Source organism: Paenacidovorax caeni, assembly GCF_001298675.1.
GTDB classification, from domain to species: Bacteria; Pseudomonadota; Gammaproteobacteria; order Burkholderiales; family Burkholderiaceae_C; genus Paenacidovorax; species Paenacidovorax caeni.
On record NZ_CYIG01000005.1, the window covers coordinates 112664 to 167568 of the forward strand.

The 54905-nt window shown below is 67.9% G+C and carries 54 protein-coding genes (2 of these 54 running past the window's edge); 34 read left to right on the forward strand and 20 right to left on the reverse strand.

The genetic code is table 11. From position 1 onward, the window contains the following. Together BN2503_RS03140 and BN2503_RS03145 are read right to left on the reverse strand one after the other, a co-directional pair. Positions 1 to 170: the beginning of a biotin--[acetyl-CoA-carboxylase] ligase gene (locus tag BN2503_RS03140; protein WP_054255186.1), read on the reverse strand. 625 nt of this gene lie to the left of the window's left edge; 170 of the gene's 795 nt are visible here — the first part of the coding sequence; its start codon is at positions 168 to 170; the stop codon falls past the left edge of the window. Continuing rightward, positions 167 to 673 carry an SET domain-containing protein gene (locus tag BN2503_RS03145; RefSeq protein ID WP_054255187.1) on the reverse strand — a complete coding sequence of 169 codons (507 nt, stop codon included), beginning with the start codon at positions 671 to 673 and terminating at the stop codon, positions 167 to 169. The genes BN2503_RS03140 and BN2503_RS03145 overlap by 4 nt, the downstream gene beginning before the upstream one ends. Before the next feature lie 103 nt (positions 674 to 776). On the opposite strand from BN2503_RS03145, the gene BN2503_RS03150 reads away from it, so the two are divergent. From BN2503_RS03150 to BN2503_RS03175, 6 genes are all read left to right on the forward strand, one after another. After that, the gene (locus BN2503_RS03150; protein WP_054255188.1) at positions 777 to 3665 is read left to right on the forward strand and encodes a DNA topoisomerase III; all 2889 of its coding nucleotides are present in this window, start codon (positions 777 to 779) and stop codon (positions 3663 to 3665) included. A 77-nt stretch (positions 3666 to 3742) separates the two neighbouring features. Next, positions 3743 to 4084: a DUF4124 domain-containing protein gene (locus tag BN2503_RS03155; RefSeq protein ID WP_054255276.1), complete on the forward strand. Its 342-nt coding sequence runs from the start codon at positions 3743 to 3745 to the stop codon at positions 4082 to 4084. Positions 4085 to 4263: 179 nt separating this feature from the next. Further along, complete coding sequence (locus BN2503_RS03160) at positions 4264 to 5052, forward strand: tyrosine-protein phosphatase (protein ID WP_054255189.1); 789 nt, start codon at positions 4264 to 4266, stop codon at positions 5050 to 5052. A gap of 226 nt (positions 5053 to 5278) precedes the next feature. Next, positions 5279 to 5677, forward strand: coding sequence for a VOC family protein (locus BN2503_RS03165; RefSeq protein ID WP_054255190.1), 399 nt, complete (start codon positions 5279 to 5281; stop codon positions 5675 to 5677). Between the two features lie 73 nt (positions 5678 to 5750). Then, positions 5751 to 6512, forward strand: a complete 762-nt coding sequence (locus BN2503_RS03170) for a 3-oxoacyl-ACP reductase (RefSeq protein WP_054255191.1) — start codon at positions 5751 to 5753, stop codon at positions 6510 to 6512. A 16-nt stretch (positions 6513 to 6528) separates the two neighbouring features. Next, positions 6529 to 7224: a glutathione S-transferase N-terminal domain-containing protein gene (locus tag BN2503_RS03175; protein WP_054255192.1), complete on the forward strand. Its 696-nt coding sequence runs from the start codon at positions 6529 to 6531 to the stop codon at positions 7222 to 7224. Positions 7225 to 7416: 192 nt separating this feature from the next. Here BN2503_RS03175 and BN2503_RS19245 read toward each other — a convergent pair whose 3' ends face one another. Both BN2503_RS19245 and BN2503_RS21285 read right to left on the reverse strand, forming a co-directional pair. Next, entirely contained in the window at positions 7417 to 7896 is a 480-nt protein-coding gene (locus BN2503_RS19245; RefSeq protein WP_233494993.1) for a hemerythrin family protein, read from the reverse strand. 49 nt (positions 7897 to 7945) lie between these two features. Next, the gene (locus BN2503_RS21285; RefSeq protein ID WP_074930040.1) at positions 7946 to 9580 is read right to left on the reverse strand and encodes a methyl-accepting chemotaxis protein; all 1635 of its coding nucleotides are present in this window, start codon (positions 9578 to 9580) and stop codon (positions 7946 to 7948) included. Positions 9581 to 9768: 188 nt separating this feature from the next. Between BN2503_RS21285 and BN2503_RS03185 the strand changes: the two genes are divergently transcribed. From BN2503_RS03185 to BN2503_RS19250, 5 genes are all read left to right on the forward strand, one after another. Further along, positions 9769 to 10317: a hypothetical protein gene (locus BN2503_RS03185; protein WP_054255193.1), complete on the forward strand. Its 549-nt coding sequence runs from the start codon at positions 9769 to 9771 to the stop codon at positions 10315 to 10317. Between the two features lie 189 nt (positions 10318 to 10506). Continuing rightward, complete coding sequence (locus BN2503_RS03190; RefSeq protein WP_054255194.1) at positions 10507 to 11541, forward strand: pirin family protein; 1035 nt, start codon at positions 10507 to 10509, stop codon at positions 11539 to 11541. Between the two features lie 80 nt (positions 11542 to 11621). Then, positions 11622 to 12092 carry an FKBP-type peptidyl-prolyl cis-trans isomerase gene (locus BN2503_RS03195; RefSeq protein ID WP_054255195.1) on the forward strand — a complete coding sequence of 157 codons (471 nt, stop codon included), beginning with the start codon at positions 11622 to 11624 and terminating at the stop codon, positions 12090 to 12092. 390 nt (positions 12093 to 12482) lie between these two features. Continuing rightward, positions 12483 to 12830, forward strand: a complete 348-nt coding sequence (locus tag BN2503_RS03200; RefSeq protein ID WP_054255196.1) for an HPF/RaiA family ribosome-associated protein — start codon at positions 12483 to 12485, stop codon at positions 12828 to 12830. Between the two features lie 171 nt (positions 12831 to 13001). Then, positions 13002 to 13598 carry a putative metalloprotease CJM1_0395 family protein gene (locus tag BN2503_RS19250; protein ID WP_074930038.1) on the forward strand — a complete coding sequence of 199 codons (597 nt, stop codon included), beginning with the start codon at positions 13002 to 13004 and terminating at the stop codon, positions 13596 to 13598. Between the two features lie 190 nt (positions 13599 to 13788). Here BN2503_RS19250 and gap read toward each other — a convergent pair whose 3' ends face one another. Next, positions 13789 to 14787 (reverse strand): type I glyceraldehyde-3-phosphate dehydrogenase, encoded by a 999-nt coding sequence (gap, locus tag BN2503_RS03210; RefSeq protein ID WP_054255197.1) that lies wholly within the window; start codon positions 14785 to 14787, stop codon positions 13789 to 13791. A gap of 33 nt (positions 14788 to 14820) precedes the next feature. Continuing rightward, positions 14821 to 16881 carry a transketolase gene (tkt, locus tag BN2503_RS03215; RefSeq protein WP_054255198.1) on the reverse strand — a complete coding sequence of 687 codons (2061 nt, stop codon included), beginning with the start codon at positions 16879 to 16881 and terminating at the stop codon, positions 14821 to 14823. A 237-nt stretch (positions 16882 to 17118) separates the two neighbouring features. On the opposite strand from tkt, the gene BN2503_RS03220 reads away from it, so the two are divergent. From BN2503_RS03220 to BN2503_RS03255, 8 genes are all read left to right on the forward strand, one after another. Next, positions 17119 to 17847: an MgtC/SapB family protein gene (locus BN2503_RS03220; RefSeq protein WP_054255199.1), complete on the forward strand. Its 729-nt coding sequence runs from the start codon at positions 17119 to 17121 to the stop codon at positions 17845 to 17847. A gap of 115 nt (positions 17848 to 17962) precedes the next feature. Next, positions 17963 to 18736 carry a nucleotidyltransferase family protein gene (locus BN2503_RS03225; RefSeq protein WP_054255200.1) on the forward strand — a complete coding sequence of 258 codons (774 nt, stop codon included), beginning with the start codon at positions 17963 to 17965 and terminating at the stop codon, positions 18734 to 18736. Then, positions 18733 to 20115 (forward strand): aminopeptidase P N-terminal domain-containing protein, encoded by a 1383-nt coding sequence (locus BN2503_RS03230; protein ID WP_054255201.1) that lies wholly within the window; start codon positions 18733 to 18735, stop codon positions 20113 to 20115. The genes BN2503_RS03225 and BN2503_RS03230 overlap by 4 nt, the downstream gene beginning before the upstream one ends. 180 nt (positions 20116 to 20295) lie before the next feature. Further along, positions 20296 to 21732 carry a pyruvate kinase gene (gene pyk / locus BN2503_RS03235; protein ID WP_054255202.1) on the forward strand — a complete coding sequence of 479 codons (1437 nt, stop codon included), beginning with the start codon at positions 20296 to 20298 and terminating at the stop codon, positions 21730 to 21732. Positions 21733 to 21844: 112 nt separating this feature from the next. After that, positions 21845 to 22909 (forward strand): class II fructose-bisphosphate aldolase, encoded by a 1065-nt coding sequence (fba, locus tag BN2503_RS03240; RefSeq protein WP_054255203.1) that lies wholly within the window; start codon positions 21845 to 21847, stop codon positions 22907 to 22909. A 212-nt stretch (positions 22910 to 23121) separates the two neighbouring features. Continuing rightward, complete coding sequence (locus BN2503_RS03245) at positions 23122 to 23808, forward strand: hypothetical protein (RefSeq protein WP_233494994.1); 687 nt, start codon at positions 23122 to 23124, stop codon at positions 23806 to 23808. 301 nt (positions 23809 to 24109) lie between these two features. Continuing rightward, positions 24110 to 25789 (forward strand): long-chain-fatty-acid--CoA ligase, encoded by a 1680-nt coding sequence (locus BN2503_RS03250; protein ID WP_054255205.1) that lies wholly within the window; start codon positions 24110 to 24112, stop codon positions 25787 to 25789. Positions 25790 to 25841: 52 nt separating this feature from the next. After that, the gene (locus BN2503_RS03255) at positions 25842 to 26594 is read left to right on the forward strand and encodes a 5'-methylthioadenosine/adenosylhomocysteine nucleosidase (RefSeq protein WP_054255206.1); all 753 of its coding nucleotides are present in this window, start codon (positions 25842 to 25844) and stop codon (positions 26592 to 26594) included. A 64-nt stretch (positions 26595 to 26658) separates the two neighbouring features. On the opposite strand, the gene corA is transcribed toward BN2503_RS03255, so the two are convergent. The 4 genes from corA to tsaB all read right to left on the reverse strand — a co-directional run bounded on the left by corA (position 26659) and on the right by tsaB (position 29751). Next, positions 26659 to 27645: a magnesium/cobalt transporter CorA gene (gene corA, locus BN2503_RS03260; RefSeq protein WP_054255207.1), complete on the reverse strand. Its 987-nt coding sequence runs from the start codon at positions 27643 to 27645 to the stop codon at positions 26659 to 26661. A 173-nt stretch (positions 27646 to 27818) separates the two neighbouring features. Then, a complete protein-coding gene (locus BN2503_RS03265) occupies positions 27819 to 28556 on the reverse strand; it encodes a uracil-DNA glycosylase family protein (RefSeq protein ID WP_054255208.1) in 738 nt (245 codons plus the stop codon). Then, complete coding sequence (rimI, locus tag BN2503_RS03270; RefSeq protein ID WP_054255209.1) at positions 28547 to 29044, reverse strand: ribosomal protein S18-alanine N-acetyltransferase; 498 nt, start codon at positions 29042 to 29044, stop codon at positions 28547 to 28549. The genes BN2503_RS03265 and rimI overlap by 10 nt, the downstream gene beginning before the upstream one ends. Then, positions 29041 to 29751: a tRNA (adenosine(37)-N6)-threonylcarbamoyltransferase complex dimerization subunit type 1 TsaB gene (gene tsaB / locus BN2503_RS03275; RefSeq protein ID WP_054255210.1), complete on the reverse strand. Its 711-nt coding sequence runs from the start codon at positions 29749 to 29751 to the stop codon at positions 29041 to 29043. Before tsaB ends, rimI begins: the two co-directional genes overlap by 4 nt. A 163-nt stretch (positions 29752 to 29914) precedes the next feature. Here tsaB and dacB point away from each other — a divergent pair, with 163 nt between their 5' ends. Next, positions 29915 to 31312: a D-alanyl-D-alanine carboxypeptidase/D-alanyl-D-alanine endopeptidase gene (dacB, locus tag BN2503_RS03280; protein WP_233494995.1), complete on the forward strand. Its 1398-nt coding sequence runs from the start codon at positions 29915 to 29917 to the stop codon at positions 31310 to 31312. A 144-nt stretch (positions 31313 to 31456) separates the two neighbouring features. Then, a complete protein-coding gene (locus BN2503_RS03285) occupies positions 31457 to 32731 on the forward strand; it encodes a lipase family protein (RefSeq protein WP_054255277.1) in 1275 nt (424 codons plus the stop codon). Positions 32732 to 32795: 64 nt separating this feature from the next. Here the strand turns inward: BN2503_RS03285 and BN2503_RS03290 are convergent, their stop codons facing one another. Genes BN2503_RS03290 through purE form a run of 4 tightly spaced genes read right to left on the reverse strand, consistent with a single transcriptional unit; the run spans position 32796 to position 36463 of the window. Further along, entirely contained in the window at positions 32796 to 33758 is a 963-nt protein-coding gene (locus BN2503_RS03290) for an SGNH/GDSL hydrolase family protein (RefSeq protein WP_054255212.1), read from the reverse strand. A gap of 55 nt (positions 33759 to 33813) precedes the next feature. After that, a complete protein-coding gene (locus tag BN2503_RS03295; RefSeq protein WP_054255213.1) occupies positions 33814 to 34797 on the reverse strand; it encodes an L-threonylcarbamoyladenylate synthase in 984 nt (327 codons plus the stop codon). A gap of 2 nt (positions 34798 to 34799) precedes the next feature. Beyond that, the gene (locus tag BN2503_RS03300) at positions 34800 to 35972 is read right to left on the reverse strand and encodes a 5-(carboxyamino)imidazole ribonucleotide synthase (protein ID WP_054255214.1); all 1173 of its coding nucleotides are present in this window, start codon (positions 35970 to 35972) and stop codon (positions 34800 to 34802) included. Next, positions 35969 to 36463 (reverse strand): 5-(carboxyamino)imidazole ribonucleotide mutase, encoded by a 495-nt coding sequence (gene purE, locus BN2503_RS03305; RefSeq protein ID WP_054255215.1) that lies wholly within the window; start codon positions 36461 to 36463, stop codon positions 35969 to 35971. The genes BN2503_RS03300 and purE overlap by 4 nt, the downstream gene beginning before the upstream one ends. Before the next feature lie 99 nt (positions 36464 to 36562). On the opposite strand from purE, the gene trxA reads away from it, so the two are divergent. Continuing rightward, positions 36563 to 37471 (forward strand): thioredoxin, encoded by a 909-nt coding sequence (trxA, locus tag BN2503_RS03310; RefSeq protein WP_054255216.1) that lies wholly within the window; start codon positions 36563 to 36565, stop codon positions 37469 to 37471. A 20-nt stretch (positions 37472 to 37491) separates the two neighbouring features. Further along, the gene (locus BN2503_RS03315; protein ID WP_054255278.1) at positions 37492 to 38301 is read left to right on the forward strand and encodes a YbaY family lipoprotein; all 810 of its coding nucleotides are present in this window, start codon (positions 37492 to 37494) and stop codon (positions 38299 to 38301) included. Positions 38302 to 38304: 3 nt separating this feature from the next. Here the strand turns inward: BN2503_RS03315 and BN2503_RS03320 are convergent, their stop codons facing one another. Further along, positions 38305 to 39225 carry a phosphoribosylaminoimidazolesuccinocarboxamide synthase gene (locus BN2503_RS03320; protein WP_054255217.1) on the reverse strand — a complete coding sequence of 307 codons (921 nt, stop codon included), beginning with the start codon at positions 39223 to 39225 and terminating at the stop codon, positions 38305 to 38307. Positions 39226 to 39491: 266 nt separating this feature from the next. Between BN2503_RS03320 and hpf the strand changes: the two genes are divergently transcribed. The 3 genes from hpf (at position 39492) to hprK (ending at position 41475) form a co-directional block, all read left to right on the forward strand. Beyond that, positions 39492 to 39824 carry a ribosome hibernation-promoting factor, HPF/YfiA family gene (hpf, locus tag BN2503_RS03325; protein WP_054255218.1) on the forward strand — a complete coding sequence of 111 codons (333 nt, stop codon included), beginning with the start codon at positions 39492 to 39494 and terminating at the stop codon, positions 39822 to 39824. A gap of 210 nt (positions 39825 to 40034) precedes the next feature. Next, a complete protein-coding gene (locus BN2503_RS03330; protein ID WP_054255279.1) occupies positions 40035 to 40502 on the forward strand; it encodes a PTS sugar transporter subunit IIA in 468 nt (155 codons plus the stop codon). Between the two features lie 16 nt (positions 40503 to 40518). Next, positions 40519 to 41475, forward strand: a complete 957-nt coding sequence (hprK, locus tag BN2503_RS03335; RefSeq protein ID WP_054255219.1) for an HPr(Ser) kinase/phosphatase — start codon at positions 40519 to 40521, stop codon at positions 41473 to 41475. A 7-nt stretch (positions 41476 to 41482) separates the two neighbouring features. Here hprK and fur read toward each other — a convergent pair whose 3' ends face one another. Then, positions 41483 to 41902, reverse strand: a complete 420-nt coding sequence (gene fur, locus BN2503_RS03340; protein WP_054255280.1) for a ferric iron uptake transcriptional regulator — start codon at positions 41900 to 41902, stop codon at positions 41483 to 41485. 93 nt (positions 41903 to 41995) lie between these two features. Between fur and BN2503_RS03345 the strand changes: the two genes are divergently transcribed. From BN2503_RS03345 to BN2503_RS03360, 4 genes are read left to right on the forward strand one after another with little or no spacing between them, the layout of a single operon-like run. Continuing rightward, positions 41996 to 42550, forward strand: a complete 555-nt coding sequence (locus BN2503_RS03345; RefSeq protein WP_054255220.1) for an outer membrane protein assembly factor BamE — start codon at positions 41996 to 41998, stop codon at positions 42548 to 42550. Positions 42551 to 42604: 54 nt separating this feature from the next. Further along, on the forward strand, positions 42605 to 43438 hold the full coding sequence (dapB, locus tag BN2503_RS03350; protein WP_074930036.1) for a 4-hydroxy-tetrahydrodipicolinate reductase: 834 nt from the start codon (positions 42605 to 42607) through the stop codon (positions 43436 to 43438). A gap of 7 nt (positions 43439 to 43445) precedes the next feature. Then, positions 43446 to 44093: a MotA/TolQ/ExbB proton channel family protein gene (locus BN2503_RS03355; RefSeq protein ID WP_054255222.1), complete on the forward strand. Its 648-nt coding sequence runs from the start codon at positions 43446 to 43448 to the stop codon at positions 44091 to 44093. Between the two features lie 5 nt (positions 44094 to 44098). Beyond that, positions 44099 to 44548 carry an ExbD/TolR family protein gene (locus BN2503_RS03360; RefSeq protein WP_054255223.1) on the forward strand — a complete coding sequence of 150 codons (450 nt, stop codon included), beginning with the start codon at positions 44099 to 44101 and terminating at the stop codon, positions 44546 to 44548. Positions 44549 to 44590: 42 nt separating this feature from the next. Here the strand turns inward: BN2503_RS03360 and BN2503_RS03365 are convergent, their stop codons facing one another. Further along, complete coding sequence (locus tag BN2503_RS03365; protein ID WP_199445235.1) at positions 44591 to 45193, reverse strand: bacteriohemerythrin; 603 nt, start codon at positions 45191 to 45193, stop codon at positions 44591 to 44593. Between the two features lie 415 nt (positions 45194 to 45608). On the opposite strand from BN2503_RS03365, the gene leuS reads away from it, so the two are divergent. From leuS to BN2503_RS03385, 4 genes are read left to right on the forward strand one after another with little or no spacing between them, the layout of a single operon-like run. Further along, positions 45609 to 48314, forward strand: a complete 2706-nt coding sequence (gene leuS, locus BN2503_RS03370; RefSeq protein WP_054255225.1) for a leucine--tRNA ligase — start codon at positions 45609 to 45611, stop codon at positions 48312 to 48314. Beyond that, complete coding sequence (locus BN2503_RS03375; protein WP_054255226.1) at positions 48315 to 48827, forward strand: LPS-assembly lipoprotein LptE; 513 nt, start codon at positions 48315 to 48317, stop codon at positions 48825 to 48827. Between the two features lie 54 nt (positions 48828 to 48881). Next, positions 48882 to 49934: a DNA polymerase III subunit delta gene (gene holA / locus BN2503_RS03380; RefSeq protein WP_082366489.1), complete on the forward strand. Its 1053-nt coding sequence runs from the start codon at positions 48882 to 48884 to the stop codon at positions 49932 to 49934. 53 nt (positions 49935 to 49987) lie between these two features. Next, on the forward strand, positions 49988 to 50746 hold the full coding sequence (locus BN2503_RS03385) for a DUF6998 domain-containing protein (protein ID WP_054255227.1): 759 nt from the start codon (positions 49988 to 49990) through the stop codon (positions 50744 to 50746). A gap of 48 nt (positions 50747 to 50794) precedes the next feature. Here the strand turns inward: BN2503_RS03385 and BN2503_RS03390 are convergent, their stop codons facing one another. The 3 genes in view from BN2503_RS03390 to BN2503_RS03400 are tightly spaced (at most 1 nt apart) and all read right to left on the reverse strand, a layout consistent with a single transcriptional unit that may run on beyond the window. Next, positions 50795 to 52471: an FAD-dependent oxidoreductase gene (locus tag BN2503_RS03390; protein ID WP_054255228.1), complete on the reverse strand. Its 1677-nt coding sequence runs from the start codon at positions 52469 to 52471 to the stop codon at positions 50795 to 50797. Between the two features lies 1 nt (position 52472). Further along, positions 52473 to 53465, reverse strand: coding sequence for an HD-GYP domain-containing protein (locus tag BN2503_RS03395; protein ID WP_054255229.1), 993 nt, complete (start codon positions 53463 to 53465; stop codon positions 52473 to 52475). Then, positions 53462 to 54905, reverse strand: partial view of a PAS domain S-box protein gene (locus tag BN2503_RS03400; protein ID WP_054255230.1) — the 3' end only. The gene runs 2360 nt beyond the window's last position; 1444 of the gene's 3804 nt are visible here — the last part of the coding sequence; its start codon lies off the right edge, out of view; the stop codon is at positions 53462 to 53464. The genes BN2503_RS03395 and BN2503_RS03400 overlap by 4 nt, the downstream gene beginning before the upstream one ends.

A 54905-nucleotide genomic window follows, 5' to 3' on the forward strand; every position in this document is an offset into this window, starting at 1 on the left:
CGTTCGGCCACCAGCAGCACCGGGTCGCACTGCCCGGCGCGGGCGCGGCGTGTCAGCTCGCTGTTGGTGGAGTCGATCTCAGGCAGCACCTCCACGCTGAAGCCCGGCAGCAGCGGGTGCAGCGCTTCCCAGAGGGCCTCGGCGGGCCAGTGCAGGGGGGCGGTGTTCATGCGCGCTCCCGCGGGCCGGGCGGGTTCCAGCCGCGCTTGGGGGCCAGCAGCGTGCCCCGGCATTGCGCGCTGCCGCACCAGCAGGGGTACTCGGCCTTGAGCTTCTTGGTGTAGCGCTCCTCGATGATCAGGCCGTAGTCGTAGTTCAGCTCCTCGCCCGCGGCGATGTTGCGCAGCGCGGTGATGAAGATGCGCCCGTCCTGCTCGTCGGCATAGCAGTTCGGGTCGCAGCTGTGGTTGATCCAGCGCGCCGAATTGCCGCCGTAGTTGGCGTCGATCACGCGGTCTTCGTCGACGTGGAAGTAGAACGTGTGGTTGGGCTGGCTGGGGTCGTGCGGGTGGCGGTCCTGCGCCTCCTGCCAGCTGATGACCTCGCCGGTGTACTCGATGATGACTTCGCCCTCGGCGATGTCTTGCAGCGCGAACACGCCCTTGCCATGGACGCCCGAGCGCCGGGTTTGGATGCGTCGGCCGGGGGAAGAAGGGGGAGCGCTGCGGGGCATGCGAAAACTCTGCTACTTTGTATAGGCACACACATGCGCGTGCGCGTGCACGCGTGAAGCGACGCATTGTAGAAGCGCCCTGGCGGGCGAAATGAAACACCCCATGAGCAAGACACTGGTCATCGCAGAAAAACCCTCGGTCGCGCAAGACATCGTGCGCGCCCTCACGCCCGTGGAGGGCAAGTTCGACAAGCACGAAGACCACTTCGAGAGCGCGCACTACGTCGTCACCAGCGCCGTCGGCCACCTGGTGGAAATCCAGGCGCCCGAGGAATTCGACGTCAAGCGCGGCAAGTGGAGCTTTGCCCACCTGCCGGTGATTCCGCCGCGCTTTGACCTCAAGCCCGTGGACAAGACCAAGAGCCGACTGGCCGCCGTGGTCAAGCAGGCCAAGCGCAAGGACGTCACCGCCCTGGTGAACGCCTGCGACGCGGGGCGTGAGGGGGAGCTGATCTTCCGCCTGATCGAGCAATACGCAGGCGGCGCCAAGGGCGGCTTGGGCAAGCCCATCTCGCGCCTGTGGCTGCAGAGCATGACGCCCCAGGCCATCCGCGACGGCTTTGACAACCTGCGCAGCGACCAGCAGATGCAGGGGCTGGCCGCCGCCGCGCGCAGCCGCAGCGAGGCCGACTGGCTGGTGGGCATCAATGGCACGCGCGCCATGACGGCCTTCAACTCGCGCGACGGCGGCTTTTTCCTCACCACCGTGGGCCGGGTGCAGACGCCCACGCTGTCGCTGGTGGTGGAGCGCGAGGAAAAAATCCGCAAATTCATCAGCCGCGATTACTGGGAAATCCACGCCGGTTTCGCCGCCCAGGCGGGCGAGTACCTGGGCAAGTGGTTTGACCCGCAGTGGAAGAAAAGCGACGACCCCGAGGCCCGCGCGGACCGCCTGTGGAATGCCCAGGACGCCCAGGCCATTGCCGACGCCGTGCGCGGCAAGCCGGCCGTGGTCACTGAAGAGGCCAAGCCCACCACCCAGGCCAGCCCGCTGCTGTTCGACCTGACCAGCCTGCAGCGCGAGGCCAACGGTAAGTTCGGCTTTTCCGCCAAGACCACGCTGGCACTGGCGCAAAGCCTGTACGAGCGCCACAAGGCCCTGACCTACCCGCGTACCGACTCGCGCGCCCTGCCCGAGGACTACCTGCCCGTGGCGCGCCAGACCTTCGAGATGCTCGCGGGCTCGGCCATGGGCCACCTGGCGCCGTTCGCGCGCCAGGCGCTGCAGGACAATTACGTGCGCCCCACCAAGCGGGTGTTCGATAACAGCAAGGTGAGCGACCACTTCGCCATCATCCCCACCACGCAGGCGCCCACGGGCCTGTCCGAGGCCGAGCAAAAGCTCTACGACCTGGTGGTGCGCCGCTTCATGGCGGTGTTCTTCCCCAGTGCCGAATACCAGGTGACCACGCGCATCAGCAAAGTGGCGCAGCACAGCTTCAAAACTGAAGGCAAGGTGCTGGTCAAGCCCGGCTGGCTTGCCATTTACGGCAAGGAAGCGGCCAACGAAGTCGAGGGCGGCAAGGACGGCGACAAGGGCCAGCCCCTGGTGGCCGTGCAGCCCGGCGAGCAGCCGCTGGCGGCGCATGTGGACCCCAAGGGCCTGAAAACCAAGCCGCCCGCGCGCTACAGCGAAGCCACGCTGCTGGGTGCCATGGAAAGCGCCGGCAAGCAGGTGGAAGACGAGGAGCTGCGCAGCGCCATGCAGGAAAAAGGCCTGGGCACCCCGGCCACGCGCGCGGCCATCATCGAAGGTCTGTTGACCGAAAAGTACATGCTGCGCGAAGGGCGCGAGCTCATCCCCACGGCCAAGGCATTCCAGCTCATGACGCTGCTGCGCGGCCTGCAGGTGGAGGAGCTGTGCCGCGCCGAGCTCACCGGCGAGTGGGAATACAAGCTGGCGCAGATGGAAAAGGGTCAACTCAGCCGCGAGGCCTTCATGCAGCAGATCGCCGCCATGACCGAGCGCATGGTGAAGAAGGCCAAGGAGTACGACCGCGACACCATTCCCGGCGACTACGCGACGCTCTCCACGCCCTGCCCGAACTGCGGCGGCGTGGTCAAGGAAAACTACCGCCGCTACGCCTGCACGGGTGCGGGCGGCCAGGGCGAGGGCTGCGGCTTCTCGTTCGGCAAATCGCCCGCCGGCCGCACCTTCGAGACCGCCGAGGCCAACCAGCTGCTGCGCGATCGCCGCATTGGCCCGCTGGAGGGCTTTCGCTCCAAGGCCGGTTGGCCGTTCACGGCCGAAGTCGCCATCGTGCGCGACGAGGAGGCAGGCAACTACAAGCTCGAGTTCGACTTCGGTGACGACAAGGCGCAAGAGTCCGGCGAGCTGGTGGACTTTGGCGCCCAGGAAAGCCTCGGCCCTTGCCCCATGTGCGGCGCGCCGGTGTACGAGCATGGCGCCAACTACGTGTGCGCCCACGCCGTGCCCACGGCGCAGCAGCCCACACCGTCCTGCACGTTCAAGAGCGGCCAGATCATCCTGCAGCAGCCTATCGAGCGTGCCCAGATGACCCGGCTGCTGCAGGAGGGCAAGACCGGCCTGCTGGAGAAATTCATCTCCAACCGCACGCGCCGTGCCTTCAAGGCCTTCCTGGTGTGGGACAAGGAGGCGGGCAAGGTCAACTTCGAGTTTGAGCAGCGCGACAGCAAGTACCCCCCGCGCAAGACGGTGGCGGCGAAGACCGGCGCTGCGGCCAAGAAGGCCGCCAAGCCTGCAGCCAAAGCTGCGGCCAAGGCCCCGCGCAAGGCCAGCACCGCCAGCGGCAAGCAGCCCAGCGCCGCGCTCGCCGCCGTCATTGGCAGCGAACCCGTGGCGCGCCCCGAGGCCGTGAAGAAGCTGTGGGACTACATCAAGGCCCACAACCTGCAGGACCCGAAGGACAAGCGCACCATTCGCGCCGACGACAAGCTGCGCGCCGTGTTCGGCAAGGACAGCGCCGGCATGTTTGAGCTGACCGGCCTGCTGGGCGCCCACCTGGGGTGAGGTGATGGGCAGGCATGGCCGCCACCGCCGCCCTGCAGGTCCATCCGCCTGTCCGCCCGGTTGATTTCCCCCGCACCATGCGCAGCCGCAAAGAAAAAGCCCTCTGGTTCCTCCTCGCCCTGGTGGCCGCTGCTGCGGCCGTGCTGGCGTGGTGGACGGCCGACCAGTGGCGCCCCCAGGTCTCGCCCTGGGCCGAGCAGGCGCTGCGCCGCCTCACCCGCCCCGGCCCTGACACCTTGCCTGCGGCGGCCCCGCGCCCGGGCGGGCCCACCCAAGGCACGGCCGCCTCGCCGCCACCGGCGCCGCCGCGCAAATGCGTGGATGCGCAAGGCCGCACCACGTACACCGACCAGCCGTGCCCTGGTGGTGCGCGCGAGCACGGTGTGGAGGGGGCGGTCACGGTGCTTCCTGCGCAGTGAACTGCTATTTAATCGATAGCTGCTAGCGCTTACCCAGAAAGCGCTGAAGGCCTTTTTGCCACCTGTGCCGGGCCGCATGGCGTGCAGCCGTTCGATGCAGCCCCCGGTAACCCCGTGACACCGGGCGTCACGCGCTTCGACTAAGCTTGGCCGTTCCTTCCATCGCCACGGCTTTGCCCATGCCCCACACCCCGTTGCCCCCTTTGACCGACCTTGCCGACGCCACCGCGCCTGCCCGCTCCGTGCCGTTGGCCGGGGCCAGCAATTTCCGCGACCTCGGTGGGTACCAGGGCCGGGACGGACGCACGGTGAAGTGGCGCCGCCTGTTCCGCTCCGACCACCTGGCGGCGCTGACGCCGCAGGACCAGGACACGCTGGCCCGCCTGGGCGTGGCGCGCAGCATCGACTTTCGCGGGCAGGCCGAGAGCGCGGCGCATGCCTACCGGCTGCCTGGGGTGGACTACCGCCACCTCGTCATCGAGCCCACGGTGATCCAGCGCGCCTTGGAGCTGCAGCGTGCCGGCCAGCACCTGACGGCGCAGGACGCCGTGGCGCTGATGCAGGCCACCTACCGGGGCTTCGTGCGCGAGAGCGCGCCGCGCTTCGCCGAGCTGTTCCGCCTGCTGCTGGACGCGCAGGACGCGCCCCTGGTGTTTCACTGCACGGCGGGCAAGGACCGCACCGGCTTCGCGGCGGCGCTGATCCTGCATGCGCTGGGCGTGCCGCGCGCGGTGGTGATGCATGACTACCTGCTTACCAACACGCTGTACCGCCGCCCCGCGGGCCTGGGCGGCCACGCCCCCGACGAAGTGCTGGCCGTGCTCTGGCGCGTGCAGGAGGACTTCCTCGAAGCCGCCCTGCACCTGGTGGACGGCGAGTACGGCGGCATGGACACCTACCTGGCCGACGTGCTGGGCGTGGACGCTGCCGCCCAGCGCGAACTGGCAGCGCGCTACCTGCAGCCCTGAAACTCCTGTTTTGATAGCTGCTAGCGCTTGATGGGTAAGCGCTACGGCCGTTTTTGTTGTAAATGCATGGCCGCGATGCTGCGCGCCTCTGGCGGTGCCAGGGCGTTGCACCCGTTCGGCGCGGGGTGTCTGCCAGGCGACCTGCAGCCGCCGGCGTGGGCCGCTACGATACGCGCGCCGGTCCGCGAAGGGCGGCAGCGACACACACACAGGAGACCTATCGACCATGTTCAGCCACGTCATGCTGGGAGCCAGCAACCTCGACAAATCCCGCCAGTTCTACGACGCCCTGCTCGGCGCCTTGGGCGCTGGCCCCGGCGTTACCGACCCGAAGAACCGCACGTTCTGGCGCCACGCGGGCAACACCTTCGCCATCACCGCGCCCATCAACGGCGAGCCCGCAAGCCATGGCAACGGCGCCACCCTGGGTTTTGCCGCGCAATCGCCCGAGCAGGTGAACGCCGCGCATGCCGCAGGCGCGGCCGCGGGCGGCGTGACGTGCGAAGACCCGCCGGGCTGGCGCGAGGCCGCAGGCATGCGCCTGTACCTGGCCTACCTGCGCGACCCCGACGGCAACAAGCTGTGCCTGCTGCACCGCCCGCCGAAGGAAAAGCCGGCCGCGTGAGGCATTGAGGCATTGAGGCGCTGTGCGGCCGCGCCGCCCTGGTTTTGCCCCTTTTTTCAGAGAGAGTTCATTGATGCAATTGTCCGAACAATGGGTGCTGGTCACCGGTGGTGCGCGGGGCCTGGGCCAGGCCATCACGCGCGCGTTGGCACGCGAGGGTGCCGGCGTCGTCATCAACTACCACCGCAGCGCAGCGGCCGCGCAGGCGCTGGCCGAGGAGCTGGGCCCGCGCGCCATCGCGCTGCAGGCCGACGTGACCGATGCCGCGGCCGTGCAGCGCCTGTTCGCCGTGGCGCAGGAGCGCACGGGTGGGCGCATCAGCGCGGTGGTGAACAACGCGCTGGCGCAGTTCTCCTTCGACGGCGATGCGCGCCCCAAGCTGGGTGACATTGCCTGGGAGCGCTTCAGCCAGCAGATTGAGGGCGCCGTGAAGGGCGCGCTCAACACCATGCAGGCGGCGCTGCCTGGCATGCGCGCGCAGGGGTTTGGGCGCATCGTCAACGTGGGCACCAACCTGTTTCAAAACCCCGTGGTGCCCTACCACGACTACACGGCGGCCAAGGCGGCGCTGCTGTCGCTCACACGCACGGCGGCGAACGACCTGGGGCCGGACGGCATCACGGTGAACATGGTCTCGGGCGGGCTGCTGCGCACCACCGATGCCAGCAGCGCCACGCCCGAGGCGGTGTTCGACCTCATCGCCAGCATGACCCCGCTGCGCCGCGTGACCACGCCGGCCGAGTTCGCCGACGCGGTGCTGTTTTTCCTCTCGCCCTGGGCGCGTGCCGTGACCGGGCAGAACCTGGTCGTGGACAGCGGCCTGGTGAAGGATTGACCAAGGAGAACCCCCCATGACCTGGACCCACCCCATCACCGCCAAGTGGCCGGCGCGCCACCCCGAGCGGCTGCAGCTGTATTCGCTGGCCACGCCCAACGGCGTGAAGGTGTCGATTGCGCTGGAAGAAATGCAGCTGCCCTACGAGGCGCACCTGGTGAGCTTTGCCACCAACGATCAGTTCTCGCCCGCGTTCCTGGCGCTGGCACCGAACAACAAGATTCCGGCCATTCTGGACCCCCAGGGGCCCGGCGGGCAGCCGCTGGTGCTGTTCGAGTCGGGCGCCATCCTCCTCTACCTGGCGGAAAAGACCGGGCAGTTCCTGCCCCGGGAGGGCGCCGCGCGCTACGAGACGCTGCAGTGGCTGATGTGGCAGATGGGCGGCGTTGGCCCCATGTTCGGGCAGCTGGGCTTCTTCCACAAATACGCCGGCAAGGACTACGAGGACAAGCGCCCGCGTGACCGCTACGTGGCCGAGTCGCGCCGCCTGCTGGGGGTGCTGGAGCAGCGCCTGGCGGGCCGTGACTGGGTCATGGGCAGCGAGTACACCATTGCCGACATGGCCATCTTCCCCTGGGTGCGCAACCTGGTGGAGCACTACGGCGCGGGCGATCTGGTGGGCTGGGGCGATTTTGCGCAGGTGCAGCGTGTGCTGGCAGCGTTCGTGGCGCGGCCTGCAGTGCAGCGCGGGCTGGTGGTGCCTGCGGCCTGAAGGAACGCGGCCCCTGAGGCGCTTGGCGCCTTCCCCCTCTCTCACGCAGCGCGTGGGTGGGGGCGCAGCCCTCGCTGCGGCGCGGCCTTGGCTCGGCGGCGCGCGCTGGGCCACCCCGGTGCCATGGGCCAAGGGAGGGGCGCAGTGGAGTGGGGAGCGGGGTTTGCTATTGTTTAAATAGCTGCTTGCGCTTTATTGGCAAGCGCTACAGGCCGAAAAGCCTGTGAATTTGCGCGGTCCCGGGCAGGTGCCCGGGATGCGTCCTGTGTCAGCGCCTCTTGAGCGCGCGCTGGCCGCTGCGGCGCTTTTTTTCGAGGAAAAAGCGCAGCTCCTTGTCGTTGCGCCGGATGTGCAGCGACAGCCAGTCGCGCAGCACCGAGGACAGCTGCGCGGCCACGGTGATGCTGCCCGCGTCGAGCTTTGCCTTGAGTGCGCGCAGGTCGTCGACGAAGTGCTCATGGCCGACGCGGTGGTTTCCAGGCCGGGAAACTCCGCCTGCTGCATCTGCATCTCCTCGTGGCGCAGGTGCTCTGCGGTGTCGGCGATCAGGCGCTCCAGCAGGTCTGCCACCACGCTCTGCCCGTTGCCCTGGCTGGTGGCGGTGTGCAGCTCGTTGACCAGATCGACCAGCTTGCGGTGCTCCGCGTCGATCTGGCCGTTGTCGATGACCATGTCATCGGCCCATTCAAAGTACGCCATGGCGCTCCCTCTTTCGGTGGTTTTAGCTTGGCAGCGCCAGCGGGGCGGTCGGCTTGGCCAGCGCGCCTTGGTGCTGCAGCGTGCCATTGCCGGGGAGGCGGAACACGCTCACCGTGTGCACCAGCGTTTGCGCCTGGCGTTCCAGCGACTGCGCGGCGGCGGCGGATTCCTCCACCAGCGCGGCATTGGACTGGGTCACCTGGTCCATCTGGCCCATGGCCTCGTTGATCTGGTCGATTCCGTGCGACTGGTCGGCACTGGCGCTGCTGATCTCGCCCATGATGTCGGAAACACGGCGCACGCTCACCACGATTTCGTCCATGGTGCTGCCGGCCTTCTCCACCAGCATGCAGCCCTCGGAGACATTGCGCACCGAGGCCTCGATCAGCCCCTTGATCTCCTTGGCCGCCTCGGCGCTGCGGCCCGCGAGCTGGCGCACCTCGCCCGCCACCACGGCGAAGCCGCGGCCTTGCTCGCCGGCGCGGGCGGCTTCCACTGCGGCATTCAGCGCCAGGATGTTGGTCTGGAAGGCAATGGAGTCGATCACACCGATGATGTCGGCGATCTTGCGCGACGAGGCGTTGATGGACTCCATGGTGTGCACCACCTGGCCCACCACCTCGCCACCGCGCACGGCCACCTTCGAGGCGGATTCGGCCAGCTCGTTGGCGTGCTTGCCGCTGTCGTAGTTCTGCTTCACGGTGCTTGCCAGCTCATGCATCGAGGCCGTGGTTTCTTCCAGCGCGGCCGCCTGTTCCTCGGTGCGCGAGGACAGATCCAGGTTGCCCGCAGCGATCTGGCTGGTGGCCGTGGCGATGGTGTCGCTGCTGTGGCGCACCTCATTCACGATGCCCGTCAGGCTGGTGTTCATGTGCTGCAGCGCCGAAAGCAGTTGGCCCGCTTCGTCGCGGCTGTGCACCTCGATCTCGCTGCGCAGGTCGCCTTCGGAGACGGCCTGGGCCACGCGCACCGCCTGGCGCAGCGGGGCAGTGATGGAGCGCGTGATCCATGCGGCCAGCAGCAGGCCGATGACCAGGCCGCCGATGCCCAGGCCGAGCAGCAGCATGCGCGCGAACTGCGCCTCGGCCTTGGCGCGGGCGCCGGCTTCGGTCACCAGGCGCTGCTCCAGCCTGGCCAGGCGGTCCACGCGGTCCTGCACCGCCGTCAGCTCCACCAGCGTGTGCTGCTGCAGCTCGGCGAAAGCCTCTTCCTTGCGGCCCGCGTCCACCAGTTCGTTGAACTTGCCCTGCGAGGCGACGTAGCGGCCGCGCGCGGCCTCGGCTTCGCCCAGGAGCTGCTTGCCATCGTCGCGGCGCACCAGCTCCTGCAGCGTCTTGAAGGCCTGCACGAAGGCCTCGCGGCCCGCCAGGATCTCGGCGCGCTTTTGCGCGCGCTGGGCCTCGGTCTCGGCGAAATAGATTTCGATGGTGCGGCGCGCGTTTGCCTGGGCGATGGAGCTGAGCGTGTTCGCTGCTTCGGCCTTGACCCATTCGCGCTCGATGATCAGGCGGTTGGTTTCGAGCAGGCTGCTGAGCTGCAGCAGCCCCACGACCACCATGGTGAGCATCATCGCAATGAGCACGCCGAAGCCCAGTGCCAGGCGTGTGCCGATGCGCCAGTCGCGCGGTGACCAGGAAGATGTGGATAGGGTGGTCATAGGGTTGTTGTGCTGAAAAGGGGTAGACCGCAGGCCCTTCGCCGCCAAATCGACAAAGCTTGCGCCCGTTACCTGTGGTTACTTGTGTCTTCTGAATCGGGCAGTCTATTAATTAACTCGGCCATTTTTCGCTTCCTTGACAAGAAATAAGGGGTAATAGGGCACTATCGGCCTTTTCCGTACATGCCATGCAACGTCGCCATTTGTTCGCCCTGTGCGCCCTGCCCGTTTTCGCGGCGTGCGCCAGCCGCATGCCCAGCTATACCGTGACCGCCGCGCAATTGCAGGCCGCGCTGGCAGCGCGGTTTCCGCGCCGCCAGCCGGTGGCAGGCCTGGCCGAACTGGAGCTGCAGGCACCGCGGCTGCGCCTGCTGCCCGAGGAGAACCGCGTTGGCGCCGAGCTGGCGCTGCAGGCCTTCGGGGGGCTGCTGCAGCGCAGCTATCCGGGCGTGCTCGACGTCGATTTCGGCCTGCGTTACGAGGCGGCCGACCGCAGCCTGCGCGCCACCGCCGTGCGCTTGAACGTGCTGCGTATCGACGGCCTGCCGCCGCGCGCGGCGGCCGTGCTGCAGGGGCTGGGCGCGGCCCTGGCCGGCCAGGCACTGGGCGAAGTGGTGCTGCACCATCTGCGCGACAAGGACCTGGCCCTGGCCGATGGCCTGGGCATGCAGCCCGGCCCCATCACCGTGACGCCGCAGGGCCTGCGCATCGACTTCGTGCCGCGCGCAGCGCCTTGATGCTCCTGTTTGCGTAGCTGGCAGCGCTTGTTGGGTAAGCATTTGAGGTTGAAAAATACCTCAATCCTTTTGCTGTAGAGCGCTATCAGCTATTAAAAAAGGAGTTAAAGAGGATTGTCCTGCGCGCGTGCCGCACTGTCGCACGCTTGGCCCCTTGGCAGGTGCCCAGGCCGGACCCATAGTCTGGGCATGACCGATACCCCCATCCTCCGCACCCAGCCACTGGGCCCGCTGTGGCCCACCATGGATCCGTTCCTGTTTTGCGCCCACCACGACGACGCCTATCCGGCGGGCGATGGTGCGCAGGGCGTGCCCGCCGCCGCCCTGGGCGGGCGGGCGCTGGGCAGCGACTTCAGCCGCCAGGATGGTTTTTCGATGTACCACGGCGAGCGCGTGCCTGGCTTTCCGGTGCACCCGCACCGCGGTTTCGAAACCGTGACCCTGGTGCGCCGGGGGCTGATTGACCACAGCGACTCGCTGGGCGCGGCCGCCCGCTTTGGCGGTGGCGACGTGCAGTGGCTCACGGCTGGCCGCGGCATCCAGCATGCCGAGATGTTCCCGCTGCTGAACGCCAGCGCACCCAATCCGCTGGAGCTGTTCCAGGTCTGGCTGAACCTGCCCGCCCGCAGCAAGATGGCAGCGCCGCACTTCACCATGTTCTGGAACGAACGCATCCCGCGCCTGGAGCACGTCGACGCCGAGGGCCACGCCACCCTGGTGCGCGTGGTGGCCGGGGCGCTGCCGGGTGCGGGTGCGCCGCTGGCGCCGCCGCCCGAGTCGTGGGCCAGCAGCCCGGATGCCGACGTGGCCATCTGGACGCTGCAGCTTGCCCCCGGCGCGCGCTGGACGCTGCCGCGCGCGGCCGGCAGCGCCACGCAGCGCATGCTGTACTTCTTCGTCGGCAGCGGCTTGCAGATTGGCCCCGTGGCCGTGCGCGAGCACGCGGCGCTGCATGTGGACGCGACGCAGGACTGGGAGCTGCGCAACCTCGGCAGCGATACCGTGGAATGCCTGGTGCTGCAGGGCCGTCCCCTGGGCGAGAGCGTGGCGCAGTACGGCCCCTTCGTAATGAACACGCAGGCCGAGATCATGCAGGCGCTGCAGGATTACCGGCGCACCCAGTTCGGCGGCTGGCCCTGGAGCGCGCCCGGCCCGGTGCACGGCAGCGCGCCCCGGCGTTTCGCGCGCCACCCCGGCGCACAGACCGACGCGCTGCCGGCGTGAATTCTGGGCGCGGCAGGGGTGTTGGGCGTGGACAATGCGGGTTGCCGTTTTTTCCTGTTCCAGCCCGCCGAGGATTTTGTATGCACATCACCAAGGACACCGCCGTCACCCTGAGCTACCAGCTCACCACGCCCCAGGGCAAGCTGCTGGACAAGGGCCACATGGCCTACCTGCACGGCGGCTACGAGAACATCTTCCCCAAGGTCGAGGCCGCGCTGGAAGGCCAGGCCGCAGGCTACGCCGTCACGCTGGACCTGGACGTGGACGACGCCTTCGGCGAGCGCGACGAGCGCCTGGTACGCACCATTCCCAAGAGCGAGTTCCCCCCGGGCGTGAAAGTGGGCGGCCAGCTGCGCGGCCCTGGCCCCGATGGCCACCCGCAGGCCTTCAACGTCGTCAAGATCAAAGGCGCCGAGGTGCATCTGGACGGCAACCATCCGCTCGCGGGCCAGGCCCTGCGCTTTGCCTGCCAGGTCACCGAGGTGCGCGCTGCCACTGCCGAGGAAATCGCCCACCGCCATGTCCATGGCGGGCATGGACACCACCACTGATACAAGAACGTGCCCATGGTCTTTTCATAGTGCCCGCAAGGCAGCAAAAGGCCGCAATCCAGGCGCGCGCCGCAGGCCATGCTGGCGGCCTGGTCAACGTGCGCAACGACGCAGTAGCGGCCTTTTGCTGCCTTGCCCTTCGGGTTGCCCCGCAAAAGTGGCATCTGCGGCGTTGCAAATGCTCGCCGGGCCACCAGCCCGGCTGCGCTTAGCGCCTTGCACCTGCCACTTTTGCAGTGCAACGGGCACTATGAAAAGACCATGGGCACGTTCTCAGGGCTTTCCCGCGCGGCGTGCCCGGTGTTTTGAGCGGTGGCGCGGCGTGGGGGCGATAAGATGGCAGCGTGCCCCGGCAGTCCGCCAGGGGCAGCTCAAGGAGAGGTCATCACGATGCAAGTGCAAGTCCATACCGACGACAAGATCCATGGCGGTGAATCGCTGGCCCAATGGGTGCAGCAGGAGGCCCAGACCCGCCTGGCGCGTTACCGCGAGCTGGTGACGCGCATTGAGGTCTTCCTGACCGACGTCGATGCGGGCAAGTCCGGCGCCAACGACAAGCGCTGCCGTATCGAGGCCCGGCCCGCCGGCCGCCAGCCCGTGGCCGTCACGGCCGATGCCGACAAGGTGGCTGACGCCGTAACTGGCGCCCTCGAGAAGCTGATGCGCGCCATCGACCACGACCTGGGCCGTGCCAAAGACCGCCACGGCCGCGACACCATCCGCACCGCCGAAGGCTAAGCCTTCCGCCTGGCCCGGCCAGCCCTGTGCAGGCTGGCGGGCCTGCAGGCCGCAGGCTCTAGCAGCCCTGCGACCGGCACCACACGGGCGGCACCGCTCCCCCGTTTAGCACCATTGTTTCCCCTCTTTTTTGCATTTTTGGTCCAGCGGCGCGTTCGTGATAATGCGGCCATGGTCTCCGCACTTGCCGCAACGTCATCCGCTGCCCTGCAGGGCTGGAGTGCTGCTGCCGGGGCGCAGCGTATGCAGCGCCAGGGCGCATCCCGCGAGGCATCTGCCACCGAGCAGGCTGGTGAGGAGCGCAGTGCTAGTACGCCCGACGCGCGTGCCGCCAACGATGCCGAGCAAGCGCGCGCCCTGCAACGCGAAATCGAGCGCCTGAGCGCACGCGACAAAGAGGTGCGTGCGCACGAGCAAGCCCACATGACGGCTGGCGCAGGCCTGGTGACGCGCGGGGCCAGCTACAGCTACGTCAAAGGCCCCGACGGCCGTCGCTATGCCACTGGTGGCGAAGTCGGCATCGACACCTCGCCAGGCAAGACCCCGCAAGAAACCATCGACAAGGCGCAGCGCATCCGCGCCGCTGCGCTGGCTCCTGCCCAGCCTTCGGGCCAAGACCTGCAGGTGGCTGCGCAAGCGACACAAATGCAAATGCAGGCGCAGATGGAGCTGATGCTGCAGCGGCGCAACGCCGCCTACAGCGGCATGGCGGAAGAAGCTGGCGGCAGCACCGCCCAACGCCGCACCCCGCTCTACGCGGTGGCGTGAACCGCTCCCCCAAGAAAATCTGCAGGACTCAATCGCTCCATTTTTAGGAGCTGCTCGCGCTTGTCCAGTGAGGCTTGGAGGCGCTTTTGATCGTTAATTCACGCCCCAATGCAACAAGCCACCGGCCTGACGGCGCGGTGGCTTGTGCGTTACGCAGGCACGGGGCGCTGCGCACAGGGTGGAGCCAGGCTTACGCGCTGATCACGCGCACCATTTCCAGGCACTTGTTCGAGTAGCCCCACTCGTTGTCGTACCAGCTCACCACCTTGATGAAGGTCTTGTCCAGGGCAATGCCGGCTTCGGCGTCAAACACCGAGGTGCAGGGCTCGCCACGGAAGTCGGTGGCCACCACCTTGTCTTCGGTGTAGCCCAGCACGCCCTTCATGGCGCCCTCAGAGGCGGCCTTCATGGCGGCGCAGATTTCCTTGTAGTCGGCTTCTTTTTCCAGCTCGACGGTCAGGTCCACCACCGACACGTCGGAGGTGGGCACGCGGAACGACATGCCAGTCAGCTTCTTGTTCAGCTCAGGAATCACCACGCCCACCGCCTTGGCGGCGCCGGTGCTGGAGGGGATGATGTTTTCCAGAATGCCGCGGCCACCGCGCCAGTCTTTGTTCGACGGGCCGTCCACGGTTTTTTGCGTGGCAGTCGCTGCGTGCACGGTGGTCATCAGGCCGCGCTTGATGCCCCAGTTGTCGTTGAGCACCTTGGCCACGGGGGCCAGGCAGTTGGTGGTGCACGAAGCGTTGGAGACGATAGTCTGGCCCGCGTATTTTTCGTGGTTCACGCCAAAGACGAACATGGGGGTGTCGTCCTTGGAAGGAGCCGACATCAGCACTTTCTTGGCGCCAGCGGCCAGGTGCTTCTCGGCGCTGGCCTTGTCCAGGAACAGGCCGGTGGCTTCGATCACCACGTCGGCGCCGACTTCGTTCCACTTCAGGTTGGCCGGGTCGCGCTCTTGCGTCAGGCGGATCTTCTTGCCGTTGACCACCAGGGTGTTGCCTTCGACGGACACGGTGCCCTTGAAGCGGCCGTGCACGCTGTCGTACTTGAGCATGTACGCCAGGTAGTCGGGTTCGAGCAGGTCGTTGATGCCAACGATTTCGATGTCAGAGAAGTTCTGCACTGCGGCGCGGAACACCATGCGGCCGATGCGGCCGAAGCCGTTGATGCCAACCTTGATAGTCATTTCAGTCTCTCTTTTCCAAGTTAAACAACACAATCAATGCTTCTTGCGCTTGAGCGCGGCCTGCACGGTGGCGGCCACGTTCTCGGCGGTGAAACCAAAGTGCTTGAACAGCACGCCGGCCGGGGCCGACTCGCCGTAGGTGTCGATGCCCACCACGGCGGCGCAGCCGTACTTCCACCAGAAGTCGGTCACGCCCATCTCCACGGCGATGCGCGGCAGGTCGGCGGGCAGCACGGCCTTCTTGTATTTCACGTCCTCGCGGTCGAAGGTCGTGGTGCTGGGCATCGAGACCACGCGCACGGCGATCTTCTTCTCGGCCAGCAGCTTTTGCGCAGCCAGGGCCAGTTGCACCTCGGAGCCGGTGGCCACGATGACGGCCTGGGTCTTCTTGTTCTTCAGGCCCACGTCCTTGGGTTCGGACAGCACGTAGGCACCGCGCGAGATGTCGCCCAGCGCCTTGCCGCTCTTGGGCGCGTAGGGCAGGTTCTGGCGCGACAGCAGCAGGGCGGTGGGCTTGTCGCGGTTGCTCAGCGCCACGCTCCAGGCCACGGCGGTCTCGGCGGTGTCGGCAGGGCGCCACACGTCGAGGTTGGGGATCAGGCGCAGGCTGGCGGCGTGCTCGATGGACTGGTGCGTCGGGCCGTCTTCGCCCAGGCCGATGGAGTCGTGCGTGAACACGTGCACCACGCGCTGCTTCATCAGCGCGGCCATGCGGATGGCGTTGCGGCTGTAGTCGCTGAAGGTGAGGAAGGTGCCGCCGTAGGGGATGAAGCCACCATGCAGCGCCACGCCGTTCATGATGGCGGCCATGCCGAACTCGCGCACGCCGTAGTTGATGTGGCGGCCGCCGACCATTTCACCGTTCGCGGCCTCGGTCTTCACCACGTTGCCCTGCTGGTCAAAGCGCAGGTTGGGCGTGCTCTTGGTGTTGGTGAGGTTCGAGCCCGTGAGGTCGGCCGAGCCACCCAGCAGCTCGGGCAGCGCGGCGGTGAAGGCTTCGAGCGCCAGCTGGCTGGCCTTGCGGCTGGCCACGGTCTCGGCCTTGGCATGGGCTTGCACCACGGTGTCCACGGCGGTCTGGGCAAAGTGTGCCGGCAGGTCGCCTGCCATGCGGCGCACGAATTCGGCGGCCAGCGCCGGGTGCGCCTTCTTGTAGGCGGTAAAGCGCTTGTTCCATGCCGCCTCGCGCGCGGCGCCGGCCTTCTTGGCGTCCCAGCTGGCGTACACGTCGGTGGGAATCTCGAACGGGCCATGCGTCCAGCCCAGGGCTTCACGCGTGAGCGCAATTTCCTCGGCGCCCAGCGGCTCGCCGTGGGCCTTGGCCGTGCCTGCACGGTTCGGGCTGCCCTTGCCGATGGAGGTCTTGCAGATGATGAGCGAGGGGCGCTCGGTCTGGCCCTTGGCTTCGGCGATGGCGGCGGCCACCTTCTCGGCATCGTGGCCGTCGATCGGGCCGATGACGTTCCAGCCGCTGGCCACGAAGCGCAGCGCCGTGTTGTCGGCGAACCAGGGCGTGACCTGGCCGTCGATGGAGATGCCGTTGTCGTCGTACAGCGCAATCAGCTTGCCCAGCTTCCAGGCGCCGGCCAGCGAGATGGCTTCCTGGCCGATGCCTTCCATCAGGCAGCCGTCACCCAGGAAGGTGTAGGTGTGGTGGTCGACGATGGCGTGGCCGTCGCGGTTGAATTCGCTGGCCAGCAGCTTCTCGGCCAGCGCCATGCCCACGGCGTTGGTGATGCCCTGGCCCAGCGGGCCGGTGGTGGTTTCCACCCCCGGGGTCACGCCCACTTCGGGGTGGCCGGCGGTCTTGCTGTGCAGCTGGCGGAAGTTCTTCAGCTCCTGCAGCGGCAGGTCGTAGCCGGTGAGGTGCAGCAGGGCGTAGATCAGCATCGAGCCGTGGCCGTTGGAGAGCACGAAGCGGTCGCGGTTGGCCCAATGCGGGTTCGCGGGGTTGTGCTGCAGATGCTGGCCCCATAGCGCCACGGCCATGTCGGCCATGCCCATCGGGGCGCCGGGGTGGCCGGAATTGGCTTGTTGAACGGCATCCATTGCGAGTGCGCGGATCGCATTCGCCATTGTTTGAGAGTTGGCCATCGGGGCGGCTCCGAAAGGGGCGTGAAGGGGAAACCCGCAATTTTACCGGGCAGGCGGCGCGCCCGTCCGCGTGCCACCTATTCGCCATGGGCCCGGCGGCTCTTCGGGCGCGCTAATGGCCGCACGCATGTGGCCACGCTCGGCAGCTTGCGTGCGCTGGGCATCGCGCCGGCCAGGGCGCACAGTCCACCCGCTGCTACGGCGGGCAGTGACATTTTTCCTGGCTAGGATGGCCGCATGAACCAATGGCCCGCCTTCGACCTCTCCGCCACGCTGAGCACCCTGGCCAGCCTGCTGCTGGCCTTCCTGCTCGGCGCACTGATTGGTTTCGAGCGCCAGGTGCGCCAGCGCACGGCGGGGCTGCGCACCAACACCCTGGTGGCTGTGGGCGCAGCGGTGTTCGTCGACTTGGCGGTGCGCTTTCACGCGCTCTATGGCGGCTCGCCCAGCCCGCTGCAGGTGATTGCCTACGTGGTCTCGGGCATCGGCTTCCTCGGTGCCGGCGCCATCATGAAGGAGGGCGCCAACGTCTCGGGCCTGAACACCGCCGCCACGCTTTGGGGCTCTGCCGCCGTGGGCTGCTGCGCCGGCGCCAAGCTGCTGCCCGAGGCCGTGCTGGCGGCGCTGTTCGTGCTGGCGGCGAATACGCTGCTGCGCCCGGTGGTCAACCGCATCAACCGCCAGCCGGTGCAGGAGGAACTCAGCGAGGCCACCTACACGGTCTACGTCATCTGCCAGCGCGCGCGCCAGTCCGAGGTGCGCGAGCGGCTGGTCGAATGGCTGGAGGCCGCCAGCTACCCGGTGCGCGACATCGACCAGCACCCCTTTGGCCAGGGCGACGCGGAGATCGAGGCCACGCTCTACGCCACCGCCGTGGACGGCGGCGAACTGGACCAGATCATGGCCCGCCTGGAAGCCGAGGACGGCGTGCTGCAGGCCTTCTGGAACGCCAGCGCGGAGGATTGATGCGGCACCAGCGCCTGCCCGGCCCGAGCGGCCTTGGGCCACAGCACCAGGGGCCGATGCAGGGCTGGGCGCTGTCTGTGGCCGACCCGTTCTGCGCCACCTACACTGCGCCCCCATGACCACCACGCCCCCCATTCCCGCCATGCTGCTGGCCGCCGGCCGTGGCGAACGCATGCGCCCGCTGACCGACTCGTGCCCCAAGCCGTTGCTGCCCGTGCAGGGCGTACCGCTGCTGGAGTGGCATTTGCGCGCGCTGGCTGCTGCCGGTGTGCCGCGCGCGGTAGTCAATACCGCTTGGCTGGGTGCGCAGGTGGCGGCGCGTTTTGGTAGTGTTTTTGCCCTTGATGCGGCTTCAGACAAGCGCCAGCAGCTATCGATTTCATACTCCGACGAGGGGCAAGACTTTGGCCGCGCGCTGGAAACCGCCGGCGGCATCGCGCGTGCCCTGCCGCAGCTTGGCCCGGTGTTCTGGCTGGCGGCGGGCGACGTGTTTGCGCCCGACTTCGTCTTTGCGCCCGAGGCCGCGCAGGCCTTCGCCGCCAGCCCGCTGCTGGCGCACCTGTGGCTGGTGCCGAACCCGCCGCACCACCCGCGCGGCGATTTCGGCCTCTCCCCCGAGGGGTTGGCGCTGAACCTGCCCGACGCCGACCCGGCGCCGCGCTACACCTACAGCACGCTGGCGCTGCTGAAGGCCGCGCTGTTCGCGCCGCCCTGGTGCGACATTCCGCCCGGCAACCCGCAGGGCCTGGCCGCGCCGCTGGCGCCGCTGCTGCGCCGCGCCATGGATGCGGGCCGCGTTGGCGCCGCGCTGTACACCGGCCGTTGGACCGACGTGGGTACGCCCGAGCGCCTGCAAGCGCTCAACCAGCGCACTACCATAGCGCCATGACCACACCCCATGCCCAGCGCCGCCAGGCCCTCGCGTGCCAACTCGGTGCCGGTGGCATCGCCCTCATTCCCACCGCCACCGAGCAGCCGCGCAACCGCGACAACGGCTTTCCGTTCCGCCACGACAGTTACTTCTACTACCTCACCGGCTTCACCGAGCCGCAGGCCCTGCTGGTGCTTACGGCCGAGGGCGAGTCCACCCTGTTCTGCGCGCCCAAGGACCTGGAGCGCGAGATCTGGGACGGCTACCGCCTTGGCCCCGAGGCCGCGCCGGCCGCACTCGGCGTCGATGCCGCGCACTCCTTCGCCGAGCTGGGGGCGCGCCTGCCGCGCCTGCTGGAGAACCGCAGCCAGGTCTGGTTCCCGTTCGCCACCCACCCGGGCTTGGCCGCGCAGGTCGAGGGCTGGCTGGGCCAGGTGCGCGCGCGTGCGCGCTTTGGCGCGCTGTGCCCGGCGCAGCAAGGCGACCTGTGCACGCTGCTGGACGAAATGCGCCTGGTGAAAGACGCGCACGAGCTGGCCACCATGCGCCGTGCTGCCGAGATCAGTGCGGGCGCGCATGTGCGCGCCATGCAGCAGTCGGCGCGCATGCTGCGCGCGGGCCAGGACCTGCGCGAATACCACCTCGACGCCGAGCTGCTGCACGAATTCCGCCGCCATGGCGCGCAGTCTCCGGCCTATGGCTCCATCGTTGCGGCCGGTGCCAATGCCTGTGTGCTGCACTACCGTGCCGACGCCGCGCCGCTGCGCGACGGCGAACTGGTGCTGATCGACGCGGGCTGCGAGCTCGACGGCTACGCCAGCGACATCACGCGCACCTTCCCGGCCAACGGGCGTTTTACCGGACCGCAGCGCGCGCTCTACGACCTGGTGCTGGCCAGCCAGGAGGCCGCCGTGGCCGCCACGCGCCCCGGCAACCGCTTCAACGACCCGCACGATGCCACCGTGGCCGTGCTGGCGCAGGGCCTGCTTGACCTTGGCCTGCTCGACAAGGGCAAGGTAGGCAGCGCGCAGGACGTGATCGAGCAGCGTGCCTACTTCCCGTTCTACATGCACCGCACCGGCCACTGGCTGGGCATGGACGTGCACGACTGCGGCAGCTACGTCGAGCCCTCCGAAGTGGGGCAGACCAGCCAGCGCCAGGACCCGCTGTCGGGCGAAACCATCACCAACCGCCCGAGCCGCATCCTGCGCCCAGGCATGGTGTTGACCATCGAGCCGGGCCTGTACGTGCGCCCCGCCGAGGGCGTGCCCGAGGCGTTTTGGAACCTGGGTATTCGCATCGAGGACGACGCCGTGGTCACCGAGGGGGGCTGCGAACTCATCACGCGCGGCGTGCCCGTGGCCGCCGACGCGATCGAGGCGCTGATGCGCGACTGATGGTGCTATTTAAAAGATAGCTGCTGGCGCTTTTCCCTATTGGGTTTGTCAGGGAAATTGCCCGTAAACCCTTGTGGGTAAAGCGCTGGCAGCTCCTGTTTTTGCTGCCACTTGTCGCATGGATGTAACCGGTTTTGTGCAAAAATTGAAACCGGATTACATGCACATCAGGAGACCCTCATGCAATTGCTTCGCGCCACCAAGATCGTCGCCACCCTGGGCCCCGCTTCCAGCGACCCCCAGCTGCTTGAGCAGATGATCCGCGAGGGCGTCAATGTCGTGCGCCTGAATTTCAGCCACGGCAAGGCACAGGACCACATCGACCGCGCCACCATGGTGCGCGAGGCCGCCCAGCGCGCCGGGCGCGAGGTGGCCATCATGGCCGACCTGCAGGGGCCAAAGATCCGTGTGGGCAAGTTTGCCCAGGGCAAGGTGTGGCTGGAGCCCGGCGCCTCGTTCGTGCTGGACGCTTCGCGCACCGAGCCGGGCGACCTGCAGGGCGTGGGGCTGGACTACAAGGAGCTGCCGCGCGACGTGAAGCCGGGCGACACGCTGCTGCTCAACGACGGCCTGATCGTGCTCACCGTGGAGGCGGTGCGCGGCGACGCCGTGCACACCACCGTCAAGCTGGGTGGCGAGCTGTCCAACAACAAGGGCATCAACAAGCAGGGCGGCGGCCTGACGGCGCCCGCGCTCACCGCCAAGGACATGGAGGACATCAAGACCGCCATGGGCTTTCAGGCCGACTACGTGGCCGTGAGCTTTCCCAAGAACGCCATCGACATGGAGATGGCGCGCCAGCTGTGCAACGTGGCGGCGGCCGAATATGGCCACCGTCCCGCGCTGATCGCAAAAATTGAGCGCGCCGAAGCCATTCCGCGCCTGGAGGAAATCCTGCGCGTGTCCGACGGCATCATGGTGGCGCGTGGCGATCTGGCCGTGGAGGTGGGCAACGCGGCGGTGCCCGCGCTGCAGAAGAAGATGATCACCATGGCGCGCGAGATGGACAAGGTGGTCATCACCGCCACGCAGATGATGGAGAGCATGATCACCAACCCGGTGCCCACGCGCGCCGAGGTGAGCGACGTGGCCAACGCCGTGCTCGACGGCACCGACGCCGTGATGCTCAGCGCCGAGACGGCGGCAGGCAAGTACCCGCTGGAGACGGTGCGCGAGATGGCCAACATCTGCGCGGCCGCAGAGGCCGCCGAGGACGTGAAGCGGGACGCCGACTTCACTGGCCGCACCTTTGGCCGCATCGACCAGAGCATTGCCATGGGCGCGCTGTTCACCGCGCACCACCTGGGCGCCAAAACCATCGTGGCGCTGACCGACAGCGGCTCCACCGCGCTGTGGATGAGCCGCCACCGCATCCATATTCCGATTTACGCGCTTACCCCCAAGGTGGCCACGCAGCGCAAGATGGCGCTGTACCGCAACGTGCGCCCACTGCTCATGGACACGAGCGCCGACCGCGATACCGCCCTGGAGCAGGCCGAGATTCACCTGAAGGCCCGCCAGATCGTGCAGCCGGGTGACATCTACGCCATCACCTGCGGCGAGCCCATGGGCGCACCGGGCGGCACCAACATGCTCAAGATCTGCCGCGTGGCATAAGTCCCCCGGGGCTACTGCGGCGCTGGCGGGCTTGGATGGGGCAGGCCCTAGAATCGAGGGTTACCAAGCGGTTACCACCGCTTTTCCTCAACCCTCGAACGGACTCCCCACCATGCCTCTCGTCTCGATGCGCGAACTGCTCGACCATGCCGCCGAAGCCGGCTATGGCATCCCCGCCTTCAACGTCAACAACCTGGAGCAGGTGCAGGCCGTCATGGCCGCGGCCGACGAAGTGGGCGCACCCGTGATCCTGCAGGCCAGCGCCGGCGCGCGCAAGTACGCGGGCGAGAGCTTCATCAAGCACCTGATCGCCGCCGCCAGCGAGGCCTATCCGCACATTCCGCTGGTCATGCACCAGGACCACGGCACCTCGCCCGCCATCTGCCAGGGCGCGCTCGACCTGGGCTTCGGCTCGGTGATGATGGACGGCTCGCTGCGCGAGGACGGCAAGACCCCGTCCGATTTCGCCTACAACGTCGACGTGACGCGCCAAGTGGTCGCCATGGCGCACCGGATCGGCGCCACCGTCGAGGGCGAGCTGGGCTGCCTGGGCTCGCTCGAAACCGGCCTGGCCGGTGAGGAAGATGGCGTGGGCGCTGAGGGCAAGCTGGACCATTCCGCGCTGCTGACCGACCCCGAGGAAGCCGCGCAGTTCGTCAAGGCCACGCAGCTCGACGCGCTGGCCATTGCCATCGGCACCAGCCATGGCGCCTACAAGTTCACGCGCCCGCCCACGGGCGACGTGCTGGCCATCAGCCGCGTCAAGGAAATCCATGCGCGCATTCCCAACACCCACTTGGTGATGCACGGCTCCTCCAGCGTGCCGCAGGATTTGCTGGCGCTGATCAACCAGTACGGCGGCAAGATGAAGGAAACCTACGGCGTGCCCGTGGCGGAAATCCAGGAAGCCATCAAGTACGGCGTGCGCAAGATCAACATCGACACCGACATCCGTCTGGCCATGACGGGCGCGGTGCGCAAGTTCCAGGCCGAGAACCCGGACAAGTTCGACATGCGCGAATGGATGAAGCCCGCGCGCGAGGCCGCCAAGGCCATCTGCAAGCAGCGTTACCTGGAATTCGGTTGCGAAGGCCAGGCTGCCAAGATCAAGGGCGTGCCGCTGGCCGCGATGGCACAAAAATACGCCGCCGGCGAACTCGCGCAGGTCGTGCGCTAAGCGCGCCGCGGGGCGCTTGCCGCCCGCGCACCGGCCATGCCAAGGCAGCCTGCGGGCTGCCTTTTTTTGCACGTGGCCCGGGCGCCACGCGTGTGGGGGCAGCTCCCTACAGCGCGCGCACGCGGCGGGGGTGCAACCATCTTCATGTAAGCTTGTGGTCAGATATGAATACATCCGCTTTGGCAGCCCGCCGTTGGCTGCCCCGTCTGCTTTTGGCCTGTTCTGTCTTGGCGCTCGGGGCCTGTGCGCCCCTGGAGCGCCAGCCGAATGAGTACCAGGTAGGGCGCTCGCGCCTGAACCTGCCCGCGGGCGACTGGGAGGATCTGGGCACGACTGACACCGTCTATCCCCTGCCATCGCAGCCGGGCGGCAGCATTGCGCTGCAGGCGCGTACCCTGGTGCTGCACGGCCCCAAGAAGGAGGTGCTGGCGGTGCTGCGCGTGCAGACCAACCGGGGCAACTTCGAGCGCGAGGACGTGCTGTGGACCGGCAACTGCCCACGCCAGCAGGGCATGGACGTGGAGGACGCACGCAGCGGCTCCAACGTGCGCGTGGACTGCCTGCGCATGAAGCGCTGGGCCGACGGCGCCTGGATGGACAAGTACCAGAGCGAATGGGCGCAGTGGCTGGCCGGCCGCAAGCTGGCCCCGCTACAGCCAGCCAGCTACATCAGCTACCGCTATGGCATGGACCGGGGGGCCCTGGTCGTGGTGGACGCCTGGGTGGTGCAGAACCTTTTGCGGCCACCAACGCGCAACAACCATGAATTCCTGGTGGCCGGCAGGCCCGCCAAGGCGTGGACCGAGGCGCTGGCCCAGGCCGCTCGGCAGAGCACCGGGATGATGGACGGCACCTTCACCATCCCGCCCTTCCCTGTGCCCGCGGGGCCCCGGTCTTAGTGTGGTGTTCGACGCTGTCTGGAACATAAAACCGCGTCTTTGCCGCCCTGGCAGCGTTGTCAATCCTCGCGATAGCTACGGCTATCGCTGCGGTTGGCGCCTCGCCAGGACGACAAATCCATCGGTTTTATTTGTTCCATCAAGCGTCGAACACCACACTGGCCGGCGGCCTGTGCCTGGGGGAGGTTGCGCAGCATCAAGCGGTGGTTCCGGCTTCGGGATAACCACCTGCGTGAGAGAAGGAGCCCGCTGACACAATGCGGGCTATCCGTTTTGTAACGATAAGTTTGGAGAGACAAGCATGCAAGACCGCCCCTGGCTGGCCGCTTACCCGCAAGGTGTTCCGGCCGACATCGACCCGTCGCAGTACCCGTCCCTGGTGGCCCTGATGGATGAAGCGTTCACCAAGTACGCCGACCGGATCGCCTACAGCTTCATGGGCAAGGACATCAGCTACGCCGAGACGGACTCGCTCAGCCGCGCCCTCGCGGCCTATCTGCAGAGCTTGGGGCTGGCCAAAGGCGATCGCGTCGCCATCATGATGCCCAACGTGCCGCAGTACCCGGTTTCGGTGGCGGCCGTGCTGCGTGCGGGCTACGTGGTGGTCAACGTCAATCCACTCTATACCTCGCGCGAGCTGGAGCACCAGCTCAAGGACTCCGGCGCCAAGGCCATCATCATCATCGAGAACTTCGCCACCACGCTGCAGGGCTGCGTGGCCAACACGCCCATCAAGCATGTGGTGCTCTGTGCCATGGGAGACCAACTCGGCTGGCTCAAGGGCGCACTGGTCAATTACGTGGTGCGCAACGTCAAGAAGATGGTGCCCGAGTTCGACCTGCCCGGTGCCGTGCGCTTCAACGACGCCATTGCCCAGGGCTCGCGCGGCAGCTTCAAGGCGCCGGACATCAAGCCCGACGACATCGCGCTGCTGCAGTACACCGGCGGCACCACCGGCGTCTCCAAGGGGGCCGTGCTGCTGCAGCGCAATATCATTGCCAACGTGCTGCAGTCCGAGGCTTGGAACGCCCCCGTGATGAGCAAGGTTCCGGCCGGCGAGCAGCCCACGGCGGTGTGCGCGCTGCCGCTGTACCACATCTTCGCCTTCACCGTGAACATGATGCTGTCCATGCGCACGGGCGGCAAGACCATCCTGATTCCCAACCCGCGCGACCTGCCTGCGGTGCTGAAAGAGTTGTCGCGCCACAGCTTCCACAGCTTCCCGGCGGTGAATACGCTGTTCAACGGCCTGGCCAACCACCCCGACTTCGGCAAGGTCAACTGGAAGAACCTGAAGATCTCCGTGGGCGGCGGCATGGCCGTGCAGGGCGCCGTGGCCAAGCTCTGGCTGGAAAAGACGGGCTGCCCCATCTGCGAAGGCTACGGCCTGTCGGAAACCAGCCCCTCGGCCAGTTGCAACCCGGTCACCGCGACCGACTACACCGGCACCATCGGCGTGCCCATCCCCAGCACCTACATGAAGCTGCTGGACGACGAAGGCAACGAAGTCACCACCCTGGGCCAGCCCGGCGAGATCGCCATCAAGGGCCCGCAGGTCATGGCCGGCTACTGGCAGCGCCCGGACGAGACCGCCAAGGTCATGACCGAGGACGGTTACTTCAAGAGTGGCGATATCGGCATCATCGACGAGCGCGGCTACTTCAAGATCGTCGACCGTAAGAAGGACATGGTGCTGGTCAGCGGCTTCAACGTCTATCCCAACGAGGTCGAGGACGTGGTGGCCAAGATGCCTGGCGTGCTCGAATGCGCCGTGGTGGGCGTGCCCGATGAGAAGACCGGCGAGGCCGTGAAGCTGGTCATCGTCAAGAAAGACCCCGCGCTGACCGAGGCGCAGGTCAAGGAGTTCTGCCGCGCCAATCTCACGGGCTACAAGCAGCCCAAGGTGATCGAGTTCCGCACCGACCTGCCCAAGACCCCCGTGGGCAAGATCCTGCGCCGCGAGCTGAGGGACAAGAAGTGAGCACCCCCTTGAGCCGCTGCGTGGCGGGGCGGCCCTTGCGTGGCGCGCCCCCATGAGCACGGCCATCCTCAGCGCGCTGCCTGAAGAGCAGGCCGGCCTGGTGCAGGCGCTGGCGCAGCCGCAGCGCATCATCCACGCCGGGCGCTCCTTCTGGCGCGGTGAACTGTACGACCGGCCCGTGGTGCTGGCGCTTTCGGGCATGGGCAAGGTGGCAGCCGCCACCACGGCCACGGCGCTCATTGAGCGCTTCGGCGCAGCGCGTATCTTGTTTACGGGCGTGGCCGGCGGCGTGGGCGATGGCGTGCGCGTGGGCGACGTGGTGGTGGCCAGCGACTACCTGCAGCACGACATGGACGCCTCGCCCCTCTTCCCGCGCTGGGAGCTGCCCGGCTACGGCGCGGCACGCCTGGCCTGCGATACGGCTCTGACGGCGATGCTTGTGCACGCTGCCAGCGCGTGCCTGGAAAGGATGGGCGGCGCCCTTGGCTCCCAAGCCGGCGGCGGTGCCGCGCCGCGCGTGCACCAGGGCCTGGTGGCCAGCGGCGACCGCTTCGTCTCGGCCGCGCAGGACGCACATGCGCTGCGCACCGCGCTGCATGCGGCGGGGCATCCGGTGCTGGCGGTCGAGATGGAGGGGGCAGCCGTGGCCCAGGTGTGCGCCGACTACCGCGTGCCCTTCGCCGCTATGCGCACTATCTCGGACCGCGCCGACGATATGGCGCATGTCGATTTCAACCGTTTCGTCGCCACCGTGGCCAGCCGCTACGCCGACCACATCGTCGGGGACTGGCTGCGTTTGCTCTGAAAAAAGGAGCTTCCAGCGCTTGCCGGATAAGCGCTAGAGGCGATTTTCACGCGTATGCGCGGCGTTACTTCAGCCACCCGCGCTTGCGGAAGTACAGCATGGGCACGATGGCGCTGGCGATCATGACCCCAATGGCGTAGACGTAGCCGAATTCCCACTCCAGCTCCGGCATGGCACGGAAGTTCATGCCGTAGACGCTGGCGATCAGCGTCGGCGGCAGCAGCGCCACGCTGGCCACCGAGAAGATCTTGATGATCTTGTTCTGGTTGATGTTGATGAAGCCGACGGTGGCGTCCATCAGGAAGTTGATCTTGTCGAACAGGAAGGCCGTATGGCTGTCCAACGAGTCGATGTCGCGCAGGATCTGGCGCGCCTCCTCGAACTGCTCTGCGTTCAGCATCTTGCTGCGCATCATGAAGCTGACGGCGCGGCGCGTGTCCATCACGTTGCGGCGGATGCGCCCGTTCAAGTCCTCCTGGCGCGCGATGGCGCCCAGCACCTCGCCCGCCAGCGCGTCGGTCACGTTGCCCGAGAGCACCTTCTTGCCCGCCAGTTCCAGCTCATCGTAGATGCCTTCCAGCGTGTCGGCGGAGTATTCGGCGTCGGCGTCGAAGAGCTTGAGCAGCACCTCGCGCGCGTCGGTGATGAGGCCTGGTGCACGGCGCGCGCGCAAGCGCAGCAGGCGGAACACGGGCACGTCCGCGTCGTGGATGGAGAACAGCACGCCCTTGCTTTTGAGCTCATCGTTGACCAGGTTCAGGATGAAGGCCACGCGCACGCCGCGCGGCTGCTCGTGGTCGTCGATGAGAAAGTCGCTGCGGATGTGCAGCTCGCCGTTGTCTTCTTCGTAGAAGCGCGCCGATTCCTCGATGTCCTCGTCCATCGCGTCTTCGGGGATGGACAGGCCGTAGTGCTGCTTGATCCAGCGTTTTTCCTCGGGCGTGGGGGACTCCAGGTCCACCCAGATCGGCTGGAAGCGCGACAGCTCTTCCAGGGACTCGATCTCTTCCTGGACCAGGCGGCCATTGGCGAGCGTAAAGATGTTGAGCATGGGCTCACTCCTTGTGGGGGGCGGGGGCGACGAAGCGGGAGGGGGTGCTTTCAGTCACCCGGAGCGAGCCAGGCGCTGAAAGCTACCGACTGGGGTAGGTTTCCAAGGAGTGTTCTCCGGTAAGCAAGCGGCGGATTATCGCACCGCAGCAATGACAGCGCCGTGTCGGTGTTTCACGTGTTGCTGCGCTGCACCATGGCCTGCGCGCGGCACAGGTCGGCCCAGGCGGCTGCCTTGGCCTGTGGCGCGCGCAGCAGGTACGAGGGTGCGTAGGTGGGAACCACGGGAATGCCCTCCACGCTCTGCGGGCTGGCGCGCAGGCGGCCCAGCGGGTCGCTGCAGCCGAGTACCGTGCGCGCCGCCGGCAGCCCCAGCGCCAGCACCACGGCCGGGCGCAGCGCATGCAACGTATCGGCCAGGGCGGCGGGCGCGGCGGTAGGGCCGCGCAGCAGCGGCGCGATGAAGACGCCCGGCTGCCGGTGCAGCCGCAGCGCGCGCAGCATGTTGTCGAGCAGGCGGCCGGTTTCGCCAGCGAACGGATCGTCTTCCTGGGCGCATTCCACCACCACCAGCCAGGTGGGCTGCGCGGGTGCACCCGCAGCCGCCGCCTGCGCAGGGTAGGCCGGGCGCGGGGCCGCCAGGGTGAAGGCCATGCCGGCCGCCGCTTCGGCCGCAGGCGCCGCGGTGGTGGTGGGAGCGGGTGCCGTGGTGGGGGGCGGTGCCGCTGGGCGTGCCGCGGGGGCGGCGGCAGGCGTGGCGGCCGCCACCGGGGGCATCGGCGCGGATGGTGCGGGGGGCGCCAGCGCCGCTGCGGGAGCCGGAGCGGGCGCGGGGGCCGCACCGGGCAGCCACAGGGTGATGCCCATCTCTTGCAGCATGGCGCGCTGGCGTGCGTCGAGGTTCAGGGGCATAGGTTCAGCTGCATGACGATGGCGTCCTCGCGCAGGCCTGCGGCGGCGGGGTAGTAGGCCTTGCGCACACCGACCCGGCGGTAGCCATGGGTTTCATAGATTTGGCGTGCCCGCGTATTGCTCTTGCGAACTTCCAGCCAGAGGGATTGCGCGCCGCAGCTGCGCGCCCAGGCGTTGAGCGCCTCCAGCAGCACGCGTGCCCAGCCCTGGCCCTGGTGCTGCGGGGCCACGGTGATGTTGAGCAGGTGCGCCTCCTGCACCCCCTGCATGGCGACGTAGTAGCCGAGCAACGTGTCTCCAGCCAGCAGCAATTCGGCCTGGTAGCCAGCCGCCAGGGTGTCGATGAAGTTGCCGCGCGTCCAGGGATGGGTATAGGCCTGCTGCTCGACGTCCAGCAAGGCATCCAGGCGCGCCAGTGACAGCGCCTCGAAGCGCGTAGCGTGCCCAGACGCGGGCTGGGTGGTGGCGTGCGCGGCGTGGGCGCTCATGGGGCTGCGGTGGTCTGCGCTGCGGCCTGCCGCAGTGCGGCCCGCTCGGCGGTGGTCTGCGCCACCTTGTCGCGTACGTACAGCGGCAGCGCCTGGCTGGCGGGCACGGCGCGGCCCGCGGCCAGCCAGGCAGGTGCCAGGCGCAGCAGCGCCGCCGCACTGGGCAGGGCGTGCAGCCGGGGTGCGGTGGCCGCTTCGGGGGCCAGGCGCTCGCCGTAGGCCGCCGGCGCGTTGCCCACAAGGGCGAAACCGGAGGGTACGGGCACGGCTTCAGGCGCGCACAGGCCGCAGTCGGCCAGCGCCGTCCACTGGTTGCCGTCCCATTGCCAGGGCGCGTGGTAGACCTCGCCCATGCGGGCGTCCAGCGTCGCCACCACCGCGGTGCAGCCGTGCAGTGCACGGGCTTCCTCGGCCACGGCAAGCAGGGTGTCGATCGGCAGCACGGGCAGGCCGGCACCCCAGGCCAGGCCCTGGGCGATGGCGCAGGCCGTGCGCAGTCCGGTGAACGAGCCGGGGCCACGCCCGAAGGCGATGGCCTGCAAGTCCCCCAAGGCCAGCCCAGCCTGCGCCAGCAGGCCCTGGACACCAGGGATCAGCGTGCCCGAGGCGTGCGCGCCACCGGGGCCGCTGTGCGTCCACACCTGTGTGCCGTGCTGAACGGCGATGGACAGGGTGTCGGTGCTGGTGTCGAAGGCAAGCAGTTTCATGGGCAGGCAGGCAAAGCAGCCCTGGATTATCGACGCCTTGACGAAATATCAAAAATGATAGCTGCCAGCGCTTGCTGCGTAAGGGTTGAAGGCCAAATTTGCTTAAAATGTGAGCATGTACTCCTTTGGTCTCTCCCGTCTTCGCGGCCGTGGGGCTGTCTGCATGCTGGCCGTGCTGCTGTGCAGCGCGGCGGCCGCGCAGCCCGCGTCGGTCCTTCCCGCCGAGGTGCAGGCGGCGCTGGCCGCCGCCAAGCTGCCGCCTGAGGCTTTGGCCGTGGTGGTGGCCGATGCCGATGCACCGCGCAAGCCGCCGCGCCTGGCCTGGCGTGCGCAGGTGCCGGTGAACCCGGCCTCGGTGATGAAGCTGGTCACCACCTTCGCTGCGCTGGACCAGCTGGGGCCCGCCTACACCTGGCAGACGCCGGTGTACCTGGAGGGCACGCTGCAGGGCGGCACGCTGCAGGGCAATGTCTATATCCAGGGCCGGGGCGATCCCAAACTCGTGGTCGAACGGCTGTGGCTGCTGCTGCGCCGCCTGCAGGCGCAGGGCGTGCACGCCATCGCGGGCGACATCGTGCTCGACCGCAGCGCTTTCAGCCTGGGCGCGCACGACCCGGCGGCTTTCGATGGCGAGCCCAACCGGCCCTACAACGTGGCGCCCGATGCGCTGCTGGTCAACTACCAGGCCATCGCCCTGACTTTCGTGCCGGACAGCGTGGCCGGCGTGGCGCGCGTGTCCTACGAACCACCGTTGGCGGGCCTGCAGTTCCAGGCCAGCGTACCCCTGGCGGCGCCGGGCACGGCCTGCGGCGACTGGCGCCAGACCCTGCGCGCCGAGCTGGGCGAGGCCGCGCGCATCGCCTTCGCCGGAGTCTTTCCCGCCGCCTGCGGCGAGCGCACCTGGGCCGTGGCGCCAGCGCAGCCCGCGGCCTTCAGTGCGCGGGCCATCGAGGGCATGTGGCGCGCACTCGGCGGCACGCTGGCAGGCCAGGTGCGCGACGGCAGGGTGCCGGCGGGGCTCCAGCCCGCGTTCAGCACCACCTCGCCCGCACTGGCCGAGGTGGTGCGTGACATTAACAAGTACAGCAACAACGTCATGACGCAGCAGGTGTTTCTGACACTGGGGCTGCAAAAGGGCGGCGCGGGCAGCTTCGAGGCCGCGCGCGACGCCCTGCAGCGCTGGTGGCGCCAGCGCCTGGGCGGCGATGCGGACCTGCCGGTGGTGGACAACGGTGCGGGCCTGAGCCGCGAGGCGCGCATCAGCGCCCAGGCCCTGGCACGCATGCTGCAGCTGGCCTGGGCCGCGCCGGTCATGCCCGAGTACCTGGCGTCGCTGCCCATCGCCGGCGTGGACGGTACGCTGCGCCGCAGTACCAGCCGTGCGGCGGGTGCGGCCCACCTCAAGACCGGCAGCCTGCGTGATGTGATGGCCGTGGCCGGCTATGTGCACGCCGCCAACGGCCGGCGCCAGGTGCTGGTGGCCATCGTCAACCACCCCAACGCCAGCGTCGCACGGCCCGTGCTGGACAGCCTGATCGACTGGGCCGCGCGCGACCAGTGAGCGAATGGATGGGCCTGTACGGCGCATGCCCCCGGGGCTGATCCGCGTTATCCCCAATGGATGGTGCAGCGCAGGTGGGCGCACGATGCCGTGCTGTTCACAGACCAAAGGGTTCCCTCTAAGACCTATTTCCGCCTGACCTGCGTGGCCTCCGCCGCGGTGTTGCTTGTGGCCTGCGGGGGCTCGGATGGCCCCGAGCGCGGCGCGCTGATTGATCCGCCCGCCGTGCTGACCACCCTGACCGCCGCGCAGATCGATGCAAGCGCCGCCAGTGCCGGCCTGCAGGCGCTGACCGGCAAGGCCAAGTGCGATGTGAAGGTGGTGGCGCTGAACTACAACACCGTGGGTGCCAAGCCCGGCGAGAACACCAACGCTTCCGGTGCCATGCTGGTGCCCAGCGGCGCCTGCACGCAAGCCGCACCGCTGCTGGCCTATGCGCGCGGCACGGACGTGCTCAAGACCCGCACCATGGCGAATCCGCAAGATTCGGAGACCTTTCTGCTGGCCGCCTTCTTCGCGGCCCAGGGGTATGCCGTGGTGGCGACCGACTACCTTGGCTACGCCAAGTCGAGCTACGCGTTCCACCCCTACCTGCATGCCGACTCCGAGGCGACGACCATCATCGACTCTGTGCGGGCCGCGCGCCAGGCGGCTGCGAGCGTGGGCGCCAACCTCTCGGGCAAGGTGATGTTCTCGGGCTACTCGCAGGGCGGGCATGCGTCGATGGCGGCGCAGCGCGCAGCCGAGCGCGACTATGGCAGCGAGTTCAACGTGGCCGCTGGCGCCCACCTCGCGGGGCCTTACAACCTGGGCGACGCGGTGCGCGTGCCCGTCGCCATCGCGGGCTACCAGGTCTTCGTTCCCTTCATGGTCACGTCCTGGCAGAAGGTGTACGGCAATCTGTATACCGACGTGAAGACGGTCTTCAAGGCGCCGTACTCCGGCTACATCGAAAACCTGATGCCCAACCCCACCAAGGGGTCCTCGCAGCTCATCGCCAGCGGTGACCTGCCGGGCGGCACGCCCGACCAGGCGCGCGATGCCATGTTCCAGGCCGACTACCTGGCCGGCGCCAGCACCAGCGCCACGCATCCGTTCTATCTGGCCGCCAAGAAGAACGAGCTGCTGGGCTGGACGCCCAAGGCGCCCGTGCTGCTGTGCGGCGGCGCGGGCGACCCCACCGTGCCACCGGCAGTGCACCAGCGGCCCATGAAGGCGGACTTTGACAGCCGGGGCGTGAAGAACGTCACCTCGGTGGACGTGGACGCGTACGTCCAGGCCACTTTCGGCATTGGTGGCAAGGCGCCAACCGACCCCACTTCCGCCGCATTTGCCACCTACTACGGCAACTACCACGGCCAGTACGAGCCTCCGTTCTGCCTGGCGCAGGCGCGTGGGATGTTTGACGCGGTCAAGTAAGCCGCCACCCGCCCCAGAAACAAAAAAGCCGACCCTTGGGTCGGCTTTTTGGCGGGGGCAGGGCTTACCAGCGCAGACGCACCTTGTCCACGGCGTAGGTGCCGAACTGGCGGTGCGCCGAGGGCGTGAGGTACACGTTGTCGGCGAACACGTAGCGGTCGACGTTGGCGCCGGCCAGCACGGTGGACGGGGTGCACAGTGCCGAGTTGATCTGGCCCGTGCCCGTGCCGATGCCGTTGCCCGCGTCAACCGAGGTGCACACCGCCTGCGTGGCGTTGTCGAAGGAGAAGCTCGAGGGTGTATCGGTGTACAGGTTGACGTAGTACTCCAGGTCCACGTACTGCACCTTGTTGCCCAACTCGGTCAGGGAGACCTGCAGGCCGGTGTTGAAGGCGCGGCTCACGTCCTTCAGCAGCGCCTGCTGCCCGATGGCCGCGGCCCAGGGGGTGCGGCTCAGGTCGTACACACCGGCGAGCACCACGTGGGTGCCACCCGCTTCGGTGATGCGGCGCACCTGGGTCGCCAGGTCCACGCCCCACTGGCGCGCCTGGGCGCGGAAGGCGTCGGCCGTCAGTTGGCCGGCATTGACCTGCGCCATGCCGGCGATGAGGTCGCTGATGCCACCGTTGATCAGCACGATGTCCTGGGCGCCGAAGGTCTTGTTGGCGGCCAGGAAGTTGTTGATTTGCTCGGTGATGGTGGGCGTGGTGGCGTCGCCTGCGGCGTCAGGCTTGGCGCTGATGCGCGCATTGCCTTGGGCATAGTTGCTGCCGCCGGTTGATACCGGGGTGACGGGCAGGTTCCAGTACGAGGCGAACTGCGTCGTCCAGTTGATGCGGCTGCCGTTGGTGACGTTGACGGTGTAGGCCGAGCCCTTCTGGCCTACGTCGTTCACGGCATCGCCGAAGACCACGGCGCGCTGCGGCGAGATGGCGGAATCGACGGTGCTGGAACCGCAGGCCGCGAGCAGCGCGGCCGAAGCACAGGCGGCGGCCAGAAGGCTGCGGCGCATCCAATGAGAAGCCATGAATTTCTCCAAAAAAGTGGGCGAAAGTGTAAACGTCAAGCGGCGTTCAGCGGTATCAGGCGGCTGCGGCACGCTGCAGCCGGTCGCGCACGCCTTCCCATTCGGGGGTGGCGGGCGGCCATTCGATCCAGACCAGGCGCACGCCCGCGTCGTCGAAGCCGCGCAGCGCGGCGAACAGCTCCTGGGCCGCCGCCTCTGCGTCTTGCGGCATGCGCCGCAGCAGCACCTGGGGCGCGCGCAGAGGCGTGCGGGCGTACACGGCCAGGTGCGCGGCGTCGCTGCCCAGCAGATCGAGGCCGGCCTGCAGTGCCTTGGTATCCATCAGGCGCACCTTGGCGTTCGGCGCATAGTGCGCCTCCAGCGTGCCCGAGGCGCGTGGGGTGTGCGCGGGCAGCTCCTCTTTCGAGAGCGGAGCGATGCCGCAGGCGGCGGCAATCTGGGCCCGCGTGATGGCGCCGGGGCGCAGCAGCACCGGCACGCCCCGCGTGCAGTCGACGATGGTCGATTCGATCCCCACGGCGCAGGCGCCGCCGTCGAGCACCAGCAGGCCGTCGCCGAACTCGTCTTGCACATGCGCGGCGGTGGTCGGGCTCACACGGCCGAAACGGTTGGCGCTGGGCGCGGCCACGCCATGCACCCCCGCTGCCACACAGGCACGCAGCAGCGCTTGGGCCACCGGGTGGGCCGGGCAGCGCAGGCCGATGCTGTCCTGCTGCCCGGCGGCGGCGGCACCATGGCCGGGGCGGCGCGGCAGGATCAGCGTGAGCGGGCCGGGCCAGAAGGCCTGCACCAGCGCCTGGGCAAAGGCGGGCACGTTGCGGGCAAAGTGGCCGATGCCGCTGGCGTCGGCCACGTGCACGATCAGCGGGTGGTCCGCCGGGCGGCCCTTGGTGGTGTACACCTGGGCTACGGCCTGGTCGTTGTCGGCGTCGGCCGCCAGGCCGTAGACCGTTTCCGTGGGCAGGCCGACGAGCTGGCCCGCGCGCAGCGCCTGGGCCGCGGCGGTGATGGAGGCGTCTTGCTGGCCGTCGAGTACCATGGTCAGAAAGGCGCAATGCCCAGCAGCGCGGCAGCCTGCAGCGCCGTGGCGCGCGCCGCTTCGGGCGTGGCGGCCGTGATGTTCAGGTGGCCCATCTTGCGCCCGTGCTTGGCAGCGCTCTTGCCGTACAGGTGCAGGTGTGCGCCGGGCAGTTGCAGCACCGCCTCCCAGGGCGGGGTTTGCGCCGTGTCGCCTTGCGTGAACCACAGGTCGCCCAGCAGGTTGAGCATGACGGCGGCACTGTGCAGGCGCGGCTGTACCAGCGGCAGGCCGGCCATGGTGCGCACCTGCAGCTCGAACTGCGACACGTCGCAGGCGTTCTGGCTGTAGTGGCCGCTGTTGTGCGGGCGCGGGGCGATTTCGTTGACCACCAGGCGGCCGTCCTGCAGCACGAAGAATTCGACGCACAGCACGCCCACGTACAGCAGGCCGTTTGCTATCGAAATTGCAGCTTCTACCGCTTGACTGGCAAGGGCTGGAGGCACATTTCCTTCATGCACCTCGGTGACGGCCAGGATGCCGTCGCGGTGCAGGTTGCGTTGCACCGGCAGGTGCACGGTGGCGCCGTCGTGCCCGCGCGCCACGATCACCGAGCATTCAAACGCCAGCGGCAGCATCTGCTCCAGCACGCAGGGCACGCGGCCAAGCTGCACCCAGGCGGCGGCCAGCTCGGCGGCGGTTTGCACGCGCACCTGGCCCTTGCCGTCGTAACCCAGGCGGGCGGTCTTCAAAATGCCGGGCAGCAGGCTGGTGGGCACGGCGGCGAGCTGTTCAGCTGTCTCGATGACCGCATGCGGTGCGCAGGGTACGCCACACGCGACGAAGTGCGCCTTCTCCTGCGCGCGGTCCTGCGCCACGGCCACGGCGCGTGCGGCGGGCGCCACGGGACACTGCCCGGCCAGCGCGGCCAGGGCCACGGCGGGCACGTTCTCGAACTCGGTGGTCACCGCGTCGCACAGGCTGGCGAGTTGCGCCAGGCCGTCCGGGTCGTCGTAAGCGGTGCGGATGTGGTGGTGGCTGATGCGGCCGGCGGGGCTGTCGGCATCGGCGTCCAGCACGGCGGTGAAGTAGCCCATGGCCTGCGCGGCGTGCGCGAACATGCGCCCGAGCTGGCCGCCGCCGAGTACGCCCAGCGTGGCGCCGGGGGGCAGCAGGTGGATGGGGTGCGTGCTCATGCGGCGGGCGGCAGCGTCATGGCGCGCGCGGCTTCGGTCTGCTGCGCGCGGAACTGTTCAAGCTGCTGGCGCAGGGCCGGGTCCTCATTGGCCAGCAGCGCCACGGCGAACAGTGCCGCGTTGGCGGCGCCAGCCTGGCCGATGGCGAACGTGGCCACGGGAATGCCCTTGGGCATTTGCACGATGCTGTGCAGCGAGTCCACGCCTTGCAGGTGGCGGCTGGCCACCGGCACGCCCAGCACCGGCACGGTGGTCTTGGCGGCGATCATGCCGGGCAGGTGGGCGGCACCGCCCGCGCCTGCGATGATGGCCTTGAGCCCGCGCTCTGCCGCGCGCTCGGCGTAGGCAAACATGTCGTCGGGCATGCGGTGGGCCGAGACGACCTGGGCCTCGTGGGCGATACCGAATTGCCGGAGAATCTCTACTGCGTGCTGCATGGTGTCCCAGTCGCTGCTGGAGCCCATGACCACGCCGATCTGTATGGGTTTCATGTGCTGTGCGGCGCTGCGCGTGGGCGCTGCGCCTTGAGTGGAACCCCCGATTTTACTTTTGCGCCGCCCAGGCGCCATGCTTTGCAGAGGATCCCTTCCATGATCGATGTAACCGTCCAGAATTTTGAAGCCGAAGTCATCGCCGCTTCCATGCAGGTGCCCGTGCTGGTGGACTTCTGGGCGCCCTGGTGCGGCCCGTGCAAGACGCTGGGGCCGGTGCTGGAAAAGCTGGAGGTGGCCTACGCCGGCCGCTTCAAGCTGGCCAAGATCGATTCCGACCAGGAGCAGCAGCTTGCCGCCATGTTCGGCATCCGCAGCATTCCCACCTGCGTGCTGCTGATGAACGGCCAGCCTGTGGATGGATTCATGGGCGCGCTGCCCGAGGGCCAGGTGCGCGAGTTTCTCGACAAGCACCTGCCCAGCGTCGAGGAGGTGGAGGCCGACGAGGCCGAGTCCGAAGCACTGGACGCCCTGGCCGAAGGCGACACCGCCAGCGCGCTGGAACACCTGCAGCACGCCGTGGCCACTGACCCGGCCAACGACGAGGCGCGCTTCGACTACGTCAAGCTGCTGCTGCAGCTCGGCCGCGAGGATGACGCCAAGGTGGCCTTTGCGCCCGTCATCGCCAAGGCTGCGGGCTCGCGCCGCCTGGGGGCGCTCAAGGACTGGATGGATGCTCTTGATTTCGTAGCTGCTAGCGCTTACGGAGAAAGCGCTGGAGCCGAATTTGATGCAAAAATTGCGGCCAACAAGCGCGACTTCGAGGCGCGCTTTGGCCGCGCGCGCTGGCTCATGGCGCAGCAGCGCTGGACGGAAGCGATGGACGAGCTGCTCGAAATCCTCATGCGCGACAAGGCCTGGGGCGAGGAGGCGGCACGCAAGACCTATGTGTCCATCCTCGAAATCATCGAGCCGCCCAAGCCCAAGGTGGCCGAGGGCCAGATCCCGCCCGAGGATCCGGTGGTGGCGACGTACCGGCGCCGCCTGTCCAGCGTCGTGCTGAGCTGAGACAAACCGCCGTGCGCTGGATGGTGTGCGCTGCCGCAGCCGCTCTGGCGCTGGCGGGCTGCGCCACGGCGCCCGCGCCGGACGCCCAGGTGTCCGGCACCGTCTTTGCGCGCGAGCGGCTGTACGTGCCGCCCGATGCCTATTTCGAGGCGGCACTGGTGGACGTAACGGACGACAGTGCGCCGCCGCTGGTACTGGCACGCCAGCGCGTGGACCCGGCGGGGCCGCTGCCGTACGCGCTGCGCATTCCTTACCGTCAGGCGCAGATCCAGACCGAGGGGCGCTACGAGGTGCGTGCGGCGGTGCGCTGGCGTGGCCGCCTGCTGTTGGACGCGCCCGGCGTTCACCCGGTGCTGTGGACGCCCTTGTCCCGCCATGTAGACGTGCAACTGGCCTTGCCACACCAAAGTGCAGCCACCGCGACGGCGGCGGTGCCCCTGCAGCAGACCTACTGGCGGCTGGAGGAAATCGTCGGCGGCGAAGCTGTCGGTGCGCCAGCACAGGGCGCGAGCGCGGCACATCTGGTACTGCAGCGCGGCATGCCGCGCGCCAGTGGCTCGGGGGGCTGCAACCGCTTTGTCGCCAGCTACGCGCAGCAAGGTGGCGCGCTGCGCCTGTCGGAGTTCGATGTGTCGCTGCGGCTGTGCCTGGCAGGCGGGCGCAGCGAGCTGGCCTACCTGGAGCGCCTGGCCGCCGTTGCCGCCTTCCACCAGCAAGGCCGCACGCTGGAGCTGCGCGACGAGGAAGGCCAGCCGCTGCTGCGCTTCACAGCGCAGGAGCGCGGCGAGCCGTCGCTGGACGAGATCGAGGTGCCACTGCTGCCGCAGTGAGCTTCAGGCCGTCAGGCGTTCGAGCGCTTCGCGGTACTTGGCGGCGGTTTTCTCGATCACGTCCTGCGGCAGGCGCGGTGCCGGGGCGGTTTTGTCCCAGGGCTTGCCGTTGACCTTGGCCTGTTCCAGCCAGTCACGCACGAACTGCTTGTCGTAGCTCGGCGGGTTCTCGCCCTTGGCGAGTGCGTCGGCGTAGCCCTCCACGGGCCAGTAGCGCGAGCTGTCGGGCGTGAGCACCTCGTCCATCAGCACCAGCGTGCCGTCGGGCGCCAGGCCAAACTCGAACTTGGTGTCGGCAATGATCATGCCCTTGGCCAGGGCGATGTCGGCCGCCTCCTGGTACAGGCGGATGGAGATGTCGCGGATGCGCGTGGCCAGGTCCAGGCCGATCATCTCCACCGTGCGCTCGAAGGTGATGTTTTCGTCATGGTCGCCCGCCTCGGCTTTGGCTGCGGGCGTGTAGATGGGCGCGGGCAGCTTGGCCGCGTTGGTCAGGCCCGGGGGCAGCGGCACGCCGCAGACCGATTGGGATGCCTGGTACTCCTTCCAGCCGCTGCCGGCCAGATAGCCGCGCACCACGGCTTCAACGAGGATGGGCTTGAGGCGCTGCACCAGCATCGAGCGGCCGCGCACCTGCGGCACCTCGGCGGGCGAGACCACGCTTTCGGGTGCTTCACCCGTGAGGTGGTTGGGGCAAATGTGGCCGAGCTTGCCGAACCAGAACAGCGCCATTTGCGTCAGCAGTTCGCCTTTGCCGGGAATGGGCTCGCCCATGATGACGTCGAAGGCCGAGAGACGGTCGCTGGCCACCATCAGGATGCGGTCGTCGCCCACGGCGTAGTTGTCGCGCACCTTGCCGCGCGCCAGCAGGGGCAGCGAAGTCAGGGCAGAGGTGTGCAGGGCGGGAGTGCTGGGCTGGGTCATGGCTATGGGAGGGTTGGTTCGGCGCGCGGCGGGGCTGTCCCCGCCAGGGCGCGATTCTAGGTCTCCCGCTGGAGCACTGCCCAAAGCCTGTCCATTGTGCGCAGGTTTGCACCGTTTTGGCACCTGGCGTGCCATAACCCGGTGCGCTATGGCGGAATCGGATTGCTTTCCGCCGGGGCTGGGCGCATAGTGAAACCACAAGTTCTCAGGGGCGGCCCAGCGCAGCGGGCCGCAGTGTTCAACCGAGCGCCATAGGAGGCATATCCATGAACTTGACGATCAGCGGTCACCACCTCGAAGTCACCCCCGCCTTGCGTAGCTATGTCATGACCAAGCTGGATCGGATCACCCGCCATTTCGACCAGGTGGTGGATGTGAAAGTGCTGTTGTCGGTCGAGAAGCAAAAGGAGAAGGAAAAGCGGCAGCGGGCCGAATGCAATGTGCGCGTCAAGGGCAACGACCTGTTCGCCGAGAGCGCGCACGCGGATTTGTACGCGGCCGTGGATGAGCTGATGGACAAGCTCGACCGCATCGTCGTGCGCCACAAGAACCGGCTGCAAGACCACCAGGCCGATGCGCTCAAGCGTGTTTACGCCTGAGCAATGCACGCGGCCGGGGCAGGTTCCGGCACTGAAAGCCGCCTTCCGGGGCGGCTTTTTTGCTGCTTGCCATAGCCCCCTGTTTGGGACACTGGGCACACTCGCATTACACTATTTTTGCATTGCAACAAAATATTGCGAGGCTACCGGGCGCACAGAACCCAACCCGGCGCGTTTCCAAGCACCGTGTGCATAATGACCGACACCACCATGAACCGACTTGCCTCCATCTTGCCGACCGCTCAGGTTCTCGTGAGCGTTGATGCCACCAGCAAAAAGCGTGCCTTTGAAGAAGCCGGGTTGCTGTTTGAAAGCCAGCATGGCCTGTCGCGTGCCCTGATTACCGACAGTTTGTTTGCCCGCGAGCGCCTGGGCTCCACGGGCCTTGGCCATGGCGTGGCGATTCCACATGGGCGCATCAAGGGGTTGAAGTCCCCCATGGCTGCGGTGTTTCAGCTGGAGCGACCGATTGGTTTCGATGCGCCCGACGAGCAGCCCGTGAACCTCCTCATCTTTCTGCTTGTGCCCGAAGCGGCAACGCAGAAGCACCTGGAAATCCTCTCCGAAATCGCCGAATTGCTCAGCGATGGTGCGTTGCGGGAGCGGATCAAGGCCTGCACCGACGCGGCCGAGCTGCACGGCATGATCGCCGGCTGGCAATCCACCCAGGCGGCATAAGCCCGCTGCGTCCGCTGTGAAACCCAACGTCGTCAGCGCCGATGTCCTGTTCGAGGCCTTTCGCGGCCAGTTACGCTGGGAGTGGGTGGCAGGGCTGAGTGCGTCGGAGCGCCGTTTCGACGAAGTGGCCATCCGCAGCGCCCGCTCGGGCGCGGATCTCGTGGGGCACCTCAACTACATCCACCCGTACCGCGTGCAGGTGCTGGGTGAGCGCGAGATCGCCTACCTGGGCAACGCCACGCCCGAGGACTGCAAGCGCCGTGTCTCGCGCATCGTCACCCTGGAGCCGCCGGTGCTGGTGCTGGCCGACGGACAGGCAGCGCCGGACGAGCTCGTTTCCATGTGCGAGCGCGCTCAGATTCCGATGTTTGCCACGCGCGAGTCCTCGGCCTTCGTGATCGACGTGTTGCACGCCTACCTGTCCAAGCATTTCGCCGAACGCATGACCATGCATGGCGTGTTCATGGACATTTTGGGTCTGGGTGTGCTCATCACGGGCGAGTCTGGCCTGGGCAAGAGCGAGCTGGGGCTGGAGCTGATCTCGCGCGGCAATGGCCTCGTGGCCGACGATGCGGTGGATTTGTACCGCATCAACCAGAACACCATCGAGGGCAAGTGCCCTGCGCTGCTGCAAAACCTGCTTGAAGTGCGTGGCATTGGTCTGCTGGACATCCGTGCCATCTTCGGCGAGTCGGCTGTGCGCCGCCGCATGCGCCTGCGGCTCATCGTGCACCTGGTGCGCAAGGAAACGCTGGAGCGCGAGTACGAACGCCTGCCCTACGAGCCGTTGACCCAGGATGTACTGGGCATCCCGGTGCTGAAGGTGGTCATCCAGGTGGTCGCCGGACGCAACATCGCCGTGCTGGTTGAGGCAGCGGTGCGCAACACCATCCTGCAACTGCGCGGAATCGATACCTACCAGGAGTTCGTCGAGCGTCACCGCCGTGCCATGGAGCACAGCAGCGACTTCTAGCGGCCAATCAGCCTTTGCTCGCGCAGCTTGCGCACTGGCCGTACAGCGCCATGGCGTGGTCTTGCACCACCCAACCCTTGGACTTGGCGATGGCCTGCTGACGCTTCTCGATCTCCGGATCGTAGAATTCCTCGACCTTTCCGCAGGCCGTGCAAATAAAGTGGTCGTGGTGCTGGCCTTCGTTCAGTTCGTAGACGGCCTTGCCGCTCTCGAAGTTGCTGCGCAGCAGGATGCCCGCCTGCTCAAACTGCGTCAGCACCCGATACACGGTCGCCAGGCCGATGTCGGAGCGTTCGTCGAGCAGGGTGCGGAACACATCTTCCGCGGTCATGTGGCGTTGCACGCCCTTTTGGAAGATTTCGAGGATTTTCAGGCGTGGAAGCGTGGCCTTGAGTCCAGTGCTTTTGAGTTCGTCGATATTCGTCATGGCAAGGTCTTTCGCATACGCCGCAAAGCGCGGGCCGGGCATTCGGTACCAGCCGCTACAATGGGCCGGATCATAGCCTCATAGCCTTACCCCATGCATGCCACAGCCCGTTGCAGCGCCCGTGTGGCGCTGATTGTGTCCATTGGTGCTGCCATGAGCGCCTGCGGCAGCGTCGACCTCTCCGGGCGCGCGATGGTCGAAACCCTCAAGCCCTACCGTGCCACCGTGGTGCAGGGCAACTTTGTCTCGCGCGAGCAGGTGCAGGCTTTGCAGCCTGGCATGAGCCGCCAGCAGGTGCGTGACCTCCTCGGCACGCCGCTGGTCACCAGCCTGTTCCATGCCAACCGCTGGGACTACGTGTTCACCCTCAAGAAGCAGGGCGAAGAGGTGCAGACGCGCAAGCTCGTCGTGTTCTTTGAGGGCGACGAGTTCGTGCGCTCCGAGGGCGACGAGATGCCGACCGAGGCCGAGTTTGTCGCCACCCTGGGGTCGCGTGCCGTGCCGCGCAAAGTGCCCGTGCTGGAAGCCACCGAGGCCCAGCTGGAACGCTACCCCGCACCTGAACGCGCACCGTCCACCAGCCCTGCGGCGCCCGATGCTGGCGCCGCGCCCCGGCACTACCCGCCGCTGGAATCTTCCGCGCGCTGATCTGCCCTTGGCGCGCCGGCTGCGGGGCGCCATCTTTCATTTGCCAGGATTTCCATGACCGCTACTTCCCCGTCCGCAGCTCCTGCGATCCGCGTTGCCATCGCCGGCGCATCTGGCCGCATGGGCCGCATGCTGATTGAAGCTGTGCGTGCCAGCGGCGACTGCGTGCTGGCCGGTGCCCTCGACATCGCCTCCAGTCCGGCCATCGGTTCCGACGCCACGGCCTTCCTTGGCGTGGCCAGCGGCGTGCCCATCACTGCGGACGTGCGCGCGGGCCTGGCCAACGCCGACGTGCTGATCGACTTCACCCGTCCCGAGGGCACACTGGAGCATTTGGCCGTGTGTGCCCAAGTCGGCGTCAAAGCCGTGATCGGCACCACGGGCTTCACGGCAGAGCAGAAAGAGGCCATCGCCGCTGCCGCGCAAAAGACGGCTGTCGTCTTCGCACCCAACATGAGCGTGGGCGTGAACGTCACGCTCAAGCTGCTCGACATGGCGGCCCGGGCGCTGTCCACGGGCTATGACATCGAGGTCATCGAGGCCCACCACCGCCACAAGGTGGACGCCCCCTCGGGCACCGCGCTCAAGATGGGCGAGGTTATCGCCCAGGCCCTGGGGCGCGATCTGAAGGACTGCGCCGTCTACGCCCGCGAAGGCGTCACGGGGGAGCGTGATCCGTCCACCATCGGCTTCGCCACCATCCGTGGCGGCGACATCGTGGGCGACCACACGGTGCTGTTCGCGGGCACGGGCGAGCGTATCGAGATTTCGCACAAGTCCTCCAGCCGCGCGGGCTACGCCCAGGGCAGCCTGCGCGCCGCGCGCTTCCTGGCGGCGCATCGTACTGGGCTGTTCGATATGTTCGACGTCCTCGGCCTGAACGACTGAGCACGCCATGGACCTGCTGCACTGGTGGCGCCAAGGCGATGCCGTGACCCAGGTCACGGCGCTGCTGTTGCTCGCCATGTCGGTGGCGAGCTGGGTCGTCATCCTGTGGAAGTTGCGCCTGCTGCGCCGCGCCAGCGCCGACCTGCCGCGTGCCACGGCCGCCTTTTGGCAGGCCGCCAGCCTGGCCGATGCCGCCAGCCGCGTGCAGCCCTTCGACCGCGAATCCCTGATCCTGCCGCTGGCAGGTGCCGCCCACGCGCTGGCAGCGGGCGCGCCGTCCGGCTCGCTGGCCGCGCAAGGCAGCCGTGCGCAGCAGCTCACGCGTGTACTGCGCGATGCGCTGCACGGCGTACTCGGGCGTCTGCAATGGGGCCAGGTGCTGCTGGCCACGGTGGGTTCGACGGCGCCTTTCGTCGGCCTGCTGGGCACCGTGTGGGGCATCTACCATGCGCTGGCGACCATTGCGGGTGCGGGCCAGATCACCATCGAGCGCGTGGCCGGCCCGGTGGGCGAGGCCCTGGTCATGACCGCTGCGGGGCTGGCCGTGGCCATTCCCGCGGTGCTGGCTTACAACGTGTATGGCCGCATCACCGGGCGCCTGGAGGCCGACCTTGAAGGCTTCGCGCGCGACCTGCGCGAGCTGCTGCTGGGCTGACGCGCATGGGATTCGGTAGGCTGGAGCGCACCACCGGGCCGCAGCCCATGAGCGAAATCAACGTCACGCCGCTGGTCGACGTGATGCTGGTGCTGGTGGTGATCTTCATTCTGACCGCGCCGCTGCTGGCCAGCAGCATCCAACTGGAGCTGCCGCGCGCCCAGGGCGGGGTGCCGGGTGCGCCCGTGCACGCACTCACGTTGGTGGTCGATCGCACGGGCCAGGCGTTCATCGACGACCGGCCCCTCACGCCAGAGGCGCTGGCCGCGCGCCTGGCCGAAGTGGGGGCCGCGCAGCCCGATACCGAGATCCAGCTGCGCGCCGACGCTGCCGTGCCCTACGGCCGCGTGGTTGAGATCATGGGCGCCGCCCACGCGGCAGGCTTGGCGCGCATCGGCTTCGTGTCCGAGCCGCCGAATCCGCCGCCAGGCGCAGCGCCTCGCGCGCTGCGTTGATGCTATTTAAAATGTAGCGCCAGGCGCGCGTCCTAAAAGGCTTCAGGCCGTTTTCTTCCCCAAACGTGCAAAGAAGCGCCCGAGCAGCGAGGTGTGGTGCTTTTCGGTCTGAAACTGCGTCACGTAGCGCTTGTCTTCCACCAGGATGTGGTTGACCAGCCAATCACGCAGGAAGTGCAGCAACTCCAGGCTGATCCGCTCACCGCTTTGTGCCTTGGCCTTTTCCTCGGCGACGCGCTGCACGAAGCGGCGGTGCAGTGCGACATGGGCATCAAAGTTCGGGTACCGGATGCTGCGCATGAAGGTTTCTTCTTCGGTGAAGTGCAGAACGGTATAGCGTTCCAGGTCTTCCAGCGCGCTGCCGATCGTGGTGGCATCGGCGTTGCGCACGATGCCTTCCCAGATGCGGTTCATGATGTCGAAGAGCATCTTGTGCTGTTCGTCAATCTCCTCCAGGCCGAGGGCGTAGCTGTTTTGCCAAGTCACAAGCGGTGCGGCCAATTTCATGGATTCGGTTGCTTTCTCGAGGATGAAAAGATCTTTCGTGGTGCTGGCTGCAGAATAACCATACAGCCAGTGTGAGCATATCGGCGTTGCCGTGCGCTGGCACGGCTTCGGTGGTTGGTTGTTGGGTCGACGCCTCATTTGGCTGCACCAGTTGCCCTGCCTGTGGTGCGCTGCGTGGTGGGCCGCTTGTCTTTCTGGCGCTTGGTGGCCCGGGGGGCTGATTGACCGCTGGCGTGTCGCGCCTGGGGTTTGGGGGCGTACCGGGATGCAAGGTGCGGGAGCATGGGGTGTTGCTATTAAAGAAATAGCTTGTAGCGCTTTCCTGTTCAAGGTTTCATGGTGTTTTCTCACTGAAACCCTGGCTAGAAAAGCGCTGGCAGCTATGGTTTTTGCGTTGTGCGCCAGGTTTTGCCGCCTGCGTGGCGCGGGCCGGGCGCAGGGGGTGGGTGGTCGCGGAGGGTGCGTCGGCCCTTCGGCGGGGGGCATGGCGCCGAGCGCCTAAAATCCGTGCAACGCAGTTGCCGAGACTGCACAGCCTCTCTCACCCATTCCCATGCAAGACAAATACAACCACACCGAGGTGGAGCGCGCCGCGCACGCCCACTGGGCCGCCACCGACGCCTACCGCGTGACCGAGGACGCAGGCAAGAAGAAGTTCTACGCCTGCTCCATGCTGCCCTACCCCAGCGGCAAGTTGCACATGGGGCATGTGCGCAACTACACCATCAACGACATGCTCACGCGCTACCTGCGCATGAACGGCTACAACGTCTTGATGCCCATGGGCTGGGACGCCTTCGGCCTGCCCGCCGAGAACGCCGCGCTGAAGAACAAGGTGCCGCCCGCGCAGTGGACCTACGACAACATCGCCTACATGAAGGGCCAGATGCAGGCCATGGGCCTGGCCATTGACTGGAGCCGCGAAGTCGCCACCTGCGACCCCGACTACTACCGCTGGAACCAGTGGCTGTTCCTGAAGATGCTGGAAAAAGGCATCGCCTATCGCAAGACCCAGGTGGTGAACTGGGACCCGGTGGACCAGACCGTGCTGGCCAACGAGCAGGTGATCGACGGCCGTGGCTGGCGCACCGGCGCGCTGGTGGAAAAGCGTGAAATCCCGGGCTACTACCTGAAGATCACCGACTACGCGCAGGAGCTGCTCGACCACGTGCAGGTCGGCAACGACAAGGCCACGCTGACCGGCTGGCCCGACAAGGTGCGGCTGATGCAGGAAAACTGGATCGGCAAGAGCGCAGGGGTGCGTTTTGCCTTCACGCACAACATCCAGAACGCGGCGGGCGAACCGATCCAATACGGCAAGATGTACGTCTTCACCACGCGCGCGGACACCATCATGGGCGTGACCTTCTGCGCCGTCGCGCCCGAGCACCCGCTGGCGCAGCACGCCGCTGCCACGAACGAAAAGCTGGCTGCCTTCATCGAGGAATGCAAGAAGGGCGGCACCACCGAGGCTGAGCTGGCCGTCAAGGAAAAAGAGGGCATGCCCACGGGGCTGCACGTCACGCACCCACTCACCGGCGCGCAGGTCGAGGTGTGGGTGGGCAACTACGTGCTCATGAGCTACGGCGACGGCGCCGTGATGGGCGTGCCCGCGCACGACGAGCGCGATTTCGCCTTCGCTAAAAAATACAACCTGCCCATCCAGCAGGTGGTGGCGGTGGAAGGCCAAAGCTTTGGCACCGATACGTGGCAAGAGTGGTACGGCGACAAGCAAAAGTGCGTGTGCGTCAACTCCGGCGAACTCGATGGCCTGGGCCACGCGCAGGCCGTGGACAAGGTGGCCGAGCTGCTCGCAGCCAAGGGTCTGGGCGAGAAGAAAACCACCTGGCGCCTGCGCGACTGGGGCGTGAGCCGCCAGCGCTACTGGGGCACACCGATTCCCATCATCCACTGCACGGACTGCGGCGCGCAGCCTGTGCCGGAAAAAGACCTGCCCGTGGTGCTGCCGCAAGACCTGGTGCCGGACGGCAGCGGCAACCCGCTGGTGAAAAGTGAAGCCTTCCACGCCGGCGTGGTCTGCCCGTGCTGCGGCAAACCGGCGCGGCGCGAGACCGACACCATGGACACCTTCGTGGACAGCTCGTGGTACTTCATGCGCTACTGCGACCCGAAGAACCGCGAAGCCATGGTGGCCGAAGGCGCCGACTACTGGATGCCGATGGACCAGTACATCGGCGGCATCGAGCACGCCATCCTGCACCTGCTGTACGCACGTTTCTGGACCAAGGTGATGCGCGACCTGGGGCTGGTGAAGGTGGACGAGCCCTTCACCAAGCTGCTCACCCAGGGCATGGTGCTGAACCACATCTACAGCCGCCGCACCGCCAAGGGCGGCAAGGACTACTTCTGGCCGCACGATGTGGAGCACATCTATGACGACGCGGGCAAGATCATCGGCGCCAAGCTGAAGAACCCGGCCGAAAGTGGCGACGGGCTGCTGCCCGTGGGCACGCCCATCGACTACGAGGGCGTGGGCACCATGTCCAAGTCGAAGAACAACGGCGTCGATCCGCAGCAGCTCATAGAGAAGTACGGCGCCGACACCGCGCGCCTGTACACCATGTTCACCGCGCCGCCCGAGCTGACGCTGGAGTGGAACGACGCCGCCGTGGAAGGCAGCTACCGCTTCCTGCGCCGTGTGTGGAACTTCGCAGTCAAGCTCGCCGCCATCGACAAGGTGGCCGCCGACGCCAGCGTGGCCGGCTACACCAGCCTGAAGGACGTGCAGTTCGGCCCCGATGCGCAGGCGCTGCGGCGCGAGATCCACACGGTGCTCAAGCAGGTGCAGTACGACTACCAGCGCATGCAGTACAACACCGTGGTCTCTGGCGCCATGAAGATGATCAACGCGCTGGAAGACTTCAAGGCCCACGGCGACGCCGGCGCCCCCGTGGCCCTGATCGAGGGCTTCGGCATCCTGCTGCGCGTGCTCTACCCGGCCACGCCGCACATCGCCCACGGGCTGTGGAGCCAGCTTGGCTACGCCAGCGTGCTGGGCGACCTGCTCGATGCGCCCTGGCCGCAGGTCGATCCGGCTGCACTGGTGCAGGACGAGATCGAGCTGATGCTGCAGGTCAACGGCAAGCTGCGTGGATCCATCCGCGTGCCCGCCGCCGCCGACAAGGCCGAGATCGAGCGCCTGGCCGTGGCCAGCGAGGCCTTCGAGAAATTCGCCGCAGGCGCCACGCCGAAGAAGGTCGTGGTGGTGCCCGGGCGCCTGGTCAACCTGGTGGTCTGAATGCAGCGGCGCGCCCTGCTTGCTCCCCTGGCCGCCGTGCCGCTGCTGGCGGCTTGCGGCTTTCGCCTGCGCGGTGCGCCCGAGTTCGCGTTTCGCTCGCTCTACATCGCCGCGCCGCCGTCCTCACCGTTGGCGCGCGAGCTGGAGCGCACGCTGGCCAGCTCTGGCGGCGACCTTCAGGTGACGCGTGACCCCGCGCGCCTGACGCAGTCCGAGGCCATCCTCGACCTGCTGTCCGAGCAGCACGAGCGCGTGGTCGTGGCCTTCAACAGCGCGGGCCAGGTGCGCGAGCTGCAGCTGCGCCTGCGTGTCAACTTCAGGCTGCGCACCCGGGCAGGGGAGGAACCCATCGGTCCCACCGAACTGCTGCAGACGCGCGACGTCAGCTACAACGAAACCCAGGCGCTGGCCAAGGAGGCTGAGGAGGCGCTGCTGCTGCGCAACATGCAGACCGACATCGTGCAGCAGCTGCTGCGCCGCCTGGCTGCCGTGCGCCCCAGCACGGCGCCTTGATTGCTGCTTTTTTTATAGCTGCCAGCGCTTGATGCAAAAGGCTTGGAGGCCAATTTGGCGCACATTGCACTGAACCAGCTCGGCGCCCACCTGCAAAAAGGCCTGCGCTCGCTCTACACCCTGCATGGCGACGAGGCCCTGCTGCAGCAAGAAGCGCTGGACGCCATCCGCGCTGCTGCGCGCGCCCAGGGCTACACCGAGCGCAGCAGCTACACCGTGGCGGGCGCGCATTTCGACTGGAGCGCCGTGCTTGCCGCGGGCGGCTCGCTCTCGCTGTTTGCCGACAAGCAGATCGTCGAAGTGCGCATTCCCTCGGGCAAGCCCGGCAAGGACGGCGCAGCAGCGCTGCAGCAGCTGGCCCAGGCGGCGCAGGGTAATGACAGCACCCTCACGCTGGTCATCCTGCCGCGCCTGGACAAAGCCGCCAAAACCAGCCCCTGGTTCACCGCCCTCGACACCCAGGGTATGAGCGTGCAGATCGACCCCGTGGAGCGCGGCATGCTGCCCGCATGGATCGCCCAGCGCCTGGCCGCCCAGGGCCAGCGTGTGGCGGCGGGCGAAGAGGGGCAGCGCACGTTGCAGTTCTTCGCCGACCGCGTGGAGGGCAACCTGCTCGCCGCGCACCAGGAAATCCAGAAGTTGGCGCTGCTCTACCCCCCGGGCGAGCTGGCGTGGCGCCAGGTCGAGGCTGCCGTGCTCAACGTGGCGCGCTACGACGTGTTCAAGCTCTCCGAGGCCGTGCTCGCGGGCCAAAGCGCGCGCGTGCAGCGCATGCTGGACGGCCTGCAGGCCGAAGGTACCGCCGAGGTGCTGGTGCACTGGGCACTGGCCGAGGACATCCGGGCCCTCAAGCGTGTCAAGGACGCCATGAATGCCGGCAAGCCGCTGCCCATGGCGCTGCGCGAAAACCGCGTGTGGGGCGCCAAGGAACGCCTGTTTGAGCGCGTGCTGCCGCGCCTGCCGGACGCCGCCGCCGCACGCCTGCTGCAGTCGGCGCACCAGGTGGACGGCATCGTCAAGGGCCTGAAAGTGCCCGACTGGCCGCAAGACGGCTGGCAGGCGCTGCAGCGCCTGGCGTTGCAAATGGCGCGGGTGTGCCGCGCCTGAAGTGCTGATCGGCCAGCGCGCGGCTGGCAACCCACACACCAAAAGAGGGTGGTATGCAGGTTCCTGAATTTTTGTGCCTGTTTTCTGGCGAGGGGGCGTTCACGGTGCAGGCCTGTTTGCCGGGCCAGCGCCACGTGGCGCAACGCCGCGCGAGCCCCCACGAGCTGGCCGCGCTGCTGCACGACAGCCCCGCCGCCATGACGTTTGATGACTGGCACTTTCCGATTGCGCGCTACGAGCTCGATCCGGTGGGCAAAGTGCTGCGCATTTACGCGCAGGGTGCGCGCCGCCGTCCGTCCCAGGCGGCCAGTGCAGCGCAGGCGCCGCACTTTCCCGCGCTGCCAGCCCAGGCCCCCAAGGTGCCCTCTGACGACCCGGCCGCGCTGCCCAGCGGGGTGCAGGCACTGGCGGCGCTGCATGCGCAGTATCTGGCGCTGCTGCACTGGGAGGTGAAGGCGCTGGGGGTGCAGCCCACGGCGCTGGTGCATTTGCTGGGGCGGCTGGGCGAGTTTCACTGCGCGCTGCAAGTTGGCGGGCAGCTGGCCGCACGCACGCACCAGCGCGGCTTTGATGTGCTGGGGCCGGACGGGCAGCGCATCAGCGTGAAAACCACCGCCCAGGCCAGCGGTTTTGTGGCCATTGGCCAAAGTACGGCGGCGCAGGCCGATGCGCTGATGCTGGTGCAGTACCGCGACGGCGAGACCCATACGCTGTACTACGGCCCGATGCAGCCGGCGCTGGACAGCGCGCGGGTGTATGGCAGCAGTTTTGAGCTGGACCTGTCGGTGGCACGCCGGCTGGCAGCGGGTTAACCGCAGCGCTTGTGGCCCAAAGGGCGTGGCCTGTAGCGGGGCGCTGCTTCAGGCGCTGACCAGCCCGGCCGCGTGCCCGCGTGTAAAGGCTTCTTCAAACACCGAATAGCCCGACCAGTCCGCGTGGGCAAAGGCCAGCCGGGCGGTGCCTGGTGTGGGCAGGGGCTGTACGCGCTCTCCATTCGATAGCTGCCAGCGCTTGCTGGGAAAGCGTTGCAGGCCGATTTGGCTCAAAAAAGCCTGGGTGCCGGGAACGGGGATGGACATGGCGTGGCCGTAGCGCGTGATGTCCATGCGTGTGGCGCGTGCAGTGATGTCGGGGTGCGCGCGGGCGAGCGCGGCCAGGATGGCGTCGCGCCAAAAAGTCCAGGGCTGGGTGGACAGCGCCTGGCGGCCATCGGGCCAGTCGCCCAGGGCCTGGTAGTAGGTCAGCACCGTGGGGTCGGTGGCGGTGGCGCGGGGGGCCAGCCGCTGGTGTCCGGCATCGACGTAGCCCAGGCCGCCGGGGTTGGGATCGGCGTAGAGCACGTTGTCCCAGGCCGGAGCGGCGCCAGGGCGGTCTTGCAGCGGCGCATCAATATGGAGATTGGCCACCAGCCAGGGCGCCCAGCGCAGGCGCTGGGCCGCCTGGGTCAGCAGCGCCGGTGCCGGCTGCACCACGCGTGCGGCCACGTACACCGGCAGCGCCACCACGCAGCGTGCCGCCTGCCAGCGCTCCACGCTGTCGCTGGCGTGCAGGTACACGTCCACCTCCACGCCGTGGCGGCTTTCGACAATGCGCAGCACACTGGCGCCGGTGCGCAGCTGGCCCGCTGCCTGCAGCGGTGCGGCCAGGCGCTGGGCCAGCCAGCCGTTGCCTTCGGGCCAGGTGAGCACGCCTTCGCGCTCGGGCGTGGCGTCGTCGCCCGGGGCATGGAAGCCATGGCGGCTGGCAAAGTAGTGGATGCCGGCCCAGGCCGACACACGGGCCAGGCCGGCGCCAAAGTCATCGCGGCAGCAGTAGTCCAGATACCAGCGCAGGTGCACATCGTCCAGGCCTTCCTGGTCCAGCCATTTATCAAAAATGAGAGCGTCTAGCGCTTGGTGGACGGGCGCTAGGGGCTGATTTCGCCTCCAACCCCGTGGCGTGGGCATGTGGAACGGCGCGCTGCGTGACAGGGCGGCCACGCGTGCGGCAAAGCGCCGGTACTGGGCCAGTGTGCGCGCGGGCACGCCGTCCACGGGCAGCAGGCCCTCTTGCCATTGGCCGCCGAAATGCAGGCGCTCCTGCGGGCTGTGGCACAGGTGGCGTTCGTCGTACCGCCAGCGGCCGGCCACGCGCTGGCGCAGGCCCAGCTCTTCCAGCAGGTCCTGCACCTCGTGGGCGTCGTCGCCGGGCAGGGGGAGGTAGTGCGCACCCAGGGGGCAGGGCAGGCCGTTGACCTGGCCCGCGCGGCTATTGCCGCCGGGCTGGTCTTCAAGCTCCAGCAGCACAAAGTCGTCCTGCCCCGCCAGGCGCAGCGCGCGCGCTGCTGCCAGCCCGGCGATGCCGCCGCCGGCGATGACCACGCGCGCGCGGCGCACCAGGGCCGGTACGGGCGGCGCGGCGCGCGCCAGCCGGTCACGCAGGGCATGGCCGCGCTCCAGGGCGATGCCGGTGAACCCGCCCTCGACCGCGCGCGGCGCGGGCGCGCAGCCGCCCAGGCCCAGCAGCGGCGCGGTGGCGAGGAACTGGCGCCGCTGCATTTCAATCCTGCCAACGCTGGCGGATGTCCAATAGCTCTGGTAGCAGTGGCGCGAAAAGGCGCACCAGTTCCGGGTCGAAGTGCTGGCCGGCCTGTGCCGCGATGTGCGCCATGGCGTCCTCGGGGGCCCAGGCCTTCTTGTAGGGGCGCACCGAGGTCAGGGCGTCGAACACGTCGGCCAGGGCGACGATGCGCGCCTCCAGCGGGATGTGTTCGCCCGCGAGGCCTGCGGGGTAGCCACTGCCGTCCCATTTTTCATGGTGCGCCAGCGCCACCGAGCGCGCCAGGCGCAGCACGCCGGAGGGGTGCTCGCCGATGATTTCGGCGCCGATTTCGGGGTGGCGGCGCATGGTGGCCCATTCCTGGGGGTCCAGCGGGCCGGGCTTTTGCAGCACGGCGTCAGGAATGCCGATCTTGCCCACGTCGTGCATGGGAGCGGCGTTGAGCAGGTCGTCAGCCCATTCCGCGCCACAGCCCGCAGCCAGCGCCAGCCGGTGCGCGAAGTGGCTCATGCGGATGACGTGCATGCCGGTTTCGTTGTCCTTGTACTCGGCGGCGCGGCCCAGGCGCTGCACGATCTGCAGCCGGGTTTCGCGCAGCTCGTCCATGCGCACCAGCGACAGGTAGGTGCGCACCCGCGCGCGCACCACGGGCGGGCTGACGGGCTTGGTGATGTAGTCCACCGCGCCCGCGTCAAACCCGGCGGTTTCGTCCTGGCTGTCGGTGAGGGCGGTGATGAAAATCACCGGGATGGAGGCCGTGGCGGCATCGGCCTTGAGCGCGCGGCACACGGCGTAGCCATCCAGGTTGGGCATCATGACGTCGAGCAACACCAGGTCGGGCCGCTGCTCGCGCGCCACCTGCAATGCGCGCTCGCCGTCGGTGGCAAACAGCAGCCGGTAGTCGGCCTGCAGGATGTGGCGCAGCACCTGCAGGTTGGTCGGCTCATCGTCTACCAGCAGCAGGCGGGGTCGCAGGTCGGGGGTGGGGTTCATGCGGGGTTCTCCGTGGGCGCATCGATCCAGTGCGTGCGCAGCTGCTGCAGCTGCGCCAGCGCCTGGTCGAAGTCAAAGGTGTCGATGGCCTCCTGCAGGCGCTCGGTGGCGTCGGCGGGCAATAGCTGCACCAGCACGTCCAGCGGCGGCTGGGCCAGCTCGGACTGCGCCAAGGCCTGCTGCAGCGCGTGCGCGGCGTCCCGGGCCTGCTGGCGCTGGTCGGCGGTCAGCGGCGCGTGCTGGCCCACGCCAGGGGCGGGTGCTGCGGCGGCCTCGGCCTCGTGGGCCAGGGCCTGCTGCACGGCCTGCAACGCGGCGGGCAGGGCAGCCACCAGCGGCTGCAGCGCCGTGCGGTCCAGGCTGTGGGCCGCTTCCTCAATGCGCTGCGCCAGCGTTTGCAGCGGGCCAAGCGCCAGGTTGCCTGCCGCACCACGCAGGCGGTGGGCCAGCGCACGGGCAGCGTCCATATCGGGCTGCGCCACCATGGCCTGCAAGGTGGCGGGGGTGGCAGCGTGGTCGGCCAGCAGGCGCGCCACGGCGTCGCGCAACAAGGCGCGCTGGCCCCACAGGCGGGTGCCGCGTTCCCAGTCCACGGCGGGCACGGCAGCCTGGGGGGCGGGGGGCATGTCGGGGCCGCGCGACAGGGTCTGCAGGCTGCTCCAGCCCGACGAGGAGGCATCGGGCTGCAGGTGCAGCACGCGGGCGATTTCGCGGAACAGGCGGGCGGGCTCCAGCGGCTTGCTCGCAAAGCCATCCATGCCCGCAGCGCGTGCGTTGCGCCGGTCCTGCTCCAGCACGCTGGCGGACAAGGCGATTACCGGCACTGGCTCACGCCGTTGCACCTGCTCGAACGCGCGGATGCGGCGCGTGGCCTCCAGGCCGTCCATGCCGGGCATCTGCAGGTCCATCAGCACCACGTCGAAGCGCCCGGCCTCGTAGGCGGCGACCGCGCTTTCGCCGTCCCGCGCCACGGTGACTTGGTGGCGCCCCCGGTCCAGATGGATCTGCAGCAGCTCGATGTTGGCCGGCACATCGTCCACCACCAGCATGCGCAGCGGCGGCAGCTGCACGGCCTGGCTCACGCAGGCCACGGCCGCCGTGGCCTGCCCCACGGGCAGCGGCACGCACACGGTGAACGTGGTGCCCACGCCCAACGTGCTGCGCACGCTGATGCTGCCGCCCATCCGCTCCACCAGCTGGCGCGAGATGGTGGTGCCCAGGCCGGTGCCGCCGAACTGCCGCGTGGTGGACGCATCGGCCTGTGCAAAGGGGTCGAAGATGCGCTCCAGGTGCTGCGCGGCGATGCCGATGCCGGTGTCCTCCACCTCGATCACCAGCGTGCCGTCGTGGTAGTCCAGCCGCAGCAGCACATGGCCGCGCTCGGTGAACTTGAGCGCGTTGCCCAGCAGGTTCAGCAGCACCTGCTGCAGGCGCAGTGCG

Excerpts from the sequence above, each read along its gene's own strand:
- pyk (WP_054255202.1), top strand. The coding sequence starts at position 20,296 with ATGCAATTGCTTCGCGCCACCAAGATCGTCGCCACCCTGGGCCCCGCT.
- BN2503_RS03195 (WP_054255195.1), top strand. The coding sequence starts at position 11,622 with ATGCACATCACCAAGGACACCGCCGTCACCCTGAGCTACCAGCTCACC.
- BN2503_RS03395 (WP_054255229.1), bottom strand. The coding sequence starts at position 53,465 with ATGAACCCCACCCCCGACCTGCGACCCCGCCTGCTGCTGGTAGACGAT.
- BN2503_RS03175 (WP_054255192.1), top strand. The coding sequence starts at position 6,529 with ATGACCTGGACCCACCCCATCACCGCCAAGTGGCCGGCGCGCCACCCC.
- BN2503_RS03250 (WP_054255205.1), top strand. The coding sequence starts at position 24,110 with ATGCAAGACCGCCCCTGGCTGGCCGCTTACCCGCAAGGTGTTCCGGCC.
- BN2503_RS03360 (WP_054255223.1), top strand. The coding sequence starts at position 44,099 with ATGGGATTCGGTAGGCTGGAGCGCACCACCGGGCCGCAGCCCATGAGC.
- BN2503_RS03225 (WP_054255200.1), top strand. The coding sequence starts at position 17,963 with ATGACCACCACGCCCCCCATTCCCGCCATGCTGCTGGCCGCCGGCCGT.
- BN2503_RS21285 (WP_074930040.1), bottom strand. The coding sequence starts at position 9,580 with ATGACCACCCTATCCACATCTTCCTGGTCACCGCGCGACTGGCGCATC.
- BN2503_RS03145 (WP_054255187.1), bottom strand. The coding sequence starts at position 673 with ATGCCCCGCAGCGCTCCCCCTTCTTCCCCCGGCCGACGCATCCAAACC.
- BN2503_RS03185 (WP_054255193.1), top strand. The coding sequence starts at position 9,769 with ATGCAACGTCGCCATTTGTTCGCCCTGTGCGCCCTGCCCGTTTTCGCG.
- tsaB (WP_054255210.1), bottom strand. The coding sequence starts at position 29,751 with ATGAAACTGCTTGCCTTCGACACCAGCACCGACACCCTGTCCATCGCC.
- BN2503_RS19250 (WP_074930038.1), top strand. The coding sequence starts at position 13,002 with ATGGTCTCCGCACTTGCCGCAACGTCATCCGCTGCCCTGCAGGGCTGG.
- BN2503_RS03200 (WP_054255196.1), top strand. The coding sequence starts at position 12,483 with ATGCAAGTGCAAGTCCATACCGACGACAAGATCCATGGCGGTGAATCG.
- BN2503_RS03170 (WP_054255191.1), top strand. The coding sequence starts at position 5,751 with ATGCAATTGTCCGAACAATGGGTGCTGGTCACCGGTGGTGCGCGGGGC.
- BN2503_RS03390 (WP_054255228.1), bottom strand. The coding sequence starts at position 52,471 with ATGCAGCGGCGCCAGTTCCTCGCCACCGCGCCGCTGCTGGGCCTGGGC.
- BN2503_RS03355 (WP_054255222.1), top strand. The coding sequence starts at position 43,446 with ATGGACCTGCTGCACTGGTGGCGCCAAGGCGATGCCGTGACCCAGGTC.
- BN2503_RS03155 (WP_054255276.1), top strand. The coding sequence starts at position 3,743 with ATGCGCAGCCGCAAAGAAAAAGCCCTCTGGTTCCTCCTCGCCCTGGTG.
- BN2503_RS03220 (WP_054255199.1), top strand. The coding sequence starts at position 17,119 with ATGAACCAATGGCCCGCCTTCGACCTCTCCGCCACGCTGAGCACCCTG.
- tkt (WP_054255198.1), bottom strand. The coding sequence starts at position 16,881 with ATGGCCAACTCTCAAACAATGGCGAATGCGATCCGCGCACTCGCAATG.
- BN2503_RS03300 (WP_054255214.1), bottom strand. The coding sequence starts at position 35,972 with ATGAGCACGCACCCCATCCACCTGCTGCCCCCCGGCGCCACGCTGGGC.
- fba (WP_054255203.1), top strand. The coding sequence starts at position 21,845 with ATGCCTCTCGTCTCGATGCGCGAACTGCTCGACCATGCCGCCGAAGCC.
- BN2503_RS03330 (WP_054255279.1), top strand. The coding sequence starts at position 40,035 with ATGAACCGACTTGCCTCCATCTTGCCGACCGCTCAGGTTCTCGTGAGC.
- BN2503_RS03320 (WP_054255217.1), bottom strand. The coding sequence starts at position 39,225 with ATGACCCAGCCCAGCACTCCCGCCCTGCACACCTCTGCCCTGACTTCG.
- gap (WP_054255197.1), bottom strand. The coding sequence starts at position 14,787 with ATGACTATCAAGGTTGGCATCAACGGCTTCGGCCGCATCGGCCGCATG.
- BN2503_RS03160 (WP_054255189.1), top strand. The coding sequence starts at position 4,264 with ATGCCCCACACCCCGTTGCCCCCTTTGACCGACCTTGCCGACGCCACC.
- purE (WP_054255215.1), bottom strand. The coding sequence starts at position 36,463 with ATGAAACCCATACAGATCGGCGTGGTCATGGGCTCCAGCAGCGACTGG.
- hpf (WP_054255218.1), top strand. The coding sequence starts at position 39,492 with ATGAACTTGACGATCAGCGGTCACCACCTCGAAGTCACCCCCGCCTTG.
- BN2503_RS03365 (WP_199445235.1), bottom strand. The coding sequence starts at position 45,193 with ATGAGGCGTCGACCCAACAACCAACCACCGAAGCCGTGCCAGCGCACG.
- dapB (WP_074930036.1), top strand. The coding sequence starts at position 42,605 with ATGACCGCTACTTCCCCGTCCGCAGCTCCTGCGATCCGCGTTGCCATC.
- BN2503_RS03295 (WP_054255213.1), bottom strand. The coding sequence starts at position 34,797 with ATGGTACTCGACGGCCAGCAAGACGCCTCCATCACCGCCGCGGCCCAG.
- dacB (WP_233494995.1), top strand. The coding sequence starts at position 29,915 with ATGCTGGCCGTGCTGCTGTGCAGCGCGGCGGCCGCGCAGCCCGCGTCG.
- BN2503_RS03190 (WP_054255194.1), top strand. The coding sequence starts at position 10,507 with ATGACCGATACCCCCATCCTCCGCACCCAGCCACTGGGCCCGCTGTGG.
- BN2503_RS03315 (WP_054255278.1), top strand. The coding sequence starts at position 37,492 with ATGGTGTGCGCTGCCGCAGCCGCTCTGGCGCTGGCGGGCTGCGCCACG.
- BN2503_RS03385 (WP_054255227.1), top strand. The coding sequence starts at position 49,988 with ATGCAGGTTCCTGAATTTTTGTGCCTGTTTTCTGGCGAGGGGGCGTTC.
- rimI (WP_054255209.1), bottom strand. The coding sequence starts at position 29,044 with ATGAGCGCCCACGCCGCGCACGCCACCACCCAGCCCGCGTCTGGGCAC.
- BN2503_RS03265 (WP_054255208.1), bottom strand. The coding sequence starts at position 28,556 with ATGCCCCTGAACCTCGACGCACGCCAGCGCGCCATGCTGCAAGAGATG.
- fur (WP_054255280.1), bottom strand. The coding sequence starts at position 41,902 with ATGACGAATATCGACGAACTCAAAAGCACTGGACTCAAGGCCACGCTT.
- BN2503_RS19245 (WP_233494993.1), bottom strand. The coding sequence starts at position 7,896 with ATGGTCATCGACAACGGCCAGATCGACGCGGAGCACCGCAAGCTGGTC.
- BN2503_RS03255 (WP_054255206.1), top strand. The coding sequence starts at position 25,842 with ATGAGCACGGCCATCCTCAGCGCGCTGCCTGAAGAGCAGGCCGGCCTG.
- corA (WP_054255207.1), bottom strand. The coding sequence starts at position 27,645 with ATGCTCAACATCTTTACGCTCGCCAATGGCCGCCTGGTCCAGGAAGAG.
- BN2503_RS03375 (WP_054255226.1), top strand. The coding sequence starts at position 48,315 with ATGCAGCGGCGCGCCCTGCTTGCTCCCCTGGCCGCCGTGCCGCTGCTG.
- BN2503_RS03230 (WP_054255201.1), top strand. The coding sequence starts at position 18,733 with ATGACCACACCCCATGCCCAGCGCCGCCAGGCCCTCGCGTGCCAACTC.
- BN2503_RS03345 (WP_054255220.1), top strand. The coding sequence starts at position 41,996 with ATGCATGCCACAGCCCGTTGCAGCGCCCGTGTGGCGCTGATTGTGTCC.
- BN2503_RS03165 (WP_054255190.1), top strand. The coding sequence starts at position 5,279 with ATGTTCAGCCACGTCATGCTGGGAGCCAGCAACCTCGACAAATCCCGC.
- trxA (WP_054255216.1), top strand. The coding sequence starts at position 36,563 with ATGATCGATGTAACCGTCCAGAATTTTGAAGCCGAAGTCATCGCCGCT.
- BN2503_RS03290 (WP_054255212.1), bottom strand. The coding sequence starts at position 33,758 with ATGGCTTCTCATTGGATGCGCCGCAGCCTTCTGGCCGCCGCCTGTGCT.
- leuS (WP_054255225.1), top strand. The coding sequence starts at position 45,609 with ATGCAAGACAAATACAACCACACCGAGGTGGAGCGCGCCGCGCACGCC.
- BN2503_RS03150 (WP_054255188.1), top strand. The coding sequence starts at position 777 with ATGAGCAAGACACTGGTCATCGCAGAAAAACCCTCGGTCGCGCAAGAC.